Below are 57,671 nucleotides of genomic sequence, written 5' to 3'. Positions count from 1 at the left end.
TGATCCTAAATTTCCACTCCCATATTGGCGAATATCTTTTTTAAAGAAATACTGCCCAACCCATAATCCAGATGGAATCGAACCAAGTAAGTATGCCACTATGGCACCAATTATAAATGTAAATGACATTTGTTTGACTTCTCCTTTTAAAAACAGTCTAGAAACAGTTTAACACAAAAACATTTTAACTTACAATTCTAATAAGAAATGTTATTATAACGCTATTTATGAAGGGAAATCTTGCGAAAATATTTAAAAACAAGTATTATAGATAAGATGATGAAAAAAGGAGAGTATTAAATGAGCAAAGTGAAGAATCAGTATAATGATGATGCGATTCAAGTTTTAGAAGGTCTTGAAGCTGTACGTAAACGTCCAGGGATGTATATTGGATCAACTGATCATCGTGGACTTCATCACTTAGCGTATGAAATTGTTGATAATGCGGTCGATGAGGCATTATCAGGTTACGCTACAAAAATTGAAGTAACAATTCATAAAGATCAATCACTTTCAGTAAAAGATAATGGTCGTGGAATGCCAACGGGAAAGCATGCTTCTGGAATCCCAACTATTCAAGTTATCTTTACTGTATTACATGCCGGTGGTAAATTCGGCCAAGGTGGATATAAAACATCAGGTGGTCTTCACGGTGTTGGGGCGTCTGTTGTTAACGCGTTGTCAGATTGGTTAACCGTAGAAGTTTTGCGAGATGGAACATTATACAAACAATCGTTTAAAAATGGTGGTGAACCAGTCGGAACTGTTAAAAAAGAAAAAACAAGCCGTCGTGGCTCTGGAACTACAGTTACATTCCTTCCAAGTGATAAGACATTTTCAACAACGAATTGGTCTTATGAAACATTAGCTGAACGTTTAAGAGAATCAGCGTTCTTATTAAAAGGACTTACAATTGTTTTAACAGATGAGCGTACTGGAGAATCAGAAACGTTCCATTATGAAGAAGGAATTCGCGATTTTATCCAATACTTAAATGAAGAAAAAGATACATTATCTCCTGTTGTTGATTTTGATAGCACAGTGGATGGTGTTGAAACCGAATTTGCATTCCAATATAACGATGGTTATTCAGAAACGATTTTATCTTTTGTAAATAACGTTCGTACAAAAGACGGTGGTACTCACGAAGTGGGAATGAAGAGTGCCTTAACAAAAGCGTTCAACGAATACGCACGTAAAGTTGGTCTTTTAAAAGAGAAAGACAAAAACTTAGAAGGCAGCGATGTTCGCGAAGGATTAACAGCGATTATTTCGCTTCGTATTCCTGAAGAGATTCTACAATTTGAAGGACAAACGAAAGATAAATTAGGTACACCTGCTGCTCGCGGAATTGTTGATAATACAATTTCTGAGCAACTAGGTTTCTTCTTAACGGAAAACGGTGAAATTGCACAGGAATTAATTCGTAAAGCCATTAAAGCACGTGAAGCGCGTGAGGCGAGTCGTAAGGCCCGTGAAGAGAGCCGTAATGGTAAGAAGGGCAAGAAGAAGGAAACACTTCTTTCTGGTAAATTAACGCCTGCTCAAAGTAAGAACCCTAAGAAGAATGAACTTTACTTAGTAGAGGGGGATTCTGCCGGTGGTTCTGCAAAACAAGGTCGTGACCGTAAGTTCCAAGCGATTCTTCCATTACGTGGTAAAGTAATCAATACTGAAAAAGCATCGATTTCAGACATTCTTAAGAACGAAGAAATCAATACGATTATTTATACCATTGGTGCTGGTGTTGGTAGTGACTTCAAGATTGAGGATTGTAACTATGACAAAATTGTTATTATGACCGATGCGGATACCGATGGGGCTCACATTCAAGTCTTGCTGTTAACATTCTTCTATCGTTATATGAAACCATTGATTGAAGCCGGAAAAGTTTATCTTGCATTACCACCTTTATATAAAATTTCTAAAGGAACTGGTAAAAAACAAGTGATTGAGTATGCGTGGACAGAAAAAGAACTTGAAGAGAAGACTAAAATAGTCGGAAAAGGCTACTTATTACAACGTTATAAAGGTCTTGGGGAAATGAACGCTGACCAATTATGGGATACTACTATGAATCCAGATACAAGAACGTTAATTCGTGTTGTTATCGATGATAAAGCTCAAGCAGAACGTCGTGTAAGCACATTAATGGGGAATAAAGTGGAACCTCGTCGTAAATGGATTGAACGCCACGTTGAGTTTGGTCTGGAAGAAGATAAGAGCATTTTAGAATCAGATGTAAATGCCATTAGCACAACAGCTAGTCCGAAAAAAGAAGAAAAGAAACCATCAGTTAAGAAAAAAGAAGCAACAATTGATCATGTAGAACAATTGTCGTTACTAGGAGAGGAGGAATAGTATGAGTCAAATTCAAGATATTCAAGAATTGAATCTGGAAGATGTAATGGGTGACCGATTTGGACGTTATTCAAAATACATTATCCAAGACCGTGCTCTTCCTGATATCCGTGATGGCTTGAAACCAGTACAACGTCGTATTTTATATGCGATGTCTATCGATGGAAACACAAGCGATAAACAATTCCGTAAATCAGCAAAGACTGTCGGTAACGTAATCGGTAATTTCCACCCACACGGAGACTCTTCAGTTTATGAAGCAATGGTTCGTATGAGTCAAGATTGGAAACTTCGTGATGTGTTAATTGAAATGCACGGGAATAACGGTAGTATGGATGGAGACCCTGCTGCTGCGATGCGTTATACGGAAGCTCGTCTTTCTAAAATCTCAGAAGAATTACTAAAAGATTTAGACAAGAAAACCGTTGAATTTGTTTTAAACTTCGATGATACAGAAGAAGAACCGACTGTACTTCCTGCGCGCTATCCAAACCTTCTTGTAAATGGAGCTACTGGGATTTCAGCCGGTTACGCAACAGAGATTCCTACTCATAATTTAGGTGAGGTTATTGATGCAACCATTCATGCGATTGACCATCCTAAAGCGACTGTGAAAGAATTGATGCAATTTGTTAAAGGTCCTGATTTCCCAACAGGAGGAATTATTCAGGGTCTTGAGGAATTAGAACAAGCGTATGAAACTGGACGCGGTAAAGTAGTGATTCGTTCGAAAACAAAAATCGAACCGATTAAAGGTGGAAAATCGCAAATCATTATTTCAGAGATTCCTTATGAAGTAAACAAAGCTTTATTAGTGAAGAAGATTGATGAAATTCGCTTGAATAAGAAGATTGACGGGATTGCTGAAGTAAGGGACGAATCAGACCGTACTGGGCTTCAAATCGTTGTTGAATTGAAGAAAGAAGCTAATGCTGAGGGAATCTTAAACTACTTATTGAAGAATACTGATTTACAAGTGAACTATAACTTCAATATGGTCGCTATCGATGAGCGCCGTCCAGTACAAGTTGGCTTAAAAACGATTCTAACATCGTATATCAACTTCCAAAAAGAAGTGATTACAAGACGTACACAATTCGATTTAAAGAAAGCGCAAGATCGTCTTCATATCGTTGATGGGTTGATGAAGGCTTTATCGATTCTAGATGAAGTCATCGCATTAATTCGTAACAGTAAAGATAAGAAACATGCTAAAGAACGTTTAGCGGAAACATACGACTTCGCAATGATTCAAGCAGAAGCGATTGTAAGCTTACAATTGTATCGTTTAACAAATACGGATATTACAATTCTTCAAAATGAAAAACTTGATTTAAATGAGCAAATCGCAACATTCTTAAGTATCTTAAAATCCGAAAAAACTCTTCTTCAAGTAATGAAGAGTGAACTTCGTGATTTGAAGAAGAAGTACGCAACTCCTCGTTTAACGCAAATTCAAGCTGAAATTGAAGAGATTAAGATTGAAACTGAAGTGTTAGTCGCCGAAGAAGAAGTATATGTGGTTGCTACAAAACAAGGATACTACAAACGTGTTAGCCCACGGTCATTTTCTTCAAGCGCTCCAGAAGAAAATGGAATGCGTGAAGGGGATGAAGTGGTTCTTTGCCAAAAAGCTTCTACATTAGATAACTTAATTCTATTTACTTCAAAAGGAAATTACTTACACTTACCAGTGCATGAAATTCCGGAAGCGAAATGGAAAGACGTGGGGAACCATTTAAGTCAATCCATTTCTTTGGGTAGCAACGAAGTCATTCTGACTGGATTTGTCAAAGCTAAAGATAGTGATGACTCTTATAAAGATTGGACGGTTGTCTTCTTTACAAGAGAGGGCTTAGTGAAACAAACATTATTCAATGAGTTTACAACGTACCGAGGATACAAGACTCGTACAAGTAATGCGATGAAACTCAAGACAACGACAGATGAAGTTGTTAAGGTGGTCTTAACAAATCCAGAAGGTCTAGAAGTGTTTATCGTGACACACTGTGGATTTGGTTTACGTTATGAATTAAGCGAAATTCCAGTAGTTGGTACTGTAGCCAGCGGTGTGAAAGCAATCAACCTTCGTAAAGAAGATTTTGTTGCTGGGGCGATGGTTTATTCATTAGAACATAAAGTTGTTTCTGCATTCCTTACAACACAGCGTGGGGCTGTAAAACGATTCAATGTAATAGAAATTTCGATGCTTACACGTGCAAAACGTGGACTTATGGTTTTACGTGAATTGAAAACAAAACCTCATCGTGTCGTATTCTTAGATGGAGAAATCACTTCAAGCAGTGAATACACAATCATTGCTGGAAATGGCGAAACAAAAGTGGTTAGACCAATGGACTTAACACTTGTAGATCGTACAAGTAATGGTTCAATGCTTCTAGGGGATAACGACCAGGAAGTAAAAGCTGTATTGGCAAACTTTGACTACAGTTCATTGAAAGAACAATAGAGATTATAAAGAAAAGGACTTCCATTAATGTGGAAGTCCTTTTGGTTTAGAAGTTTATTTCTGATGAATACTGAGAAGCTGCGTTCCAAAGTAGGTATTCCGTTACGCCAGCTTCTTTTAGAGCTTGAATTTCTTTGCTGATAATATCCGCGGTGTAGAGTTGATAATTTCCTTCACCAAGAAAATCTGCAGTGAACGCTTGAATCCAAGGCCTTGAAATTGGAGAAGGGTTTAATGTTTTTATATATCCTTTTTCAATCACCATATAGCGTTTAACGATTTCATATGGATTTTTATCAGGATCCTTTACATCTAAAGCATAATTCACCCAATGGCTTGGAAAAATCATAGGAGAGATGACATCTACTTTATCAGCAATATTGACAAATTTTTGTCCAATACCACCAATTTTTGATTCAGTAATCGCGTGTGCTAAGATGTCAGCTGAAAGATGTACACCATATGGTTGAAGTTTTTCTCGAATAAATGCAACAAAGTCTGTAATCGCAGCAATACGGGCTTCATCATCATCTTTAATATGAGCATAATCGCCTTTATCATAGACTAAGTCTTCCGAAACAGTTTCGAACCCAAGTGGGAAGCGAACGTAATCTAATTGAATATCTTTAAATCCTGCTTTAGCAGCACCAATTGCAATTTCTGCAATGTATTCCCAGTTTTCTTTAAGAAAAGGATTCAGGAACGTTTCTCCGTCATCTGTATACCATAGCTGGCCTAAAGCATTTCTAAAGGAACGTTCAGGATTCTCTTTTGGAACAAATCGGTCTCCAAAACAGACAATACGAGCAATTGGATAAATTTGTTCCTTTTCGAGTCTCTTAAGAAGAGCAGTAGTATCTGGTACTTCATTGACAGTATGCTTCTTCACTTGTTGATTATCAGTCTCCAGAGGCATTGTAATTTGTCCATATCCATCACGGGCATCAATTACAAGAGAGTTAATGGGAGTAGACTTAACGAACTGAATCATATTTTCCAAGTCTTGTCCTTTGGCACGAAACGCCTGTAAATAAACCCCCTTAACGCCATTTTCAGGATATGGAATAGAAATGCCTGAATCATAAATATGTTCCTGTGGTATATTTGCTGGAACTCGGAGTAAACTATTCGTTCTTACATTCAACTTGCTATCAGCAGTATCTTGCGCATTTGCCACAGAATAGAAAGCGAGTAGGGAACTAACAGACGCAACAGTGAACATACTCGTTACTAAAGATTTTTTCTTCAACATCATTACTCACCCTTTCCGCTATTTGCCAAACGAGCTTTTAGAATGCGAATTGGTCTATCTAGCTCACTGATTGGAGAATTTATTGCTTCAATAATTTGTTGACGCTCGTTAGCAGAATTATTTACTTCAATAATGAGCGCTTTTAATTCATCGCTTTTTTGTTTTCCACCTGATATGCTAACGAAAAACTCAGCTTCTTTTTCCAATTGTTTTTGAGACATTTCGGAGTAGTTCTTTAACTGAGAAACAATTGATTGCAGATTAGAAACTACAATTTGAATTTCTGCAGATGGAAGATTTTTATCCTTCAAGTTACTTAGTCTAGTCGCATCATCTGATAATACTTTGAGCGATTTTTGCATAGACTTCAACAATTGCTGACGTTCTTGAATGTTGGTGAATACTTTACCCGTTTTCTTAGCGTAAGACGTCATCGTGTAATCTTCATGGATATCCGCTTCCCAATCAGATTGTAATGAATTTTCTAACGCTTGAATGTCATTTAATTGTTGAACGACAACAGGTAAGGTATCTTGTACTTCTTGAACAGTAGATTCGGCACTTTTCTTTGTATTACCGCATGCTCCTAAAAATAAGAAACCAGCGCTAATCAAGAATACCTTGGCTGCGATTTTTTTCATATTACACTCCTTTAACAGTAATGCGTTTTCTTGTTGATATTATACGTGTATTTTGTTGTTTTTTCAATCTTTTGACTGATTTTTAGGACTTTATCCCCATTTTTAGTTAAATTTCACCCGTTTTTACCCCTTGAGTGGAAAAAAGTATTTCAATTTAACATCATTTTCAGTTCGTTGACTAACCTTTGACTTCTTTGTACAATACTATTATTGAAAAGAAATGGAGAGTCGATATGTTTTTATATTTAATATTAAGCGCTGTACTAATTATTGCAGATCAACTAGTGAAATTATGGATTGTAAATAACTTTAACTTGCATGATGGAATGCAGTTTATTAATGGAATTGTGAGCTTATTATACGTTCGAAATACTGGAGCAGCTTGGGGTATGTTCGAAGGGAAGATGGTTTTCTTTTATGCAATCACTGCAGTAGCAGTTGGAACACTTTTATATTTGATGTTTAAAGAAAAAGGAAAATCCAAATGGTTATTAACAGCTTACTCTTTCATTTTAGCTGGGGCTGTAGGAAACTTTATCGATCGTATCCGATTAGGGTATGTTGTCGATATGTTTAAGTTTGAATTTATCGATTTTCCAATCTTTAATGTTGCAGACATTTGTTTAACCTTCGGAGTAATCTTCTTATTCTATTATGTTATTTTTAAGGAACAATCAAAATAGGAGAGCACTATGACATCAGTATTAAAAAAATTAAAACTTGAATTAGAAAAGACTGAACGATTAGACAAAGTGTTAACTGGCGAGCTTGGTCTAAGTAGAACTACCATTCAAAGTTGGCTAAAAGCTGGACTTATTTCAGTTAATGGAGAAGTCGTGAAATCAAATTATAAAGCACAGTCTGGGGATGAAGTTACAATTCTTCAGAAAGAGGAAGAAACTATAACCATTCAACCAGAGAATATTCCACTAGATATCGTTTTTGAAGATGACTCATTAATTGTAGTCAATAAACCAAGTGGTATGGTCGTTCATCCGTCTAAAGGACATTACAGTGGAACGTTAGTAAACGCATTGTTATATCATTCAAATTGCTTATCAGATAGCACGAGTGAAGAAATCTATCGTCCAGGATTAGTCCATCGCATTGATAAAGATACAAGTGGCTTATTAGTCATTGCTAAAAATAATGATGTGCACCAAAAATTGGCTGAGCAGATTGCTGAAAATAAGATGAACCGTGAGTATATTGCCATTGTGGATGGGCACTTTGCACATGAAACGGGTGTTGTTGATGCGCCTTTATCTCGTCATCAAACGAATCGCTTAAAAAGAGTCGTGGAAAAAGGAGGAAAGAATGCTATTACGCATTTTGAAGTTTTAGATTCTTTTTCAGACTATTCACTCGTGTCTTGTCGCCTAGAAACTGGACGAACTCATCAAATCAGAGCACATATGGAATTTATTAAACATCCGATTGTAAATGATCCGTTGTATCATCCAAAAGGGAAAAACGCAACAGAATTTGGTCAATTTCTACACGCAAGAACACTTAGCTTCACTCACCCATTAACAGGAGAAACGCTAAACTTCCAAGTGGAACCACCAAAAGAATTCGCGGAGTTTATTCAATTGAATAAAGGACACTTTGAAGACTAGAGGTGAAATTAATGAAACAAGTCAGTATTATGGATGAAGGTGCTATTAGTAGAGCATTAACCAGAATTTCATATGAAATTATTGAGCACCAAAAGGACGTTTCGAATTTAGTGATGCTTGGTATTAAAACAAGAGGAATCACTTTAGCAAAACGCATCGCTGAGAAAATCTCTTCTTTAGAAAAGATTAAAGTACCTGTTGGCGAAATAGATATTACATTATACCGAGATGATCGGCATGATATCGAGAATGAAGAGGTGCCTGTATTAAATGGAACGTCTATACCTTTTAATATCAAAGGAAAGCAAGTGGTCTTAGTGGATGATGTTTTGTTTACAGGAAGAACGGTAAGAGCTGCCTTAGATGCAATTATGGATATCGACAGACCTAAGCGAATTAGTTTAGCAATTCTTATCGATCGAGGTCATAGAGAACTTCCAATTCGTCCAGATTTTATCGGGAAAAATGTACCCACTTCTTTAAAGGAAGTTATCCATGTTCATTTACTGGAGGATGACGCTTCTGAAGAGGTCATTATTGAAAATGAGTAATATTATTACCTTCTCATTATTGAGAGGGTATTTTTATTTTATAATCGTAAACGATCAAAACAGATATTTTAGTAGTATTAATAATATAATTTTATGAATTCTTCCTATATACATAACCATATTGCTTATTTCCAAACGTTCGTAAAGTAAACGCAAACAATCATAAAACTGATTATTCGATTACTTGTTTGTAAACGGTTGTAACAAAAAAATGTTTATACTATACTAATACCATGAATTGGTACCGTAACTTTTTAAATGATCATTTTCGTAAGACGTTATGATTTTATGATTGTTTAAAGCAAGACAGAAAAGGAGAATGACAATATGGCAATTCCTAATTTACAAGTTGCTTTAGACCACAACCGTATTGAAGATGCATTAAAAGATGCTCTTGCGGTTGGAAACGAAGTAGACATTATTGAAGCAGGAACGATTTTACTTTTAAACGAAGGGGACAAAGCGATTAAATGCTTACGTAGTGCTTTCCCAGATAAAGTAATCATTGCTGATACAAAATGTGCTGACGCTGGTACAAGTGTTGCTAAAAATGTTGCCCTCGCTGGAGCAGACTGGATGACAGTAATTTGCTGTGCAACTATTCCAACTATGGAAGCCGCAAACAAAGAAGTGAAGTCTTTACAAGTTGAATTATACGGAGATTGGACTTTCGAACAAGCACAACAATGGAGAGACGCTGGTATTGACCAAGCAATCTTCCACCAAAGCCGTGATGCTCTATTTGCAGGAGCAACTTGGACTGAATCTGATTTAAACAAAATCCGTCGTTTAATCGACATGGGATTCAAAGTTTCAGCTACAGGTGGATTAACAAAAGACACATTAAAAGTGTTTGAAGGAATTCCAATTTATACATTCATCGCAGGCCGCGGAATTTACGCTACTGAAAATCCAGCGCAATCTGCTCGTGAATTTAAAGAAGAAATCAAACGTATTTGGGGATAATCCCAAGGAGGAATAATAATGGCAAATATCAAAGATGTAACAAAAGAATCTTGGATTTTATCTACTTTCCCAGAATGGGGAACTTGGTTAAATGAAGAAATCGAACGAGAAGAAGTGAAACCAGGAACATTCGCTATGTGGTGGTTAGGATGTACAGGTATCTGGTTAAAATCAGAAAAAAATACAAACATCTTATGTGACTTATGGTGTGGAACTGGTAAACGTAGCCACGGTAATGGGAAAATGAAAACTGGTCACCAAATGCAACGTATGAGTGGTTGCCAAAACTTACAACCAAACTTACGTACACAACCATTCGTAATCGATCCATTCGAAGTGAAAAATGTTGATGCTTTAGTAGTAACACATATTCACTCAGACCACTTAGATATTAATACAGCTGCTGCAGTTGCTAACAACTGTCCAGAAGCTAAATTCGTAGGACCTCAAGAAGTAGTAAACACTTGGTTAGGTTGGGGAGTTCCTGCTGAACGTACAATCGTTGTACACCCAGGAGACTCAGTTAAAATCAAAGACATCGAAATCGTTGCTTTAGAAGCATTTGATCGTACAGCTTTAGTTACAGCTAAAGACGGTGAAGTTCTTAAAGGTAAAATGCCTCAAGACATGGACGAAATCGCTGTTAACTACTTATTCAAAACTAGTGGTGGTAACTTATATCACGCAGGAGATTCTCACTACTCAAACATGTTTGCTAAACATGGTAACGAACATGAAATCGATGTGTGCTTAGGTGCTTACGGTGAAAACCCTCGTGGTATCACTGATAAAGTAACTTCAGTTGATATGTTACGTATGGCTGAATCATTAAACGCTAAAGTGGTTATCCCAGTTCACTATGACATTTGGGCTAACTTCCAAGCAGATCCAAAAGAAATTACAGAAATCTGGAAATTCAAGAAAGATCGCCTAGAATACAAATTCAAACCATTCATTTGGCAAGTAGGCGGTAAGTATACTTACCCAACTGACAAAGATAAATTAGAATTTAACTTCTACCGTGGATTTGACGATGTATTCTCAATCGACAATGATGTACCATTCCCATCATTCTTATAATATTGTCATTAAATTTGGAAAGCCTAGAGCTAACCCACTCTAGGCTTTATCCAAGCGTAATAATGAATACGATTTCTTAATAACACAAGGAGGAAAATATGTTAAGAGAAATTATCGAAAATGGACACTTTTCGTTCCAAAAAGGTTCTCTATCATGGGAAGAAGCCATCAAAAAAGCTTGCCAACCTTTATTAGAACAAAAGATCATTGAACCTGAATACCCAGGTTACATTATTAGTAATGTTCATGAATTTGGACCTTACATCGTAATTGCGCCAGAGATTTGTATCCCTCACGCACAAGAAGGAAAAGGGGTAAATGATACTGCTGTAGCATTTATGAACATTGAAGAAGCTGTGGATTTTGGACCAGGTGCTGACTACCAACCACATTTATTCTTCGTTTTAGCATCAACTGATAATGAAAAACACTTAAATAACTTATCAGAGTTAGTGACATTATTAGATGATGAATCATTAATTAATGCGTTTGTTGAAGCGCGCTCAAAAGAGGATTTAGAAAATATCTTAAAAGGAATAGGTGAATAATAATGGAATTTTTATTCAGTTTTTGGCAATTCTTCTATGCTAACATTTTTACTAAACCACAATACTTTGTTGGTTTAATCGTTTTAGTTGGTTATTTACTATTGGGTCGTAAATGGTACGATGCATTAGCAGGTTTTATTAAAGCAGTTGTAGGTTACATGATCTTAAACGTAGCTGCTGGTGGATTAGTTTCAAACTTCCGTCCAGTATTAGCAGCATTAGGGGATCGTTTTGGATTACAAGCTGCCGTTATTGACCCATACTTTGGTCAAGCTGCTGCAGAAGCTGCATTAAAATCAGCTGGTCATGCAACAGGTTTAACAGTACAAGTATTATTAGTAGCTTTCTTAACGAACTTAGTATTAGTTATCTTCCGTAAATTAACTAAAGTTCGTACAGTATTCATCACTGGTCACATCATGGTGCAACAATCTGCTACAGCAACTTGGTTAATGGCTTTAGCTTTAGGTGATAACGTTAACCAATTACAATTTGTAATCTTATTAGGTATTGTATTAGGTGTATATTGGGCAGTAGCTGCAAACTTAACTGTAGAAGCTACTCAAGAATTAACAGAAGGCGGCGGATTTGCAATTGGTCACCAACAAATGTTTGGGGTTTGGTTAGTTGATAAATTAGCTCCAAAATTCTCAGGTAAAAACGACAAGAAGATTGAAGATCTTGAATTACCAGGTTTCTTATCAATCTTCAAAGAATCTATCGTTGCAACATCAATCTTAATGATCGTGTTCTTCGGTGCAATCTTATTAGTATTAGGTAAAGACTACTTAGTAGGCGTAAATGGACAAGAATTAACAGTTGCTGCTTCTAAATTCAAAATGACTACATTAAAAGCATCAGACGACTTCTTCTTCTACATTTTACAAACAGCATTAACATTCACTGTTTATGTTCAAATCTTACAATTAGGGGTTCGTTTATTCGTTGCTGAGTTATCAGAAGCGTTCCAAGGTATCTCTAACAAATTATTACCAGGTTCTATGCCAGCGGTTGACTGTGCTGCAGTTTACGGATTTGGTTCTCCAAACGCTGTAACAGTTGGTTTCTTATTCGGGGTATTAGGACAAATCGTGGCAATCTTAGGATTAATCGTGTTCAAATCACCAGTATTAATCATCACTGGATTCGTACCAGTATTCTTCGATAACGCTACATTCGCAGTATACGCTAACCATAAAGGTGGTTTACGTGCTGCTTCAATCCTTTCATTCTTATCAGGTTTAATCCAAGTATTAGGTGGAGCTGTCGCAGCAGGTGCGTTTGGTTTAGCTGCATACGGTGGATGGCATGGTAACTTTGACTGGGATACAATTTGGGTTGGTTTCGGATTCTTAATGCAAAACTTCCAATACATTGGTTTAGGAATTGTGTTAATTATTCTTTTAGCAATCCCTCAATTACAATACAGCAAAAACAAAGAACATTACTTCACTATCGCTGAAGACTATGAAACATACTTAGAGTCTAAGCAAAACTAATTTAAATAAGTAAAATAATATAGTAAAATTAGGGTATCGGGTAGTGCTTTCTATCCGATACTCTAGCAATATAAGGAGATGTAAATTATGAAAGTATTAGCAGCATGTGGAAGCGGAATGGGTTCAAGCCAAATTATCAAAATGAAATTAACAAATGTATTTAGAAAATTAAATATTCCTTTAGAGGTTCATCACTGTGCAGTTTCTGAAGCAAAATCTTCAGCAAAAAACTATGATTTAGTTGTTATTTCATCAGCTTTATTAGAAGTATTTGATGGCTTAGACTTACCAAACACAAAAATTGTAGGCTTACAAAACTTATTATCTGAAAAAGAAATGACTGAAAAAATTTCTGAAGCTTTAGGCCTATAAGAAGGGATTCTACAATGGCATACGAACAATTAAAAGAACGTGTATTAAAAGCAAACTTAGAGTTACCAAAACATGGATTAGTTATTTTTACATGGGGTAACGTTTCAGAGTACGACCGTGAAGCAGGGGTTATCGCAATCAAACCTTCAGGCGTTGACTATGATAAACTAACTGCTGATGATATCGTAATTGTGGATATCGACGGTAATAAAGTAGAAGGAGCTCTAAAACCTTCTTCTGACTTAGATACTCACTTAGAAATTTATCGTAATTTTAAAGATGTAAATGGGGTAGTGCATACTCACTCTCTATGGGCAACTACAATGGCTCAACAAGGACAAGAAATTCCTGCATTCGGAACAACACAAGGAGACTACTTCTACGGAACAATCCCTTGTACTAGAGAAATGACAGAAGCAGAAATTAAAGGTGCTTATGAGTTAGAAACAGGAAAAGTAATCGTTGAAACTTTCAAAGATAAAGATCCAAATGCGATTCCAGCTGTTTTAGTATTTAACCATGGACCATTTGCATGGGGTAAAGACGCAATGGATGCGGTACACAACATTACTGTATTAGAATACGTTGCAAACATGGCTTGGCATAACTTTGCTTTAAACCCAAATATGAAGCCAATGTCACAAACAATTTTAGATAAACACTATTTAAGAAAACATGGAGCGAATGCTTACTATGGACAATAAAAAGTTTTATGAACTTGGTTTATATGAAAAATCAATGCCTAACACACTTAGTTTTAGAGAAAAGTTAGAAACAGTGAAAGCAACTGGATTTGACTTCTTAGAAATCAGTATCGATGAAACTGATGAAAAATTAAGTCGTCTAGAATGGACAAAAGAAGAACGCCAACAGTTAGTGAACGACATGTTCGAAACTGGAGTTCCAATCCGTTCAATGTGCTTAAGTGGCCATCGTAAATATCCATTTGGTTCCCACGACGAAGATACTCGTGCACGTAGTCTAGAAATCATGGAAAAAGCGATTCAACTAGCAGACGATTTAGGTGTTCGTGTAATTCAATTAGCTGGATACGATGTTTACTATGAAGAAGGAGATGCGGTAACACTTGATTACTTCATTCAAAACCTTAAGAAAGCTACTGAAATGGCTTCTCAAAAGGGAATTCTTCTAGGGTTTGAAACAATGGAAACTCCATTTATGAACACTGTAGAAAAATCGATGCGTTTTGTTGAATTAGTGAACTCTCCATATTTACAAGTGTATCCAGACTCAGGTAACTTAATGAACGCATCATTAGAACCTGGTGCAAAAAATGTCTATGAAGATATCGAATTAGGAAGAGGGCATATTGTTGCAGCTCACTTAAAAGAAACGATTCCTGGACATTATCGTGAAATTCCATTTGGTACTGGCCAAATCGATTTTAAACGTATGGTTGATACATTCTTGTCAATCGGAGTAAATCGATTCACTGGTGAATTCTGGTACGTAGGTCAAGAAAACTGGTTAGAAGATATTAAGTTTGCAAACCAATTCTTAAGATCTCATTTTCCAAACAAATAAATAGATTGAAACCTTCCAACATTTGGGAGGTTTCTTTTTTACTTTAATTAACGAACGTTCGTGTTTTAATGTTCGTAACTTATGCGTTTTCATTTAAAATATTTAAATATTATTATGAATATAGTGTGAAAAACTGTATTTTTAATTGTTTTTCTGTTGTAATTTACGGGTATGTCTTGTAATATAGTAAGAGGGGTTAAGTAATTCTTAATTTCTAATAACAAAACGTATCTTAGGGGGATATATTTTTATGAAAAAGTCTTTTTGGTCTAAATTAGCAATTGGTTTATCATCATTAGCTTTATTAGCAGGATGTTCTAGTAATTCAGGTTCAGACACAAATCAAAGTCAAAGCCAAAACGCTTCTAAAACAATCGAAACTTTAAAAATAGCGTTTGTACCATCTCGTGATCCTGAAACAATTGTGACAACAACAGAACCATTAAAAGAACTATTAAAGAAAGAATTAGCGAAAGAAGGCTACGATGTTAAAAATGTAGATATCTCTGTAGGTACAAGTTTTGACGCTGTAGGTGAAGCATTAGCATCAGGTAGTGCAGATATTGGATTCTTACCTGGTGGGACTTATGTATTGTATGACAAAGAAGTTGATGTATTATTAACGGCTACTCGTGATAATTTATTAAAAGACTCTACTAATCCAAAAGATTGGAATGATGGAAAAGAAACAGGGCGTGGAACTGAACAAGCTACATCCTATAAAGGATTAGTTATTGCTGGCCCTACTGAAAAAGGGAAGGAATTAGCTGCGAAAATCAATAGTGGTCAAGAATTGACTTGGGAAGAGTTAAATTCTGCTAAATGGGGAGTATTAGGAACTTCATCATCATCAGGTTATATCTACCCAACATTATGGTTACAAGAAAAGTATGGGAAAGGAATTTCTGATTTACAAAATGTTGTACAATCAGATTCTTATGCAAGTTCTGCAGCACGTTTAGCCTCTGGTCAAATTGATATCATGGTTGGTTATGCTGATGTTCGAAATGATTATGCTAAAAAATGGACAAGTGATTATGGCCGTTCAGAAGATATTTTCAAAGAAACGAATGTTATCGGTGTTACTCCAGACATTTACAATGACACAATTTCAGTAAGTAAATCTTCTCCAATTGTAGATGACGCATTTAAAGAAGCGTTCGCTAATGCAATGATGAATATTGCTAAAACAGATGAAGGTAAAGAAATTATCAAAATTTACTCTCATAAAGGCTATAAGAAAGCAAATGCTAGCGACTACGATAAAGAACGTGAAGCACAAAAATTACTTAAAAAATTAAAATCAGGTAACTAATAAATTTGAGTTGAAGATCAAATGAGGGTTAGGAAATTTCTCCTGACCCTTTTTTGAGAGAGAGGCAAGAAAAATGATTAAATTCGAAAACGTATCTAAAACTTATCCAAATGGGGTTAAGGGGCTTAAAAATATTAACTTAGAAATCGAACAAGGGGAGTTTGTTTCTATTATTGGTCTTTCAGGTGCTGGGAAGTCTACGCTTATCCGTACGATTAATAGAATGTTGGACATTAGTGAAGGAAAATTAACAGTTGATGGTACTGATGTAAGTAAATTAAAAGGGAAATCTTTGCGTAAATTCCGTAGAAATAAAGTAGGGATGATTTTCCAATCGTTTAACTTATTCACTAGAACAACGGTTATTAAAAACGTATTGACGTCTATCGTACCAGATATTCCATTCTTCCGTTCATTATTTGGAATTTATACCAAAAAAGAAAAATTACATGCATTAGAAGCCTTAGATAAAGTTGGAATTGTTGATAAAGCCTTTATTCGTGCGGACCAATTATCCGGTGGGCAACAACAACGTGTGGCTTTAGCTCGTACATTAGCACAAAATCCAGAAATTATTCTTGCGGATGAACCAGTTGCCGCACTGGACCCAGTAACAGCAAAACGAGTGATGGAAGACTTCAAACGTATTAACAAAGACATGAATATTTCTATTCTTTTAAACATTCACCATGTAGAATTAGCGCTTGAGTATGCTGATCGTATCTTAGGAATTAGAGATGGTGAAATTGTGTATGATGGTCCAAGTTCTGAAGTGACTCCTGAAGTTTTAGATTTAATCTACAAAGGAAAGGTGGAGGGGTTGAATGAAGCTAAGTAAACTCTTCGCGCCAAAAGAATATACACTAGAAAACGGAACTACCGTTAGAGAACCACGATCGAAAGCAATTATTATTACGATTTTGCTTCTTGTGGCAATGTATTACGCAGGGAAGGTCACTGGTTTTAACTTCAAAACACTTATGCAACGTGGTGGACAATTCTTTGTAATGATTGGTAGAATGTTCCCACCAAACTGGGAACACTCTAGTTCAATTTGGTCGCCATTAATTGATACAATTAAAATGTCCTTATTAGGGTCTTTATTAGGGTCAATTTTAGTGATTCCTTTTGCGATTATTGCATCTAGCAACATTGTAAAAAATAGGTTTGTGATTAGTTTAAGCCGTTTATTTTTAAGTGTTGTTCGTACATTACCAACACTAGTAACCGCATTAATTGCTACATATATATTCGGTTTAGGAACACTCGCAGGTACGTTTGCGATTGCAACCTATACATTTGCTTATTGTGGAAAACAGCTATACGAGCAAATCGAAACGGTTGATATGGGAGCTTTCGAAGCTGCTGAAGCTTTGGGTGCTACTAAAGGAAAAGCCTTCTCGAGTGCTATCATTCCGCAAATCTTACCAGGTTATTTAGCTTCTTCTTTATATTGTTTTGAAGGGAATGTGAGATACGCTTCTATTCTTGGTTATGTAGGTGCTGGTGGTATCGGTATTATTTTAAATGAAAACTTAGGTTGGCGTGAATATAGCAACGTCGGGATGATTTTAGTGATTCTATTCTTAACTGTAGTCATAATCGAAAGCGTTAGTTATTATTTACGTACTAAATTAGCGTAGGAGGGGACTTAAATGAATGAAGCAGTTTTAAATCAATATCAAAAAGCTCCTCGTACTTGGATTGTAAAATTAATGGTTGTTTTAATTCTTGTAACGCTTGTTGCATGGTCTGGTACGACTATTGAATTAAGTAAAATTCCTGAGAATGGCGCTGAAATCTCAAAGAACATTATTAAAGGGATTTTTTCTCCGGATACAACACTCTTATTTGACACTTCCAACAAAGGTGTAGCGTATCTTCTGCTAGAAACCATCTGTATTGCGTTTCTAGGAACTTTAGTAGGATCAATTCTAGCAATTCCATTTGCTTTCTTGTCTTCAACAAATATCGTTCCAAAGCCGGTAGCGTTAGTTTTCCGTACTTTAATTATGGCAATCCGAACAGTTCCAACATTAATTTACGGATTAATGTTCATCCGGGTAACAGGTCCTGGAGCATTTACAGGGCTTTTAACAATGTCTGTAGCATCCATCGGGATGATTTCAAAATTGTATATCGAAGCAATTGAAGACTTAGATTACAAGATTTTAGAGTCATTAGATGCTAGCGGATGTAATTTGTACCAAAAAATCCGATTTGGCATCTTGCCTCAATTAATTCCGTCTTTCATTTCAACGGTTATTTATCGTTTTGATATGAACTTAAGAGATGCGACGGTTTTAGGGATGGTAGGTGCCGGTGGTATCGGTTCTCCTTTAATGTTTGCGATGAGCGCTTATAAATGGAATGAAGTAGGGGCAATTCTTTGCGGATTAATCATTTTAGTATTATTCATTGAATTTGTATCTACTAAAATTCGTACACGTTTAGCACGCGGTTAAATTTCATCAAATAAACAACAAAAAACGACTTACAGAGCATTTCTGTAAGTCGTTTTCTTTTATAATGATATCTATTTTACTTTTGTGAAAAATTCACGAACTAAAGGTGCAAAGCTATAAGCTAAAGCAGCAAAACCAATTACAAGGAAAAATGATAAGACAGGCACCGTTTGATAGATAAAGAATAAGGTTGAAGCTACTAAAACTGCAGCCATAATAAAAGCCTGAATCGGCAATACAATAATTAATAAGTAACTATTCTTTACTAATCGTTTAATCGGACTGAAATATCTTGTCGTCATTGCAAGACCAATAATTGAGGCTACAATAGTTGCAACTAAAATCAACGCTGATAACACAAATAACATAAACCCGATAATTCTCAATAAATCAACGTTATTATTCGCAAAATTCCAGTAAAATTGTGCCATATAAACCATAGCAGCAATTAGAATTAAATACACGATCCATAAGAGTATCTTTTTAGTGATATCACGCTTAAATTCATTCCAAAACGGCTTTATCAGTGTACGATTCTCATCCTCAGAAAGCTTAAGTGTTGTATGAATTAAGGCAGAAATTGCTGGACCAATCGTAACAACAGGTATACATAGAACGATAAATAATAGATTTAATAAAATAAAATCAGCAACTAATGTAGCAAAATGCCAAAACTTGCTGTCTTGATTATATTGCATGAGAGACCATCCTTAATAATTAATTACTTTAATAGTATACGTTGAGGTGCGTTAAAATGCAATGATGTTTCTTTGATTGGTCTTTAGGTTTACATAATATATATTATACTAAGTTATTCGTCGGAAAATTAATATATCCTCCATCATCAACAAAATACGCCCAGCATTTATAAGTAACACTGAGCGCATAACGTTATATAGCTTTTAATGTATCGATATCTATATTCTTATTAATTGATAATAAACATAGAACTTTTTTTGTAACTTTTTTGTTACAACTAATGCTTAATGCATCGGCGTATATATTCAATTGGACATTATATTTACGGACAATGCTTTGAATTCCTTCTATAGAATCTACGACATAATCTGTCTTATAGTCAAATACAATAATCTCATCGTCTAACTCGACATATCCATCGATAATACCGTGAATCATCATCAAATCATCTGTCTGAATCGATTTGAAGAATTTGCTAGCTTCAAGTACATATGAAAATGCTTGCTCACGGACTAATGCATTTGAATTTTGAACAATCCATTGACCAAATGTTGATTGGAAGAATTCGAACGCTTGTGTCACTGGAACTTTTGCAGCAACTTCTGGTGTAATTTCATTGGATTCCACTAAACTTCTAAGTAATTGTTCTAACGAATCTATTGTAATGGTACTTGTAAAGTCAACTTTCTGCATTAATAGGTGAAGAGCGCTACCTCTTTGAGCACCTGTAACAGTTGTTGAAGTAGTTTCCATAAAGCGTGGTTGTTCCAATGTAGGAGAGAGATAAATGGCTCTTCTCCCCTCTTCTATCAAGCTATTTTGCGATAATTCTTCAATAACTGGATCTTCAAGAACACGTTTTAATTCAGACACACTTTGATAGCTTGTTGTCTTGCTTTCAACGTCAAACTGGTAATCTTGTTGAATGGTTTTTAGCATACTTTGAACTCGAGCCTTCAATTCACCCGGAGAATTGGCTTCATTATAATATTCATGCCAATCTTTTTGGAAGACTTCCTTATCACTGATTTCATGGATATAGTGTTTGCTATTAGATACAATATCCGCCTTAGCAACAATTTCAGGAGTAATCTTGTATTGTTCGCGAATCGCACTCAGTAGCATCCAATTAAGGAATGTACTGCTTTTGAATCGTGCTTGATACGGTAAAATTTCACTAGATTCATTCGTTAAAAAGGCATATTTCTTCTTAAATGACTCGTAGTTTTTAATAGTACCTACAATAATTAGTTTTTCACGTGCACGCGTCATTGCTACATACAATTTACGCATTTCTTCGGATAATAATTTCTTCTTCTCGAAGTTTCTTGTAGCTACTGCTTGAACGGCTGGATACGTAATACGAGTGCTTAAATCAAAGTAATTTGTACCAACACCAATCTCATCAGAGCACATGATAGATGCTTTTAAGTCCTGCATATTGAATTTACGGTTTGTATCAATTAAGAATACGACTGGGAATTCTAACCCTTTACTTGCGTGAATCGTCATCACTTGAACAGCATTTGATTCTGTTGCAATCGGTGCTTCATCTAAGTCTTTTTCTTTCTTTTGAAGAGCTTCGATGAAGCGGATAAAGTTACGAACACCTTTAAAACTACTTGATTCATATTGATGCGCATGTTCATATAAAGCATGCAAGTTTACAGCTCTTTGCTCACCATTAGATTGTCCATGGACATATTCTAAGTAATGCGTATCCATATAAATTTCCCAGATTAACTGAGCAATCGATTCGTTATTCGCGCTGTCTCTCCATTTATTTAATAGTGTTAAAAAGCCTTCTAGACGCTCTTTAAGCGCTAATTGTTGCTTAGAATCGTAATAATCGACTTCTTGAAGCTCAAAATTTGAAACAAACTGGCAAACAGCCTCATAGTAACTTGTATTTTTCGATGACTTACGAATGTGCGCCAATGCAATCTCGTCTAAACCTACAAGTCCTGAACGCAATACAGCTACTAGCGGAATATCTTGTAATGGATTATCAATCACTTTTAGTAAAGAAATCATCGTCGTAATCTCTGTACGTTTAAAGTACGATTGCGCCTTTTGAACGTTTATAGGAATTCCGTAAGCAGCAAAAATTGATTCAATCTTATCATTGTTACTCTTTGTAGATGACAGAATCGCAAAGTCTCCATAATTTACGGAACGTTTTGCATCTGCCTTATCATTCATTACTTCAAAAGGTGTCTTTATCATTTCTTGAATGCGTTGCGCAACATAATGAATCTCATTTTCTACCTTTTCGAACCCTTCAGCATCCTCTAGATCATCCGAGTTTTCATCTAAATTAACATCTTCAATTAAAATAATTTCACTGGATTTATCATCATCTTGAGAATATGAAAGATTCCCTGTTTTCAATGCAGCAACGTCGTCATATTCCACTTGTCCCAACTCTTTATTCATAATTTGTTGGAATACTTTATTCGTAAAGGAAAGAACCTCATCTCTAGAACGGAAATTCTCTGCTAGAACAATTCTCTCCCCACTCTTTCCTTCGGCATACGCTTCGTATTTTTCACGGAATAGAGACGGATCTGCAAGACGGAACCCGTAGATAGATTGTTTCACGTCGCCTACCATAAAACGGTTATCGGGCTTGCTTACGAGCTCTAAAATCGCTTCTTGGACACGGTTAACATCCTGATACTCATCTACCATGACTTCTTTAAAGTGATTTTGATAGTATTCTGAAGCAATCTTTAACCCATTTTGATCCAATTTCGTTAAAATTCTCAAAGTATCATGCTCTAAATCTGAGAAATCAAGCTTATTTAATTGATGTTTTTCATCTTGGAAACGGTCATAGAACATCACTGCAATATCTGAAAGTTTCGATAGAATTCGATTTACTTTCGTCATTTGCTGCAACTGAACTTCTGGAGAAATCGCAAAGTAATCTTCTTTAATTTTTTGGAAGTCTTTTTTCAACCCTTCACGAATTGCTTTAATCTCATCGAGACTTTCTTTAACAGTCTCATCCACTTTAGCTGTAGACCAGTTCTTGAATTTTCTGTCTTCGAATGTTTGATACGCAAAAACATAGGATTCTTCTTGGATATGCACCAGAACAGCTTTAACAAAATCTAAATCATCTTCTAGAACTGCTTGATGCTTCGGTGCTCCAAGCAGTTCAATTTCTTTAAGAAGTTGATCATATTGAGTAACAAGGTAGCTTAACTCTTCGATTAACGCTGGTTTCACATACGTTTTTACGAAAGGTGTTGAAGCATAATCAGTTCCTACAGCATAGTTCTGCGTTAAATTCGATAACCATGTTTTAGGTTCTCTTTTTGAACGAGAATATTGATATAGACGGTAAACAGTATTCGTAATACCATCGTCTGAACGGTCGCTTGAGAACGTTGCAAATACTTCTTCATATTCTGGTTGCTCAAGAAGCTCTTCTTCCAACGCTCTCCAGACTTTTTCTTGCAGAAGTTGCCCTTCAATTTCATCCATCATTGTAAATACGGGGTCAATCCCTGCTAAATAGAAATAACGACGAATCACTTTCATACAGAAACTATGAATCGTTGAAATCATAGCAGACGGAATCAGTTGTAATTGTTTAGCGAAACGTTGCTGAAGGACTTCATCCGTTGATTTTTCAATCGCTTCTTCTAGTTTAGAACGAAGACGCTCCTTCATTTCTTTTGCTGCAAGTTCTGTAAAGGTTACAACTAGCAACTCATTAATGTCGATACCCTCTTGAATATGCATGAGAATCCGTTCTACAAGAACTTTTGTTTTCCCTGAACCAGCTGAGGCAGAAACAAGAAGATTGTTCCCACGAGTAGCTATCGCTTTCCATTGATCGGGTGTTGCTTGTAATCCTTTTGGTTTCTCTGGAATCATGCTTCTGTCTCTCCTTTCTTCTCTTGTAATTCATCTTGAATAAATGTAATCCCCTCTTCTTTTTCAAATTTAGGAAGAGTACGATATCTGTTTTCTGGGTTTGTAGCATCGAACTGTGCTATACTACTAAATTTACCGGATACAGAATCTGCATATTGTTTAAAGTCCTCGTAAGGAGCTAGTGTGATATCCCCAGATAGGATTCCTTTTCCTGCTTCTTGAATCTTTTCCCATACGAAATCTTTGAATAACTTCAATTCTTCTGTCGTATAAACACCATTTTTATAAGTTGCACTAATGCCTCCGTCTTTCTTAAGAGCAACATTCAAGACATTCGACTTACTCGTCTCAACTAATTCCGGATTGAGTCTAGCAATCTCATCAGAATTGATTAATCCACGGTGTTTAAACGCTTTTGTCCATTCTTGCATAAACTTATCTTCCGTTGGCACTTCTTTAATGCTGAATTTAGGATTATGCACATGGATATAGCTTGCTTCTAGAGGCGTTGGAATTACGCCTTTTTCACTGCGAATGATTTCTTCTGAAACTTTCAAATACGTTAACAGTTGGATTTGAACTCCTGCAATGAGTTTAGCGATTTCGAATTTTTGTTCAGAAGATTTATAGTCAATAATTCCGTTAAAAATTCCATTATCTGCTTGTAGTAAGTCGATACGGTCAATCTTCCCACGTAAATGAATAGATTGATTATGTCCAATTGGAATATGAATTGGATAGTTTCCAGAAGTCCCGAATACCACTTCGGTCATCCAAGGTTTTGTTTCTAGCGCTAAGGCTTGTTTTTGAAGCGCATTTGTCGTTTGCATTAGAGTTTGGTGTAACAATCCTTGGACAAAGTTTAAACGTCTAGAAGAGGATAAAATCGCAAATTTCGGATTGTCTTTCATTCGATTGAAGATATCTTTTTCAATAGCCAACTTTTGCTCTAACGTTAAGTCTCTTAGAGATATCCCACGTGCATTTAACTCTTTAATAAACTGATCAAAAAACTCGTGGAAGTATTCACCAGTATTGGCTGGTGAAAGCTCAAATTCTTGACGTTCTTTCAGTCTTAATCCGTATTGTAAGAAATGACTAAATGGATCTTTATAGTAAGTTTCAATTTGAGATGTTGATAAATTTAATTGATTTCCATAAAGCTCTTGCGCAAGAGAAAGTGGCAATTTACTCGCTACATTCAATCTAAAGACAGACGCTAGTAATGCGTGATAGTTAGCACTGAATGTGGCGTCAACTTTTAGTAAATGAGGAATTAATTTCCACAAGAAAACAATCTCTTCTTTTTCTTTGAACTTGTTCTCTCTCATCTTCAATAGAAGCGTTGTAAAGAGTTCATATGGAACAACGAAATCACCTTGTTCTAAGCGGTTTTGTCGGTTAAATGACCCATCCATTTCTTCTAGTTCATAGTGTTTTAATAAACGTTGTATGAAATTTGAAACCAGTTGCTCCTTACCATCTTTAGAAATAGCACAAGAGAGATATAGGTGATCTGTTGCGCTCATGAGTAACTGATAGAATACAAACGGCTCAACGGATTGCAGTTGACCTGTTGTTGGCGCAAGGAAGCGTCCACTATCTAGCTGGCTCGAAAAAAGTTCACGTTCGTCGTCGGTTAATAATCCTGTTTCATCGATATTTCGTGGCATTACACCTTGCGAGAGCCCTACTGCGAAAGTGATTTTCTTCGGTGTATAACGAACGGAATCCATCCCAGTGATGGTTAATTCATCTAATGTAGATGGTGCTAAATTATAGTGCGTTTGTTCAAAACCAGTATGAAGTAACATCATAAAGGTTTCCCAATCAAAGGATTTTTCACCAAAAAAATAAATATATTCATCTAGCAATCGGATAAATTCGGACCAAACTTGTTCTTGACGTCTAGCTGTTTCTACATCTCCTTCTTCAGCAGCAACATCTCTCCAATAAATAAAGGATTGATCAACGCCTAAAGTTAATAGTAATTGATATAATACAGAAACAGCTTCTTTCGTTGTAGCTGCTTGTTCTATTTTTTTGAATGCAGGTATTAATACACTTGTTAATTCATTCCGAAGTTGCTCTGCTTTTAGTAGAACTCGTGTATTTTTATCAGTCTGTTCCGCTTTCGAATCTTCGTCAATGGAATCTTCCACATACGCCCAAGGTTTCCCATTTGTCCATTGATACCCTTCGTAACCATTGGCAAGAATAACCGTTTCTGTTTCGTCTAATTGTTGTCTAAACGCTTGTAATTGGTCCTTAAGTGAAGTTTCATCGTCTTTATGCCATAAGACATATTCACTACGAAGAAGACTCATAATATCGGTATAACGCCAGTCATATTTCCAAATAGCAAAAAGCGCGTCTAGTACTTGAATGATTGGATGATGTTCCATAGAATCTGATAAATCGATAAATCCAGGAATATCGTATTGCTTTAAAAGCGATTCTAAAAATAAATGATTCTCTTCTAAATTACGTCCTAAAATTTGGATATCTTTGTAGCGAACTTTTCCAGTTTGCACCATTCTTTTAATTTTGGCAAAAGTTTCTTGGTACTCTTCTCTTTCGTCCGTATATTTAGTAAAAGTAATCTTTTGTAATGGCATTTTTTGTTCTGGTGTTCTTTTCACCTTTGGAAGTCCACCATTTGTTTCCAGCCAGAACTGTTCCACCTCTTTAAATTCTTCATCAAAGATAGATTCAGTATTTTCCCATTCGATGATGCGTGCTAAGTCATCTCCTCTATTGATCCATCTTGAGAGTCTCTCCAAGAGAATTCTATTTGAAGTAAACAGTGAATCTCCTATTTCATTCTTGGCAGTATGTACACCATAAGTTGTTAATGTAGCATGAAATTCAACGGTTGCCCCACTTCCCACTAAAGCTTCAATTACTTCCATTTCAGCCTTCGATAACGTCACCATTTCATCAATCGCAATAAAGGTATTGGATAAATCTTTAGAAGCAATGACACTACATAACTGGGCATAACTTTCTTCTTGGTGAACAAAATCTTGTTTTAGTGCATTCGTATAGTAACGATAAATAATTCCAAATTCTTTTAATCGTTGCTCATTTTCAGTAGGGTTGGTTGCTTCAAAAAAGCTTGAGAAATCCTCAATTTCAATTCCTCCTGATTGAAATTCATTCATTACTTTGCTTAGTTGTTCAAGAAAACCTTTATGACGAGCTTCGTTTTTAAAGAGTAATAGTTCGTTAGAATGTTCCTCCAAAATAGATTTCAAAAGCATTGTAATTCCTACTTTTGAAATGGAAATCTTTTCTGTAATAGCTTCATTACGAAGGAGGTACCATAATAAACGTTTAAAACTATAAACTTGTAGTCTCGTAGAAGCATAACTTCGGTTGGTTGAATTCGATAACAACTCTCCGACATTTCGAATCATTTCCATTTCAGCAGTAAATTTAATATGATCTGGAACGATATAGAACACTTGGTGTGTTTCTTTTTCTTTCAACCAATTTGAAAAACGTTCAGCAATCATCTTTGATTTATTGGTTGATTTTTTTGAAATTACAGCTTTAAATCCCATCATTATCCCTCCACTTAAAGTCTTCTTTAGTATATCATGAAATCAAACAAATACGGCTATTTATTGCAATAAAAAAACACCTTTAGTAGTTTTCTACTAAAAGTGTTTTTCCATATAAAAATAAAATTATCCCACTAATTTTTCTAAAAGATCGGGACGGAATCCAAAGAATGGTTCAACGCCATCAGCAACAATTACAGGTAATGATTGGAACCCTAATTCCTTCACTTCTGCTAAAGCCTCTTCTGACTCGAAAACATCTTTTACAGTGAATTCCACATTGTTATTTTCAAAAAATTGTTTTGTAAAATTACATTGCATACAATTTGGTTTAGAATAAAGAATAATATTACGATTTGACATATTACTTCTCCCCCTTTTATTTTTTCTGACAGAAGTTATCATACATCATTTTGTTCCAAAATACAATATATAGTTCTTATGAAAATACAATATCCATTTTCAACACAATATATAGTTTTTCACAAATTACTTATAAACGCTGATATCATAACCTTTATTCGTTACATATCCCTCTTTTTCCCATATATTTTTCTTTTGTTTTTTTGCTTTCTTTTCAATTTCTTGGAATTGCTTTAATAAACTTGTATTGGGTTCATATGCATAACCAACTCTCGCAAGACCTTCTTCAATTAGAATATCTTGAAGTAACTTACCATCCACATATACGTACATTAATGCACGGTCATACTTATCTGCATGGTCCCCAACATCGAAACTTCCTTCAATTTTCTTTGCATTCTTCAACAATTCTTCAGTACGTTTCTTCGCCTCATCCGCAAATGGTTGAGCCTCTTTTCCCTCTTTAGCAGTTTCAGGCGCATCTACAATCAATAAGCGAACTTTGAACTCTTTTCCTTCATAACTCAGATGAAACGTATCTCCATCAGCTCCGTACACATATTTAAAAGGATACTTTTTCATGCTTTCAAAGAAATCAAAGTTTTTTCCCGTAAAAGAAGAATTAGACGTATTTTGAGAAGTTCTGGAAGAAGAATGAGCATTTGATTTATTGGTAGCTTTTTGCTCTCCAAAAGCTTTATAAAGAGCAAATACGATTAAGATAATAATTGAAATAATAGTACTAATCATTTTCCATTGTTTTTGTGTCATTACCCTTCTCCTTTATAAATAAAAAAGAGGCAAATGCCCCTTAATTATTCAAATTATACTTCTAAAAGTTCTTTCTCTTTAGTTGCAGCTAATTTGTCAATGTTTTTAACACTGTCATCCGTAACTTTTTGAATGTCCTTTTCTAATGTATGTAATTCATCTTCTGTAATTTCTTTTGCTTTTTCAGCTTTTTTTGCTTGATCAATTGCATCACGACGAATATTACGTACGCTTACTTTTGCATTCTCAGCTTCTTTACCTACTTGTTTAGCTAATTCTTTACGACGTTCTTCTGTTAATTGCGGAATAATTAAACGAATTACGGAACCATCACTTGTTGGCGTAATTCCAATATCGCTCATTAAAATCGCACGTTCAATGTCATTTAATGAAGATTTGTCATAAGATGTAATTAAAAGCATACGCGCTTCAGGAACCGTAATTGAAGCTAATTGGTTTACAGGAGTTAAAGCACCGTAATATTCCACTTCAAGACGATCTAAAAGACTTGCGTTCGCACGTCCCGCACGAATGGAGCCCAATTCACGTTGAAGTGCGTCTTCAGATTTTTTCATACGCTCTTTTGTATGAGCTAAAATTTCGCTAGTTGACATATCCTATTTCCCCCTAACAGTTGTACCAATGTTTTCCCCTAATACAACGCGTCTGATATTTCCTGGTTCATTTAAGTTAAATACCACCAATGGAATATCATTATCCATCGAAAGTGAACTTGCAGTGGTATCCATCACTTTCAATCCCTTTTGAATAACATCCAAGTGTGTTAACTCATTATATTTTTTCGCATTAACGTCAACACGTGGATCAGCACTATAAACACCATCCACATTGTTTTTCGCCATTAAGATTGCATCTGCTTCAATTTCTGCAGCTCGTAAAGCAGCAGCTGTATCAGTTGAAAAATATGGATTCCCTGTACCACCGGCAAAGATCACAACACGTTCTTTTTCTAAGTGACGTACCGCTCTACGACGAATATAAGGCTCAGCAATTTGGCGCATGTCAATTGAAGTTTGAACACGAGTTGGAACACCTACGTTTTCTAACGCATCTTGAAGCGCAAGAGCGTTCATTACAGTAGCTAACATTCCCATATAGTCTGCTTGAGCACGCTCCATACCAACTTCTTCGCCAGTAATTCCACGCCAGATGTTACCACCACCGACAACAATTGCGATTTCAACACCAAGATCATGAACCTCTTTTAATTCTTTAACAACTTCTTTAATCGTTGGTGGATTAATCCCGAAGCCTGCTTGGCCAGCTAAAGCCTCACCACTTAATTTTAAAACCACACGTTTATATTTTGGTTCAACCATTGCTTTGTCTCCTTAATCTTTATAAAAAAAGGGAATAGCGGGTAGTGGACTACCATATTCCCTATCTTCAACAATAATTATTTTCTAACTTGTCCCATTACTTCTTCAGCGAAGTTATCAACACGTTTTTCTAAACCTTCACCAACTTCATAACGGTGGAATAATTTAACTTTTCCGCCTTTAGAAGCAACGAATTTAGAAACTGTTTGATCAGGATCTTTAACGAATGGTTGATCGTTTAAGCTGATTTCAGCTAAGAATTTGTTTAAACGTCCAGCGATCATTTTTTCTACGATGTTAGCTGGTTTACCTTCGTTTAATGCTTGTTCAGTAAGAACTTTCTTTTCATGTTCTAATTCTTCTTCTGAAACTTGTGAACGGTCAATATATTTAGGGTTGATTGCAGCGATGTGCATTGAAACATCTTTAGCTGCTGATTCATCAGTTGTACCTTCCACAACTGTTAACACACCAATACGTCCGCCCATGTGTAAGTATGCACCGAAAGCATCTGCATCAGATTTTTCAACGATTTCAAAACGACGTAAAGTAATTTTTTCACCGATAACTGTAGTAGCTTCAGCAATCACATCAGAAATTTTTCCGTTTGGAGTTTCAACTTCAAGAGCTTCCTCTAATGTAACAGGGTTTGCTTTTAAGATTGCTTCAGAAACTTCTTTAACTAATGCTTGGAATTTGTCGTTTTTAGCAACGAAGTCAGTTTCAGCATTCACTTCCAAGATAACTGCGCGGTTTCCTTCTACTAATACATTAGTAATCCCTTCAGCAGCGATACGGTCTGCTTTTTTAGCAGCTTTTGCCAATCCTGCTTCACGTAAGAAATCAACTGCTTTGTCGATATCTCCTTCAACTTGAACTAATGCTTTTTTAGCATCCATCATACCTACGCCAGTCATATCGCGTAATTGTTTTACTAATTGAGCTGTAACTTGAGCCATTCTCAATTCCTCCTATAAATTGCTTTAAAATTTTTATGAACTTTTTAAAAAAGCTGTTTGAATTGAAAAGTCTATTTCGCCTCTTTCTGATTCAAACAGCTTAACAGTTAGTGATTATTCAGCGTTGTCGCCTTCAACTAATTTTTCGATATCTTCTAATGAAGTATCTTTATCTAAGTCTTCAACGTCTACTGCTACGTCTTCACCTTGGTTACCTTCGATGAATGCATCAGCCATTTTAGCAACGATTAATTTAACCGCGCGGATAGCATCATCATTTGATGGAATAACAACATCAATTTCATCTGGATCACAGTTTGTGTCAACCATAGCAACGATTGGAATGTTTAATTTGTGAGCTTCTTGAACAGCAATGCGTTCTTTACGAGGGTCAACGATAAACATTACATCAGGAATGCGTGGCATATCTTTAATACCACCTAAGTATTTTTCAAGTTTGTCTAATTCTTTTAATAGAATACCAACTTCTTTTTTAGGTAATACTTCGAAAGTACCGTCTTCTTGCATTTCTTTGATTTTTTTCAAACGTTTGATACGTGTTTGGATTGTATCCCAGTTAGTTAAAGTACCACCTAACCAACGATGGTTAACGTAGTATTGACCTGAACGGATTGCTTCGTCTTTAACAGCATCTTGTGCTTGTTTTTTAGTACCAACGAATAATGCAATACCACCGTTTTCAGCAACTTCATGCATGTAGTTATATGCATCGTCCACTAATTTAACAGTTTTTTGTAGGTCGATGATATAGATACCATTTCTTTCTGTGAAGATGTATCTCTTCATCTTAGGGTTCCAGCGACGTGTTTGGTGACCGAAATGTACACCAGCTTCTAACAATTGTTTCATTGAAATAACTGCCATTTTTGTTTTCCTCCAATTTGGTTTATATTTTCCTCCCCAATTTTCAGCGATAAGACCTCTTCTAAAAGAAGCACCAATCTTAACATCCAATTAGGTGTGAATTTTTTTGGTTTTTACACCATCAATGATTGTACATGAAAGTTATTTAAAATGCAAGAAAATTCTATTGTTTTCATGACGAAACAATTCTATTTCAATTCATCTTCTTCAAAATAACCTAACCCATTTTCCACAACAAAAGTACTAATCACATCTCTCGTTTTTCCATTCACCTCAGCACTACCCTTGAATTGATAGACTCCATCCCAAAAGGAGCCTCTTGGTAATGCTTCAAGTACTTCTTTAAAGTATTCTAGGTTAGATAACCCTGCTTTTTGCGCTTTAGAAGTTAATTCAGAATAGAAAATGAGATCAATATTTGCGTAAATTTGATCGTTCTTCATCGCTTGCTTTACATCAATATTGTAAAACCCAGCAGCGTCTTGATCCCCTTTTTCGACATTTCGAAGCGATTCAGCAATTAAAAACGCCGTAAATTCATACCCGTCTGTTGGATAAAAATCAACTCTAGATTCTTTTACCAGCTCAACTTTAAAAGCTGTATTAATGGTATCAGCAATTGTATAAGACACTTTTAATTTATTTAATTTCGCTTTATAAAGGGTGAGTAAAAAGTTGAATTCCTCATATTTCACTTTATCAAGTCGTTCGCGCTCTTTATCAGTTTTTAATAGTTCTTTGATTTTTTGAACATTCTCATTTGAAATTGCTAATTCATATTGATCTCCAGCCTCTTCAGAAATTGTATAATTTTTTGAATAAGAATATCCGTCCGAAAACTGCTCAGTATATTCCAAACTCACTTCATATCCTCGTAATTCAAATGCGTGCTTTTTATTTTTTACTTTTACAGTCCCATTTAGTCCGAAGTCTTTAAACTCTTGAGGATAGTTTTTCCCAGAATTGAAAAGTGATGGTGCTGAAATCGATGAAAATGCAGTTGATACTAACAAAATATTCGTAATAATAATTAAAAACAATCCAAATACAAAATGGTATTTGGCATCATTATTGTCCTCTCTATGGAGCCATAGCTTTTGATAAACCGCAATGATAAAAATCAATGTAAGAATTAAACTTAAAGCGAATGTTTCAGAAAAATGATTCATAAAATCAATGAACTTTAGTTTTCCTTTTATTAAATCAGCGCTCTGAATAAAGTAGCTTACAATTACAAGAACCAACTGAATAAAACTTGAATTCCTGATATTTTCATCCTCTTTAAATCCGACCATTAATCGTATTGGATCGATGAGTAAAAAGAGATTTCCAAAAGCAATCAGTGCCCACGATACAATAACAAAAAGCCATGCAAAAGAAGGAAACTCTCCAGATGGATACAAATAGAAAAGAACATTATAGATTAAATATCCAATGATCACTAAACTCAGCCGAAAAAAACTGACTGTATTTCGTTTCATAAAAGTTCCTCCTTACTTATCATAGATTACGGATTTCTCATTTCGTCTGGTTCAAAATGACTACTTCCGTTTTCAATTACCATCGTAACCGTCACTAATTGATCTTTACCATCAACTTTTGTCGTGCCAGTGAATTTATAAGTCCCATCCTCAAGCGTTCCAGATGGAATCTCAGATAGTATCTTTTTAAGATAATCTACACGACTTGCGTTTTTATCCTTAAGGAATTGATCGAACTCAAGGTAATTCACATAACCAAAGTGAGCAATCATCGCTTTATTTAAGACATCAATATTATAAAAACCAGCGACTTCAGTATCCCCGTTTGCTCTATTTTTCAGAGCGTTTTTAATAATCAAGCTATAAAACTCTGGAGGATTTTTTGGATAAAGACTCAAACCGTATTTTTCTACTAGTTTAAACCCAACCGCATTATTAACTTTATCGATTAGTTCTGTATCAATGTTACGTTTTCTGATTAAGTCCTTATAAAGGAATAGCACAAATTGAAATTCTTGTTTCTTTACTTTATCGAATAATTCATTTTCTTCATCGGTCTCAAGATACTTACTAATTTCTTCAACAAGCTGATCGTCCAGTTTGGTTACATGAGTCCCGCTTCGAACTTCTACAACATCAATTAACTCCCAGAAATAACTACCATCCGATAATTTCTCATCATAATGTAAACTAGTACGAGAACCAACATACGGTTCAATTAATTGCGTTTTTTCTCGAACCTCAACTTTTCCAGTGAAGCCGAAATCTTTAAACTCCTCTACATATAGTTTATTTGAATCAAAAACAGACGCCTTGCTATTCGTGAATAATAAGAAGTTACAAAGTAAGACCACGGAAAACCCGAAAACTAAACTGAAAACGGATGACAACTTTTCTTGTTGCTCTATTGCTCTTTTTTGAATAACGCCTATTATGAAAATAACCGAATAAATGATGCTTGTACCAACTAAAAGCGGATAATGTTCGACATAATTAATTGGCCACAATATCCCTGCACTTAAGTTCGTTAGTTGGAAACATAAACCAATACTAGCAGAGATGACTTGAATCATACTGGTTACTTGAATCATTTTATTCTTTTCATAAGTAGCTCTTAATTTAACGATGTCTCTAAAAAGTAAGATGTTTCCTAAAACAATCATGGCTAAAGATAAAAAGAAAATCGGCCAAACAATAAAGAACGCATAGCCTCCGGAATAATCAAGCATATAATAGACAAGATTATAAATTAAATACCCTAATAAGACTAAACTTAGTCGAAAATAACTGATTTTATATTCTTTCATAGGAAATTCTCCGTAAAATTCTTACCATTATTATACCATATATAACGAAAAAAGAGAGGGTTTCCATGAGTGTTTTGAACTTGCAAAAAACGTTGAATTCACGCATACTACAATTACAGAGAAACTAAAGGAGAATTCTATGATATACAAAATCACTTTATGGATTGTTCGAGGCCTTCTTGTTTTACTCAATGGCTTTGGCGATTACCAAGGAAAAGATAAGTTACCCAAAGATACAGGATATGTATTAGTTGCACCACACCGTTCTTGGCTAGACCCAGTGATGATGGCGATTGCTGTTTATCCTCAACCTCTTGTCTTAATGGCAAAACAAGAATTATTCAAACCAAAACCATTCGCTTGGTTTATTAAGAAACTTGGTGCTTTTCCAGTGAACCGTGAAAAACCAGGACCGAGCGCGATTAAATATCCTGTCCAACAAATTAAGGAAAATCAAAAAGCCCTTGTTATCTTCCCTACTGGAACACGTTACTCTAACGAGATGAAAGGTGGCGCTGTGATGATTGCTCGTCTAGCAAAAGCCCCTATCGTTCCAATGGTGTATCAAGGACCGTTAACATTCAAGGATATTATTAAGCGTAAAAAAATGCATGTAAGAATTGGCGACCCAATCTATATTGCAGACCAAAAACTAACAAAAGAAGAAATTGCAAATTACGATCAAGTACTAATTCAAAAATTCGATGAACTCGATAAGGAAATCGATCCAAATTATGTATATGAATTACCTGTAAAAAAATAACGTGATACCGTATACGGTATCACGTAAAAAACCATCGGAATACTCCGATGGTTTTTTTGCTTTATTTTTTAGCTCTTTTTTTAGCTTGTGCTTTCATTGAAGCAGCAATTTGACGAACTTTTTGTTCAGATGGTTTTTGACCCATTTGAGTCATCATGCTACGAATCATATCTTCATCAAATGGTGGGTTTTCTGCGAAGTAATTCATCATTGTACGACGTGCGATAAAGAAACCACCGATCGCACCTGCGATTGCAGCAAGAATCACGATTAAAATCCATGCTCCTGTTGACATTTGGCTTTCTCTCCCTTCAATATGTGTATCCTTAACTATTGTACTAAATTATGAAGAAAATGAAAAGCCTCGCGGTAAAGTTTTCATTTGTTAATTTCGCAAATCAGGAACACATTGAAAAATTATTTTACTAAGCTTTTTGCCAAAACATAGTTTCCTAAAGTAGCTGAACCGTTATTATCAACGGCTGGAGTAACAATAAAGTCTTTTACTGGCGGAGTTGGTACATATCCATTTAGTAATTCCTCAAACATACGATGAACGCGTTCTAACATATGATTTTGAGCCATAACTCCTCCTCCAAAAACAATCTTTTCGGGACGGAAAGTTAGAGTTGCTTGGACAGCAGCTTGCGCAATATAGCTAGCCTGAACATCCCAAACATCACTTGCGATATCGATATGTTCCCCACGCACTCCAGTACGTGCTTCTAAACTTGGTCCAGCAGCTAAACCTTCAAGACAGCCTTTATGGAAAGGACAAACGCCATCAAAATTATTTGCCACATCAATTGGGTGCTTACTTACATAAACATGTCCCATTTCAGGATGGCTAGTTCCTCCGATAAATTCACCACGTTGAATTACACCCGCACCAATTCCGGTACCGATTGTATAATAAACAAGCGTTTCGATATTTTCTCCACGATTGTTACGCGCATAAACTTCTCCGTAAGCAGAACTATTTACATCTGTTGTGAAGTAAATAGGCACATCTACTCTCTTTTTCAACGCACCAACAACATCCACATTTGCCCAATTTGGTTTTGGTGTTGTCGTGATGAATCCATATGTTTTAGATTTAGGATCCATATCAATTGGTCCAAATGACCCGATTCCAATTGCAGCTAGATTTTTAAATTTTGCAAAAAAGTCCGCTGTCTTTTTTAACGTTTCTTTTGGAGTCGTTGTAGGAAATTGAAGTTCTTCAACAGTATTAAAATCTTCATCAGCAACTGCACAAATAAACTTTGTGCCTCCAGCTTCTAAACTTCCATATAAGTTTGTCATAGGCCTTAAGCTCCCTTAGTTATTTTTAATTATTGTATCATATTTTTACCTAAAAAAAGAAGACGAATCCTGTAATAGAATTCGTCTTCTAGAAAAATTATACATGTAACTCTAATACTCGAGTTTTATTCGTAACAGAACCAGTTGCGATTGGAGTCACTTCTGCATAATCCATTGTGTTAGTGATAATGACCATTGTTGTGTCATCTAACCCATTTGCAGCAATCACTTCAGAATCAAATGTTCCGATGATATCCCCTGCTTTTACACGGTCTCCTTGAGATACTTTTGCTTCAAATCCTTTACCATTCAACGAAACAGTATCGATTCCGACGTGAATGAGAATTTCAGCACCATTATCTGTTTTTAAACCATATGCATGACCTGTTGGGAACGCAATCGCGATTTCGGCATCTGCTGGAGCATATACAACTCCTTTGGATGGCTTCACTGCAATCCCTTGTCCCATAACTCCGCTAGAGAAAACAGGATCATTTACCTCGCTTAAAGCCACAACTTCGCCAACAATTGGTGAATGTAATTTTTCATCAGTACGTTCAGTCGCAGGCGCACCTACTTCTTTCTCTTGAGTTTCTTGTGAAGAAGGTCCTTCTGCTTCAACAGGAGTATCTAACATTGAATCGTCGTAACCGAATAAATAAGTAAACGTAAATCCTAATGCAAATGATACTGCAACCATGAATAAGTATTGTGGTAATTGTTGATTTCCGACATAAAGCATTGAACCAGGAATGATTGTAATTCCGTTACTTGTACCCGCTAATCCTAGTAAAGCTGAAAGAGCTCCACCTAACGCACCTGCTAACAATGAAAGAACGAATGGTTTACGGAATCGTAAGTTTACCCCGAAGATAACAGGCTCTGTAATTCCAAGGAAAGCAGATAAAGCCGCTGGGAATGTTAATGCTTTTAATTTTGGACTCTTCGTTTTAACACCAATCGCAACCGCCGCAGCCCCTTGAGCCGTCATCGCAGCTGTAATAATAGCATTAAATGGGTTTTGTCCAGTCGCTGATAATAAGTTAATTTCTAATAAATTGAAGATATGGTGAACTCCAGAAACAACGATTAATTGATGTGTACCACCAATGATTAGTCCACCAAGACCAAATGGTAAATACAATACAGTTGTTGTAAGTGAAAGAATCACTTTCTCTACTTGATGGAAGATTGGTCCTAATACAAAAAGTCCTAAAATTGACATTACAAATAATGTAATAAAAGGTGTTACTAATAAGTCCAATACTTCCGGTACATATTTTCTGACCCATTTTTCAAAATTAGCACCTACAACCCCGATGATAAACGCTGGTAAAACAGAACCTTGTAATCCAACGACATCCACAAGACCGAAGAATTTAATTGGAACAATTTCCCCACCTTGAGCAACCTCCCAAGCGTTAGGAAGAGAACCAGAAATTAACATCAGACCAAGTACAATTCCGATTGTTTGATTCCCACCAAACACTTTAAACGTAGACCAAACTACTAAGGCCGGTAATGCGATAAAGGCCGTATCTGTTAAGATTTTAGAATAGATTAAAAAGTCAGATGGTAATACAACACCAAAAGCCTCTAACAATCCACGAAGCCCCATGAAAAGACCTGTTGCAACAATGGCTGGAATGATTGGAACAAATACATCCCCGAATGTACGAACAGCGCGTTGGAACCAGTTCCCTTGCTTAGCTGCTTCGGCTTTCATTTCGCTAGTTGTTGAAGTTGGTAATCCAAGAGATACCACTTCATCATAAATACGGTTTACAGTTCCTGTACCGAAAATAATTTGGAATTGTCCTGCGTTGAAGAACGCCCCTTGAACTTTCTCAATATTCTCGACTCTATTCGTATCGATTTTTTCCTTATCTTTTACCATGATACGAAGACGCGTTGCACAGTGCGCTACACTACTAACGTTGTCTTTGCCACCAATGGCTTCGATAACACTTTTAGCAATTTCAATATTATTCATCCATTACACTCTCCTTTATAAAAATTGTTACTAATAATAGCACATTTATTTCATTTCGAATTGTATCATTATACCGTTATAAGTCAAGTTACATCTGATATTGAATCACTAAAAGAACACTTCCTCCAAAAAAGCTTGCATTTACGCGCAAAAACACGTACTGTAAAGATACAATTTTAGAGGAGGAATCCATCATGAAATGGACAACTGAAAAGAGATATAAAAGGTATGAAGATTGGTCAGAGGCTGAAAAAGAACAATTAAAGTCTACAATGGAAAAATCTCCTTGGAGAGCGAAATATCACGTAGAACCATCTAGCGGATTATTAAATGACCCAAACGGATTTTCTTATTTTGATGGCAAATGGATTTTATTCTACCAAAACTTTCCTTTCGGAGCGGCTCATGGTTTAAAATCATGGGTACAACTGGAAAGTGATAATCTTGTGACCTTTAAAGAAACTGGAGTCAAGGTACTACCAGATACTCCACTCGATAGTCATGGTGCGTATTCAGGTAGTGCAATGCAATTTGGTGATCAATTGTTTCTATTTTATACAGGAAATGTTAGAGATGAAAATTGGGTTCGTCACCCTTACCAATTAGGGGCACTTATGGATAAAGACGGTCATATTGAAAAACTTGGAAAAGATTTGATTCCAAAACCAAGTGATGCTACAGATCACTTTAGAGACCCTCAAATTTTTCAATATAAAGATCATTATTACGCGATTGTAGGAGGTCAAAACCTAGATAAAAAAGGGTTTGTTCGCCTCTACCGCTCTGTTAATAACGATTATACAAATTGGGAAGAAATTGGAGATTTAGATTTTAAGAATGACAATACCGCTTATATGATGGAATGTCCGAACTTAGTATTCGTAGATGACAAACCAGTACTCATTTACTGCCCTCAAGGATTAGATAAAGACGTATTCCACTACGATAATATTTATCCAAACTTATATAAAATCGGTGAAACATTCGACCCAGAAAATGCGACGATCACACCAGTTTCTAAGCCCCATCAATTAGATTACGGTTTTGACGTCTATGCTACTCAAGCGTTTAACGCACCAGACGGGCGTGCGCTTTGCATCAGCTGGCTTGGATTACCAGATGTTTCTTATCCTAGCGATATTTACGAACACCAAGGAATCTTATCTTTAGTGAAAGAACTTTCCATTAAAAATGGTAAATTATATCAAACTCCTGTAAAAGGAATTGAAAAACTTCGCCAATCTTCACTTCCGTTTAATAAATATATTAAAAACACATCGAATTGCTACGAGTTAAACCTTAAATTAAAAGGCGATATGATTCATGAACTTATTCTGTTCTCAGACAAGGATGGCAATGGACTATCCCTAATATTTAATCTTGTAGATGGTGAGGTTGTAGTTGACCGTAGCAATGTTGGAGAAGCCTTAGCTACAGAATATAGTAGTGTTCGTTCAGCACCAGTTGCTCCAGCAGACACTACTGCGCGTATTTTTATTGATAATTCTGTCTTTGAAATCTTTGTTAATGATGGAGAAATGGTCTTTTCTGGCCGTGTCTTCCCTCGCGCGGATCAAACACAAATTTCAATTTTACAAGGAGATCCAACTGGGGTCTATTATCCACTGCTTTCATTTACAAATCCAAACTAAAAAAAGAAGATCCGATAGGATCTTCTTTTTTATGCTTCAACCAATCGGTGAATCCATCTTCCTGAGAACACTCGTTTCAATCCAATTACTGCTTTACATAGTTCTTCAGCTCCAGCACAGATTACGACCAGTTGTACTGGAAAATGCCAAATTGCAGCTGCAAGTAATGCTAACGGAACGCCCACTAGCCACACACAAGCCATTTCAAGTTTCATGCCGTATTGTGTATCGCCTCCACCACGTAAAATACCAACAAGAATAATTGAATTTAAGGTTTTAAATACAAAAATAATTCCCATAATTTGAAGCAATTGCATTCCAAGTTCAAATACTTCTGGACTTAAATGAGCAAACATTAATAAAGTCCATTGTGGCGTTAAACTTTGAATAGCTCCAATGACTGCTCCAATAACAAGAGAAATCATTAAAAAGCGTTTCGCTTCTTGTTGAGCTTTTTCCAGTTCATTTCGTCCTACACGGTTTCCTAACATAATGCTACAACTACTACCCACTCCACGTACTAGGATAAATGATAAATTTTGTACAGCAACAGCAACTTGAACAGCAGCAGTTGCTTGAGTTCCAACCATTGCGTAGGCGGCACTATAAAATACTTGTCCTAATGCCCAGAAAGTTTCATTAACAATTACTGGGAATGTTGTTACCCAAAAACTCATCCAAAAACCTTTTGAAATTTTAGACCAATAGCGACCAATTGGTAGATGAATTGGGCCGCTATAAAAACTAACAACACCAAAGAGGACGCCCACTTCAACGATACGAGCAATTAAAGTAGCAACAGCAGCTCCAACGACTCCAAGTGCAGGTGCTCCGAATTTACCAAAGATAAAGACATAGTTAAAGAAAGCATTCGTAATAAAACTACAAATGGTGGCAACTAGAGGAATTTTTGGGCTTCCTGTTGTACGAAGTGCATTTGTCATCGCAAAACTCCAAGCTGTAAATACATAACTTAAAGCGGCTACTCGTAAGTAATCACCTCCAGCTTGAACAACAAACGGATCCTGAGTAAATAAACGCAAAATTTCTTGAGGAAATAGTATACCAAGAAGCATAAATACAACACTGACAGCGGTAGATAGCAGTAAACTCATTTGATTAACTGCTTGAACTTTCTTTGTATCTCTAACACCCCAATATTGAGAGAAGAGAACTGCAGATCCTGTATGAATCCCAAAACAGATTAACGTAAATAGGAAAAATACCTGATTTGCAAGCCCGACACCCGCAATACTTGCATCTCCCAGAGAAGAAATCATTATTGTATCTAATGTATTTAAGAAAGACGTTAATAAGCTTTGAAGAGATACAGGAATTGCAATGGCAAGCATTTGCCGATAAAAATGTTGACGTTCTTTATCCATTCATAATCTCCTTTCAAATTCAAAGTAAAAAGGCGCACTGAACGCCTTTTTACAACTCATTATTTTTCTTCTTCGTTTAAGTTTAGAACCGACATGAAAGCTTCTTGTGGAACTTCAACAGACCCCACTTGTTTCATACGTTTCTTCCCTTCTTTTTGTTTCTCTAATAATTTACGTTTACGAGAAACGTCTCCTCCATAACATTTTGCAAGCACGTTTTTACGAAGAGCTTTAATATTTGTACGAGATAGAATCTTATTTCCAATAGCAGCTTGAATAGGAACTTCAAATTGCTGACGTGGAATTAAAGTTCTTAATTTTTCTGTGATAGCTTTACCACGTCCATAAGCAAAGTCTTTATGAACAATAATACTTAAAGCATCCACTACTTCACCATTTAACATGATGTCCATCTTCACTAAATTACTTGGTCTATAACCAATTAAATCATAATCCAATGATGCGTATCCTTTAGTACTTGATTTTAACGAATCAAAGAAATCAAAGATAATCTCAGAAAGTGGCATTTCGTATATCACATTCACACGATATTCATCTAAATAATCCATGGTTACAAAAACACCACGCTTACGTTGACAAATATCCATTACGCTTCCCACATATTCGTTTGGCACCATAATAGATGCTTTTACGTAAGGTTCTTCAATGGATTGCACACTTGATTGGTCTGGCATTTCAGCTGGGTTTGAAACTACCACTTCTGTACCATCAGTCTTTTGTACATGATAAATAACAGATGGTGCTGTTGTAATTAAGTCTAAATCAAATTCGCGCTCTAAGCGTTCTTGAATAACATCCATATGAAGTAATCCTAAGAATCCACAACGGAAACCAAATCCAAGAGCCTGAGAAGTTTCTGCCTCAAACTGGAGCGCAGCATCATTTAATTGTAATTTTTCTAAAGCATCACGTAAATCATTATATTTTGATGAATCAATTGGATATAAACCACAGTACACCATCGGATTCATTTTACGGTATCCGTCTAAAGGTTCACTAGCAGGGTTATTCGCTAAAGTAACCGTATCCCCTACACGAGTATCTTGAATCGTTTTGATAGATGCAGTAATATAGCCCACATCTCCAACCATTAAGTAATCACGACTGATTGGTTTTGGTGAGAAGATTCCAACATCCACTACATCAAATGTCTTCCCATTACTCATCAATTGAATTTTATCGCCAGGTTTTACAATCCCGTTTTGAATACGGACATTTAGTACAACCCCGCGATACGCATCATAGACAGAGTCGAAAATCAACGCTTGTAACGGTGCTTCAATATCTCCAGTAGGCGCAGGTATTTTTTCTACAATCTGTTCCAAAATTTCTGGAATACCAATTCCAACTTTAGCACTAGCCAGAACTGCCTCACTAGCATCAATGCCAATAACATCTTCAATTTCTGTTCGCACTCTTTCTGGGTCCGCCGCAGGAAGATCGATTTTATTAATAACAGGAATGATTTCTAAATCATTATCAATTGCTAAATACACATTCGCCAAAGTTTGCGCTTCAATCCCTTGAGCAGCATCCACTACAAGAATGGCCCCTTCACAGGCTGCTAAACTACGTGAAACTTCGTATGTGAAGTCCACATGCCCAGGTGTATCGATTAAGTGGAAAATATACTCTATGCCATCTTTAGCATCATATGTTAATTCCACAGCATTTAATTTAATGGTAATGCCACGTTCTCTTTCAAGATCCATCGAGTCTAATAATTGGTCTTGCATCTCACGGTCAGCAACAGTATCAGTTGCTTGTAAGATACGATCGGCCAATGTAGACTTTCCGTGGTCAATATGAGCGATAATCGAAAAGTTTCGAATACGCTTTTGTCTTTCTTTCATTTGTTCTAAATTCATGAATAACTCCTTAATCACTACTACAATAAAATTCAAATAATTCTATCAAACTACATTAATAATGGCAAGAACAATTCAGCTAAGTATAAGAAGATAAAGAATCCTAATACGTCTGTAGCTGTTGTTACAAAAATCGTTGATGAAATGGCTGGGTCTAAATTCAGTTTCTTTAAGAATAAAGGTACAAAGAAGCCGAAGAATGCTCCTACCATTAAGTTCATTGCCATTGCTAAAATGACGATAATCGATAAGAAAAAGTTTTGATATGGGATGTAGAGTGCAATCGCTGCAAAAATCCCTGTAATAATCCCATTCACTAATCCAAGCCAGATTTCATTTAATACATACTTTTTATCTTTTTCCCAAGTTAGTTGACCAATTGCAACCTCTTGAATAACCAGTGCTAATGTTTGAGAAGCTGAATTCCCACCCATTCCTGTAATAATTGGCATGGCAACCGCTAGAACAACAACTTGCTCAATCGTGTCTTGGAATAATCCAACAACCGCACTTGCCATAAAGGCTGTAATTAAGTTGATTAACAGCCAAGGGGTCCGTTTTTGAATCGATTCTTTAAAAGGTCCACCGATTCGTTCTGTTCCTTCAACCCCACTAATTAATAACATATCTTCGTGGTGCTCTTCTTGTAAGACGTGAACGATATCATCGATTGTGATGATCCCAAGTAACACATTTTGCTTATTGACTACTGGCACGACAGATAAGTCATACTTAGTAGAAATACGGGCCACTTCTTCTTGGTCTTCTTCTGGTAAGACGGAAATAATATTCGTATGCATCACATCGTGTAAACTCTCATCTAAATCATGCGTGAATAAATCACGAATATCAATCCAACCAATTAATTTCCGTTGTAAACTCGTTACAAAAATAATATTGATAATTTCTGAGTTTGGAGAAATCTCTCTTAGTTTAGAAAGAGTTTCTTCTACGGTTAAGTGTTCTTTTACCGTAATGTACTCCGTTGTCATAATCCCCCCGGCAGTATCCGGAGCGTAATTTAACATCGTTTGAATATCATCTTGAGAACTTTGCTTCATCATTTTGATATAACGCTTACGTATTCCCACTGGTAAATTCCCTAAAATATCCACGACATCATCATTTGACATTTGCTGGAACAGTAAAATTACACGTCTAAATGGTAATTTCTCAAGCATTCGTAATTGGAATTCAGGTTCAGCAACTTCTAAAATCGAAGCAAGTCTTGTATTCGAGATAGAGAACATGAAATTCTTTAGAACGTCATCGTCAACTTCTTCTAACGCTAAAGCGATATCAATCGGATAATTCTCATTAAAAAGCTCTCTTATTTTCTTGACATCTTTATTCGAAACAATAAGTGCAATATTATCTTTCATGACTCTTCTCCTTCCTTTTCCAATAGTACCAGTATAGCATAATTACCATTCTATCAACAATTCACAAGCAGAAAAAGTTACGCTATAATATAAGAAAATAACTTAGGAGGTCTCTTATGAAAACGAAAGAAGAATGGATTGAAGAATTAGCCTTAGAACCACATGTAGAAGGTGGCTATTTTAGACAAACGTATAAAGCTATTGAAACTGTAGAACTGCCTGAGGGACGCATCCGGTCTCTTTCTACCTCTATCTTATTTTTATTAACGAACCAAAACCCATCCCACTTCCATCTCCTCTCATCTGATGAAATTTGGTACTATCATTTTGGACACGCCCTTACCGTACATATGATTCATCCTAATGGTACTTACGAAGCTGTAGAAATCGGACCAGGAGAAGGTCAAAAACTTCAATTCACCGTTCCTGCAGGAGTCGTCTTTGGATCTACCATTGAATCGGAGAACGAAGAAGATTTTGCGATTGTGAGTTGCAGCGTTACACCTGGTTTTGAATACGAAGATTTTATACTCTATACCCAAGATGAATTATTAGAAAAGTATCCGGAGCACGAAGAGATCATTCGTCGTCTTTCTGTCGTTTCAAAATAAGCAAAAAAAAGAACTTAGCATACTCGTTGCTAAGTTCTTTTTCATTTATTCAAATGTATCCTTAAATGCGTTCTTCATTTTGTCGAAGAAGTTTTCTTCGCCATTATGAAGTTGCGTTCCTTCCTCATTAGCAAATACTTGTAAAGCTTGTCTTTGCTTATCTGTCAGTTTCTTAGGAGTGTCTACGATGACTTCCACATGTTGGTCACCGTTTCCTGTCCCACGAAGTTTAGGAGCTCCTTTACCACGTAGTCGTAAAATCGTTCCTGATTGTGTCCCAGCAGGAACTTTTAATTTCACTTTACCGTGAACAGTTGGTACGTCTACTTCATCTCCAAGAGCCGCTTGAGCAAAATTTACATGAAGTTGATAATAAATATCCGCTCCTTGACGTTTGAATGTCTTACTTTGAGCAACTCGGAAGATGACATAAAGGTCACCATAAGGGCCACCATTGAAACCTACTTCCCCTTGTCCTTGAAGGCGCATTTGATTTCCATCTTCAACACCTGCAGGAACTTTCACTTTGACTTTATGTGTTTCATCTACTTGACCATGACCGTGACAGGTTGGACATTTTTCTTTGATTTCTTGTCCTGTACCATGACACACATCACAGGTTGTTTGACTCATCATACGACCGAATGGTGTATTTCTTTCAACATTAATCACACCTGAACCATGACATTTAGAACAAGTCGTTGGATGCGTTCCAGGTTTTGCACCAGTGCCATGACACGTTTGACATTCGTCACTACGGTGGTAATGAATCGTTTCTTCCTTACCAAAGATAGCTTCTTCAAATGTTAAATCCATGACATACTGAAGGTCAGCCCCTTGACGTGGCATGTTAGCACGATCCGCACGACTGCCTCCGCCACCGAAGAAACTACTAAAGATATCTTCGAATCCGCCAGTAAAGTTTCCATTACCGCCAAATCCTCCGAACCCATCAAATCCACCACCGAATCCGCCACCACTAAATCCAGAATTTGGATCGTAAGAAGCGTGTCCGTATTGATCATAAGCTGCACGTTTTTGTGCGTCACCTAAAATCTCGTAAGCTTCAGCGATTTCTTTGAATTTCTCATCCGCTCCAGGTTCTTTATTAATATCTGGATGGTATTTTTTAGATAATTTCCGATAAGCTTTCTTAATATCTGCTTCAGAGGCATCTTTGGATACGCCTAAAATTTCATATAAATCTCTTTTGGCCACTAATTGCCCCTCCTTTTCTTTCTTAGTTTACAAAGGATATGGGCGTAAGACCACTAAGTAGTCTTACACCCTATCATTTTAGCAAATATTAGTCTACTTCTTCGAAGTCAGCATCCACAACCCCATCGTTATTTGAAGATGATTGTTCAGTTGTTCCTTCTTGAGAAGCACCAGAAGCTTGTTGAGCTGCAGCTGCTTGTTCATAAAGTTTAACAGTTAAGTTTTGTACTACTTCATTTAAAGCATCACGTTTCACTTTCATAGCTTCTAAGTCGTTTGCTTCTACAGCTGCTTTTAATTCGTCACGAGCTGCTTCAGCTTTTTGAACGTCGCTAGCATCTACTTTACCTTCTAATTCTTTCAATGTTTTATCAACAGTGAAGATTAATTGGTCAACTTCGTTACGTAAATCTACTTCTTCTTTACGTTTTTTATCTGCTTCAGCATTTGCTTCTGCATCTTTTACCATACGTTCGATTTCTTCATCTGATAAACCTGAAGAAGATTTAATTGTAATTGCTTGTTCTTTACCAGTACCTAAATCTTTCGCACGTACATTTACAATACCGTTTTTATCGATATCGAATGTTACTTCGATTTGAGGCACACCACGAGGAGCAGCAGGAATATCTGTTAATTGGAAGCGGCCTAAAGTCTTGTTATCCGCTGCCATTGGACGTTCACCTTGTAATACGTGTACGTCTACTGCTGGTTGGTTATCCGCAGCTGTTGAGAATACTTGTGATTTGCTTGTTGGGATTGTAGTGTTACGATCGATTAATTTAGTGAACACGCCACCCATTGTTTCAATACCAAGTGATAAAGGTGTTACGTCTAATAATACGATGTCTTTCACATCACCAGAGATAACCCCACCTTGGATTGCTGCACCCATCGCTACTACTTCGTCTGGGTTTACTGATTTGTTAGGTTCTTTACCAGTTTCTTTACGTACTGCTTCAACAACTGCTGGAATACGAGTTGATCCCCCAACTAATAATACTTGGTCGATATCAGAAGCTGATAAACCTGCGTCAGATAAAGCACGACGTACTGGTTCTTTTGTACGTTCTACTAAATCTTGAGTTAATTGATCAAATTTAGCACGAGTTAATGTTACTTCTAAGTGTAATGGGCCAGCTGCACCAGCAGAGATAAATGGTAAGCTGATTTGTGTTTGAGAGACACCTGATAAGTCTTTTTTAGCTTTTTCAGCAGCATCTTTCAAACGTTGCATTGCCATTTTATCGCTTGATAGATCAATACCGTTATCACGTTGGAATTCTTCCACTAAGAAATCAATGATTTTTTGGTCGAAGTCATCCCCACCTAGATGGTTGTCACCAGCTGTTGATAATACGTCGAATACGCCGTCCCCTAATTCAAGGATAGATACGTCAAATGTACCACCACCAAGGTCAAATACTAAGATTTTTTCTTCGTGGTCCACTTTATCAAGACCATATGCAAGAGCTGCTGCAGTTGGTTCATTAACGATACGTTCCACTTCTAAACCAGCGATACGACCTGCGTCTTTTGTTGCTTGACGTTGAGCGTCGTTGAAGTATGCAGGTACTGTAATAACCGCTTTTTCAACTTTTTCTCCAAGATATTCTTCAGCATATCCTTTTAAGTATTGTAGAATCATCGCTGAGATTTCTTGAGGCGTATAAGATTTACCTTCAATTTCTACCTTATAACCAGCTTCACCCATGTGACGTTTAATTGATGAAATTGTATTTGGGTTTGTTACAGCTTGACGTTTTGCAACTTCACCTACTTGAATTTCTCCATTTTTGAACGCTACAACAGATGGTGTTGTACGGTTTCCTTCTGGGTTAGCAATAATTTTTGCTTCGTTACCTTCTAAAACAGCTACTGCTGAGTTTGTTGTTCCTAAGTCAATACCAATAATTTTACTCATATTTAATTCACTCCTATTAATGAAATTTATTATTTATTTTAAGATTCGTCTTCTTATTGTGAGACGATGACCATCGCTGGTCGTAATACTCGATCTTTTAATTTATAACCTTTTTGAAACACTTGCACTACTTTATCTGCTTCTTGACCTTCTTCAACAGGAACAGTCTGAACAGCGTGATGCAATGTTGGATCAAAAGGTTGATCTAATGCATCAATTTCTTCAATACCTTCTTCTTTTAGTGCATAAAGAAAACTTTCATACACCATCTCAATTCCTTTTTTAAGGTTTTGAGCATCTTCTGATTCACTTGGAGAAGCAATGGCTCTCTCAAGATTATCAATCACATTTAATAAGTTTTGCGCTAGACTTTGACTGCGATATTTTGCAGCATCTTGTCTTTCTTTAGCATTTCTTTTTTGAATGTTTGAGATTTCAGCAGAAAGTCGATACACTTGATCGTTTAATCTTTCAACTTCTTGTTGTAATTTCTCTTCATTCGAAAGTTCTGTTGTGGTTTCTTCAGTAACTTCTTCTTGAGGAGTTTCATCTGCAACAATTTTTTCTTCTTTTAATTCTTCTTTAGTGTTTTGTTCATTTGTTTCCAAGATTTCATCTCCTTACTCTATAAGTTACGATAATAATCTTCTATCGTGGTTGCTAACTCTTCCCTGAGTCCTTTTACAATTGATAATACATTCGAATACGGCATATTCTTTGGCCCAAGAAGAGCAATCAGTCCTTTATCTTGGTTTGGAGTTTCGTAACTAGCAGTTACCAAACTAAAGTCACCAAGTAACGGATGATCCATTTCTGAGCCGAGCCTAATTTGAATATCTTGATAATCATTGGTTACTAGTTGATGTAACTTAGACTGATCATCCATCAATTGATAAATACCTTTGAGTTGATCCACATTAGCGTGATGATCAAAGTAATTTAACAAATATCTTCTTCCTGCAACATGCATTCGATCATTCTCGAAACGATTCATCATTTCTTGAATTACTTTGACGATTTGAATTTGTGAATTCATGTAGCGATTCATAAGGATTGGAAGATCCGTCTTTAATCGTTTAGCAACGATATCTAGCGGCACTCCAATTAATTCATCATTTATGATGCGAACCACTTTTTCTAAATCACTATCGTCAATAGCTCCCGGAATTGTATAGACTTTATTTTCTACCAAACCATTACTGATAACAACGATTGCCATCACTTGATTTGGGTTTAGGCGAACAAGTCTAAATCCCGATAACGTGGCAGTTTTCACTTCCGGTCCAAAAGAAATTGCGGTGTAGTTCGTTAATGTTGCTAGTATGTCAGCAGATAAACGAAATACATCTTGAATCTCTAATGTTGACTGTTGGAAAACTTCACGAATTTGATTTCGAACGCTCAAAGAAACAGGTTGCTTTTGTCTTGGTAGAATATTGTCGATGTAGTAACGATATCCTTTATTAGAAGGAACTCGCCCAGAAGAAGTATGGTTCTTTTCAAGATATCCCAACTCTTCAAGCTTCATCATCTCGTTACGAATCGTCGCTGAACTAAATGGTAATTCTGCAACTTCCATCAACTTCTTCGACCCGACCGGCTCCAAAGTTTCCGTATATAATTGTATGATTAATTGTAAGATTAGCAATTGTCTATTGGTTAACATCATAGTCACCTCTCTTTAGCACTTGACTAAGACGAGTGCTAACCACATTTATAATTTAACACATTGGTCAAATTAAGTCAACATGAAAACACTAGGACTTTAGACTGATTTTCAGTTTATTATTTTCTAGTTCCGCAGATGTATAACGCTTATAACATCAACGATTTTAGCACCTTATGTGACTTGTAATTAAGATTCTTTCGAAAAAATTTTTGTCAATATGAACGTCAAACGTCAAACAAAAATATGATGTCATAATTTCCTTTAAAAGGAAAAACAATAATTTCATATTTCTTTGCAAATTTTCAGCATTTCCATTATATTTTCATAAATAAAAGGAAAGGATCAATTATGAAATTATTCAAAAAATTAGTAGCCCTAATTTCTTTAGCTTTTTTAACAGCAATTTTCGCTTCTAATTTTACTTCTGCATATGCAGATAGTACGACTAAAGTGAACAACACGAATGTTGATATTGCCTCACTTTCTAATTCTGAAAAAGAATTAATTATTTCTGGGAAACCAACAGGAGTCGTTAACTCTACTACTTCTGTAAAATTAATTTACAAAAAAGTAGGATGCTTTGTTAATAAACCTTCTCTTCCAAACACTAGGACATCAACAGGTTTAGTGACACTTGGTGCAGGAATCCTCGTCTTAGGCGCAGCCTATGCTTTATTAAAATCAAATAAAGGAAAAAAGTTAGTTACTATTTTATTTGTAATTGGAGCTGGTAGCATCCTTGTTGGATCTGTAGACGCTTCTCAAGTAATCTTAAACGGTGAAACTAAAGTAGTCTTTATTTCACAATTAGAAGAAATTTCTGTAGATGAAATTGATTGTTATGATTATGTTTGATATATCATTGTTAAAGGTGATGAAACAACAACAACAGTCACTACAGAAAGTGGAACAACTAAAGTAACAACAACTGAAACACCTACAACAGGGACACCTACTACTGAAGTTCCAACCACTGAGGAAACTACAGAAGAAACAACTGAGGGAGAACAAACGGAATCAGAAGAAGAAGTAACGATAAAACCAGGAACTCCTTCTGCAACATAAAAATTTAATTCAAAAAGAGGTAGATTTTAAATCTACCTCTTTTAATTTACTTCATTCATATAAATGGTTTCATAAAACGGAATTAATTCGTTCAATGCGTCCGCAAGTTCTTCTTCAATTCCGTCTTTGTTCTTTTCAAGAAACACCGGTCTTCTTAAAATAACTTTACGGACCTCTCCTTCTTTAATAGCTCTTATTAATTCATCTCTATTAGATACGTTTCCTTCATAAGCTGTCGCATTCTTTTGAAAATCAGATGCTACGTATAAAATGTTACGATTAGGTTCACATTCCAACACTTTGTTTTGTAACATCAGAGAGCGTTCGTTCATTTTACGTTCAATAAAACTCAATTCTACATATACGCCCAATTTATCGTCAATATAAAACAACCGTAATGCAAAGGATGGATTTCCTTCATCTTGCCCCTCTTCGATAAAGTATCTCCAAAAAGCGGGTCTTGCCACTTGGGCTTGATTCATCCATTGACTAACTCGGTCCATGCGAAATGACTTAAAGTTCTTCTGAAACGCTTCTGTTAACTTCGTGAATTCCTGTCTTGCATCTTGCCCAGCCTTCTTCAACAGTTCCATTTCTTCTGCAATTTCTGGAAATTTTACTGGATTTTTATATTTAACTTTGTCATACCGAAAGAAATAACTCATCTTTTCAATTGAAATCATGATTTTCCTCCTGAATATGGCTCTTCAAGCGGTCGATCATATAGACACCCACATCTATAATTGGAATATTCGAGAGTTGCTCTAATTCTGTCTTTACATATGGAAAATGCGTACATCCTAGTACGACTGCTTCAATCTCTGTACTTTCAAAATAGTGGAATAAACTTTGAAAATCGAATTGTTTAATAATCTCCTCTTCTGGTTTTCCAGTTTCGATCGCTTTAACCAGTTCTAGCATCGTCACACCAAACACCTTAAGATTAGGATTAGCAATATATAGATTGTTTTCGACCCCAGTTAATCCATGAGAATTAGCTGCCATTACAGCTAAATAATCATGTTCTACCCCAAGTGTTCGATACATTTGCATCGGAGTAATCATAGGAAGTCTATATTCTTCTTGCAATGAATCGAAATTCACAACTGAACTTAGTGAGTTACAGTATACAAAAACGGCGTCAATATCGTTTTTCAGCCCGTTAATCACATTTCTAATATATTGTTCTCTTTCTTCGTCTTCTAACGCTTGAAAAGTCGTTTGTTCGACTGGATTTTTAGAAATCGGAACAGAAATCGTTTGAGTAAAGCCATTTTCCATCAATAAATCAACGCCTAACTTCGTGTCCATAGGTGTTCCTGCCATCACAGCAATCCGCATACACATTTCTCCTTTATAAAAAAACAAGGATGAACGCTAGGCTCATCCTTGATTCAATAAATCATTATTTAGTTGCACGACGTACGTATGTACCTTCTGCAGTGTTAACTTCTAAGTATTCTCCTGCTTCAATGAAGTCTGGAACGTTAACTACTAAACCTGTTTCCATTGTTGCTGGTTTACCAGAACCTGTAACTGTAGCACCTTTAATTGATGGTTGAGTTTCAGTAACTTGCAGTACAACTGTTGATGGTAATGAAACCCCAATTACTTCTGAACCGTAGAATTGGATTTTAACTTCCATGTTTTCTAGGATGTATTTTAATTCTTGTTCGATTGTTTCTTCAGGAATTTCGTATTGTTCGTATGTTTCTAAGTCCATGAATACTCCAACGCCATCTTGGCTGTATAAGTATTGAACATCTTTTGTATCGATGTGTGCACGTTCTACTTTTTCATCAGGACGCATTGTTGTATCTACTGTTGAACCGTTACGAACGTCACGGATTTTCATACGCATTACAGTGTTCCCTTTACCTGGTTTGTGGTGGCTGATTTCCAACACTTTAATTAATTTTCCATCAAGAATGAATGTCATTCCAGCTTTTAAATCACTTACGTTAATCATTTTCTGACTCCTTTTGTTAAATTTTACTTTCTATTTATACCACATTTTCATTGAAAATGCACTATATTCAGTATAATTTGAATTTTATAAAATACCAACTCTTTTGAAAATTAAATCTACATTTTTAATATGGTAATGATAATCAAATGCATCATCGATCTCTTCTTTTGAAAGTGTCGACATAATTTCTGGTTGGTTTTCTAAAACAGAACGGAAAGCTAACTTTTCATCCCATGCTTTTGCCGTGCACGGCTGTACTAAATCATACGCTTTTTCACGGCTCATTCCTTTGTCGATAAGTTTCAATAACACCCGTTGACTGTAAATAAGTCCGAAAGTCGCATCCATATTGCGTAACATGTTTTCTGGGAACACCGTCAAGTTCTTAACGATATTACCGAAACGACGAAGCATATAATTGAGTAGAATTGTGCTATCTGGAATAATAATACGTTCAGCTGAAGAATGTGAAATATCACGTTCATGCCATAAGTTCACGTTCTCATAGGCTGTGACCATATGTCCTCTGATCACACGAGCAAGTCCCGCCATATTCTCAGATCCGATTGGATTGCGTTTATGTGGCATTGCTGAAGATCCTTTTTGCCCTTTTGCAAAGAACTCTTCTACTTCACGTGTTTCAGATTTTTGTAGTCCACGGATTTCTGTCGCAAATTTTTCGATACTTGTCGCAATTAATGCAATAGTAGAAATGTAATCCGCATGCAAGTCACGAGGTAAGATCTGTGTCGAGATTTCTTGAGGACGAATTCCAAGTTTTGCGCAAACATATGCTTCCACTTCTGGCGGAATATTCGCAAATGTCCCCACGGCGCCACTAATCTTACCCGCTTCAACCCCTTTTGCAGCACGTTCGAAACGTTCGATATTGCGTTTCATTTCTGAATACCATAAGGCTAGTTTCAAGCCGAAAGTTGTTGGTTCAGCGTGAACTCCATGCGTTCTTCCCATGCAAACTGTATCTTTATAAGTTAGTGCTTTTTCTTTAATGATGTCTAGGAAGTCCGCTAAGTCCTTTCGTAAAATATCGTTGGCTTGTTTTAATTGGTACCCATAAGCTGTATCGACTACGTCTGTACTGGTTAATCCATAGTGAACCCATTTCTTTTCTTCTCCAAGACTTTCAGAGACACATCTTGTAAAAGCAACGACATCATGTCTTGTCTCTTCTTCGATTTCTAAAATACGTTCAACTGTGAATTTCGCGTTTTTACGAATTTTTTCAACATCTTCTTTTGGAATTTCTCCAAGTTGTGCCCAGGCTTCAGCAGCTAAGATTTCAACTTCTAGCCAACAATTATAACGATTTTCATCAGACCAAATTTTTGCCATTTCTGGACGTGTATAACGTGTAATCATGATTTCCTCCTAATACAATTCCATAGTAACATGTTTGATTCCAACAATATCATACGGTTCTGAAACAACTTCAAACCCAAGTGATTCATATAGGTTTTGAAGGTGTGCTTGTGCATGAACTTCAATCACGGTATCTACAAACCACTCTTTACAAACTTCTTTAGCGCGCTCTAACAACGCACGACCTTTTCCTTGTCCTTGGTATCGATTGTCTATCAACACTCTACCAAGTCGCACCTTATCCCTTTCTGGAATTATTCTTAAATAGGAAATCACTTCTCTATCATCATTCATCTCAAATAGATGCCATGATTTTTTATCTGTATCGTCAATTTCTTGATAATTCAAATCTTGTCCGACAATAAAGATTTCGATCCTTGCTTTGTAAATCGCAACAATCTCTTCCTTCGTTAGTTCATCATAGTTTTTTAAATACCACATCGAGAATCAACCTCTCTTTGTCTTGAAATAATTTCTTGTATCTTGTTCATCTTTCTTTAATTGAGCTATTAACGCATCGATTCCTTCAAATTTCAATTCTGGTCTTAAGTATTTTAACCATTTCACGCGAACTGGAAGGTGATAAATATCTTTATCAAAATCGAGCAAATTCACTTCAATCGTTACTTTATGAACATCATCAAAGGTTGGATTGATTCCGATAGACGCCATACCAGGAATCCACTTACCTTCCACAAACATTTCAACGACATATACCCCGTTTTTAAGGAGGAAAGTATCGTTAGAAACTTCGATATTGGCCGTTGGGAATCCCAGCATTTTACTACCACGGCCAAAGCCATGAACGACAACACCGTCCATAATGTAATCATAGCCTAATAGTTCATTTGCTTCTTCAATGTCGCCTTGTAGCAATAAGTCTCGTACAGCTGTAGAACTAATCTTTCCACTCGCATTTTTTTGCTCATCAATCGTGATAATCTCAAAGCGATTAGAAGCATACTTTGGTAACAATTCCATATTTGCAACATCTCGTTTACCATAAGTATAGTCAAATCCCGCAAGAACAACTTTTGCGTTTAAACCGACAATATATTGATCTACAAATTCTTGTGGTGAAAGGGCTCCAAATTCCTTTGTAAAATCAACCAAATAGAAAATATCGACACCAAGTTCTTTTAATAGTTCTTTCTTGCGTTCTAGAGGAGATACATATTGAATGCTATCAGGATCTACATTTTGGAAAATAACAGATGGATGCTGGTTAAAAGACATCACTGCTACTTTAAAACCGCGTTCCTCTGCGACTTTTTTTGCTGTTGTAATCACTTCTTTATGTCCTAGATGAATTCCATCAAAAAATCCTAAAGCGAGGACAATCGGCTCTTGAACAATATACTCTTTTTTGTAAGGGTGTGTTAACTCAATAGTTTGCATTCTTCTCTCCTTTCTAAAACATTTTTATTGGTTTTAATAAGCCTTTTTTGACTGGATGAGGACCATAAATTGCTATGAGTTGGTCTCCATAATAACAAGCAGTCGGTGAAACAATTTGTGGAAACTCATCTTGCGTTAAAAGGGCACCATTTTTAAAACGAACGAATTCGTCCTCTGTTAAAATCATTCGAGGATATTCATCGAATACAATATCTACTGGCTTTAGTACTTCTTGAACTTTATCGTTTACTACAAGTTCATTTAGCTGCTCTAATGTAATGCAATCATCTGCATGGAAAGGTCCGCTTTTTACACGGGTTAATTGCGACATATGCGCCTCAACACCCAATGATTTTCCTAAATCAACAGAAAGTGTTCGAACGTAAGTCCCTTTACTACAGCTCACCTCAAACTTCCATGATTGTGTCTTCCTATCTTCATTATACACTGGCTCTGAAATCCGTTTGAAGTCGTATAGTGTAGCTTTTCGAGAAGGTCGTTCCACTGCTTCTCCGGCTCTTGCGTATTCATACAGACGTTTCCCATTCACTTTAACTGCAGAATACATAGGAGGAATTTGAGTAATTTCTCCAATAAAGCCTTGCATTTTTTCATCAATCTCTTGAACTGAAAACGGCGTTTCGATAGGTGTTGTTGACACAACTTTTCCATGAGCATCCTCTGTTTCGGTAGAAAACCCTAATGTAATCTCACCTTGATAGACTTTGTTGGCTTCATGAAGGTTCTCCACAACTTTAGTCGCTTTACCGATACAAATTGGTAAGACGCCATCCACCTCAGGATCAAGAGTACCAGAATGACCAACTTTTTTCGTTTTCAATATTTTTCTAACTTTATAGACACAGTCAAACGACGTCATGCCTTTCTCTTTCCATAACGGAAGGATTCCGTCCATCCCATTCATCCTTTCACGCTTTACATTTGCTAACCTATTGTATCATAATTCGCACTTTTCCACATAGATTATGAATATAGCTTTTTAGGCGAAAATTATGGTATTATAGATGGGTAAACTTATTTGATAGGAGTGACTTTAATGTCAAGAGTATATATTGTAACGGACTCAACAGCAGACTTAACTGAAGAAGAAGTTAAACAATTTGAAATCTCTATCGTTCCAATGAATATCTCAATCGATGACGAAAACTATATCGATGGAGTTACTATTACAAAAGAAGAATTTAAACAAAAAATGATTGCAAGTAGCGAGCTTCCAAAAACAGCTCAACCATCTATCGGTCGTTTCGTAGAAGTATATGACGAACTTGGAAAAAATGGCGATTCTGTTATTTCAATTCAAATGATGCGTTCAATTAGTGGTACTGTAGATGCCGCTCGCCAGGCAGCTGATATCACCGAAACGAATGTCACTGTAGTGGATTCAGACTTCACTTCCAGATCTATGGGGATGATTGTTAAAGAGGCCGCCAAAGCCGCTCAAGAAGGAAAATCAATAGAAGAAATCCTTGAAATTGTTGAAGAAGCCAAGAAACGCACTACTCTTTATTTAACCGTAGTAAACTTAGACAACTTAATTAAAGGTGGCCGAATTAGCCAATTAATGGGGATGTTCTCAAATTTACTTAATATTAAATTATTCCTGCAGGTCATCCACGGAAAAATTGAGATTATTCAAAAAGGTCGAGGTTTAAAATCCCTTCAAAAAAAATACGAAGAAATCTTCGAAGAAATGAAGGCTGTACCAAGTGGTATTCAAGAAATCGGAATTATGCATGCTGGTTTAAGTGAATTTAACGAAGGAAATATCGCACGCATACGTGAACTATTCCCTGATGTGCCACTCACAATTGTAACAACTTCACCAATCATCATGAGCCACACAGGCGTTGATGCAATGGCGATTACTTACTTAGAAAATAAATAAAAAATGGTTCTATAATTTTTAGGGTTGATGGAATTTTTCCACCAACCCTATTTTAGTGTATACAAAAAGGCCAACATCCATTATATTAAAAGCGCCTAAACCTAAAACAAAAGGATGATGACCATATGAACAATATACTAGAAGCTACGCTACAAATCAAAGATAATAACATTATTTGGGATGATAGAGTTCAAGAGAAGATATTTAAAAAGAGAAAAT

Annotated in this window: 53 protein-coding genes (1 of these 53 running past the window's edge); 21 read left to right on the top strand and 32 right to left on the bottom strand. The window is 36.1% G+C overall.

What is annotated here, in order from left to right; genetic code table 11:
* Positions 1 to 129: the start of a glycerol-3-phosphate 1-O-acyltransferase PlsY gene (gene plsY, locus HMPREF3103_RS07920; RefSeq protein WP_070439024.1), read on the bottom strand. The gene continues 492 nt to the left of window position 1, outside the view; 129 of the gene's 621 nt are visible here — the first part of the coding sequence; the start codon lies at positions 127 to 129; the stop codon falls past the left edge of the window.
* Positions 130 to 300: 171 nt separating this feature from the next.
* On the opposite strand from plsY, the gene parE reads away from it, so the two are divergent.
* A complete protein-coding gene (gene parE, locus HMPREF3103_RS07915) occupies positions 301 to 2,361 on the top strand; it encodes a DNA topoisomerase IV subunit B (protein WP_070439020.1) in 2,061 nt (686 codons plus the stop codon).
* 1 nt (position 2,362) lies between these two features.
* Positions 2,363 to 4,831, top strand: coding sequence for a DNA topoisomerase IV subunit A (gene parC, locus HMPREF3103_RS07910; protein ID WP_070439017.1), 2,469 nt, complete (start codon positions 2,363 to 2,365; stop codon positions 4,829 to 4,831).
* A 46-nt stretch (positions 4,832 to 4,877) separates the two neighbouring features.
* Here the strand turns inward: parC and HMPREF3103_RS07905 are convergent, their stop codons facing one another.
* On the bottom strand, positions 4,878 to 6,086 hold the full coding sequence (locus HMPREF3103_RS07905) for a putative glycoside hydrolase (RefSeq protein ID WP_070439011.1): 1,209 nt from the start codon (positions 6,084 to 6,086) through the stop codon (positions 4,878 to 4,880).
* Positions 6,086 to 6,724 (bottom strand): YkyA family protein, encoded by a 639-nt coding sequence (locus tag HMPREF3103_RS07900; RefSeq protein ID WP_070439008.1) that lies wholly within the window; start codon positions 6,722 to 6,724, stop codon positions 6,086 to 6,088. Before HMPREF3103_RS07900 ends, HMPREF3103_RS07905 begins: the two co-directional genes overlap by 1 nt.
* A gap of 233 nt (positions 6,725 to 6,957) precedes the next feature.
* Between HMPREF3103_RS07900 and lspA the strand changes: the two genes are divergently transcribed.
* The 14 genes from lspA to phnE (HMPREF3103_RS07830) all read left to right on the top strand — a co-directional run bounded on the left by lspA (position 6,958) and on the right by phnE (HMPREF3103_RS07830) (position 18,684).
* Entirely contained in the window at positions 6,958 to 7,407 is a 450-nt protein-coding gene (gene lspA, locus HMPREF3103_RS07895; protein ID WP_039848773.1) for a signal peptidase II, read from the top strand.
* A gap of 9 nt (positions 7,408 to 7,416) precedes the next feature.
* Positions 7,417 to 8,343, top strand: a complete 927-nt coding sequence (locus tag HMPREF3103_RS07890) for an RluA family pseudouridine synthase (RefSeq protein WP_070439005.1) — start codon at positions 7,417 to 7,419, stop codon at positions 8,341 to 8,343.
* Positions 8,344 to 8,354: 11 nt separating this feature from the next.
* Complete coding sequence (gene pyrR, locus HMPREF3103_RS07885) at positions 8,355 to 8,894, top strand: bifunctional pyr operon transcriptional regulator/uracil phosphoribosyltransferase PyrR (RefSeq protein WP_070438999.1); 540 nt, start codon at positions 8,355 to 8,357, stop codon at positions 8,892 to 8,894.
* A gap of 327 nt (positions 8,895 to 9,221) precedes the next feature.
* Positions 9,222 to 9,860: a 3-keto-L-gulonate-6-phosphate decarboxylase UlaD gene (locus HMPREF3103_RS07880; RefSeq protein WP_070438996.1), complete on the top strand. Its 639-nt coding sequence runs from the start codon at positions 9,222 to 9,224 to the stop codon at positions 9,858 to 9,860.
* 18 nt (positions 9,861 to 9,878) lie between these two features.
* A complete protein-coding gene (ulaG, locus tag HMPREF3103_RS07875; RefSeq protein ID WP_005605469.1) occupies positions 9,879 to 10,940 on the top strand; it encodes an L-ascorbate 6-phosphate lactonase in 1,062 nt (353 codons plus the stop codon).
* Between the two features lie 98 nt (positions 10,941 to 11,038).
* On the top strand, positions 11,039 to 11,488 hold the full coding sequence (locus HMPREF3103_RS07870; RefSeq protein WP_070438992.1) for a PTS sugar transporter subunit IIA: 450 nt from the start codon (positions 11,039 to 11,041) through the stop codon (positions 11,486 to 11,488).
* Between the two features lie 2 nt (positions 11,489 to 11,490).
* The gene (locus HMPREF3103_RS07865; protein ID WP_070438989.1) at positions 11,491 to 12,987 is read left to right on the top strand and encodes a PTS ascorbate transporter subunit IIC; all 1,497 of its coding nucleotides are present in this window, start codon (positions 11,491 to 11,493) and stop codon (positions 12,985 to 12,987) included.
* A gap of 84 nt (positions 12,988 to 13,071) precedes the next feature.
* Entirely contained in the window at positions 13,072 to 13,359 is a 288-nt protein-coding gene (locus HMPREF3103_RS07860; RefSeq protein WP_049555432.1) for a PTS sugar transporter subunit IIB, read from the top strand.
* Between the two features lie 14 nt (positions 13,360 to 13,373).
* Positions 13,374 to 14,063, top strand: coding sequence for an L-ribulose-5-phosphate 4-epimerase (locus HMPREF3103_RS07855; protein WP_005605477.1), 690 nt, complete (start codon positions 13,374 to 13,376; stop codon positions 14,061 to 14,063).
* Positions 14,053 to 14,904, top strand: a complete 852-nt coding sequence (locus HMPREF3103_RS07850; RefSeq protein ID WP_070438986.1) for an L-ribulose-5-phosphate 3-epimerase — start codon at positions 14,053 to 14,055, stop codon at positions 14,902 to 14,904. Before HMPREF3103_RS07855 ends, HMPREF3103_RS07850 begins: the two co-directional genes overlap by 11 nt.
* 250 nt (positions 14,905 to 15,154) lie before the next feature.
* Positions 15,155 to 16,219, top strand: a complete 1,065-nt coding sequence (locus HMPREF3103_RS07845) for a PhnD/SsuA/transferrin family substrate-binding protein (protein WP_005605481.1) — start codon at positions 15,155 to 15,157, stop codon at positions 16,217 to 16,219.
* A gap of 73 nt (positions 16,220 to 16,292) precedes the next feature.
* A complete protein-coding gene (phnC, locus tag HMPREF3103_RS07840; RefSeq protein ID WP_070438983.1) occupies positions 16,293 to 17,057 on the top strand; it encodes a phosphonate ABC transporter ATP-binding protein in 765 nt (254 codons plus the stop codon).
* Positions 17,044 to 17,862 (top strand): phosphonate ABC transporter, permease protein PhnE, encoded by an 819-nt coding sequence (gene phnE / locus HMPREF3103_RS07835; protein ID WP_070438980.1) that lies wholly within the window; start codon positions 17,044 to 17,046, stop codon positions 17,860 to 17,862. Before phnC ends, phnE (HMPREF3103_RS07835) begins: the two co-directional genes overlap by 14 nt.
* 12 nt (positions 17,863 to 17,874) lie before the next feature.
* Positions 17,875 to 18,684, top strand: a complete 810-nt coding sequence (gene phnE / locus HMPREF3103_RS07830; protein ID WP_049555429.1) for a phosphonate ABC transporter, permease protein PhnE — start codon at positions 17,875 to 17,877, stop codon at positions 18,682 to 18,684.
* Between the two features lie 71 nt (positions 18,685 to 18,755).
* On the opposite strand, the gene HMPREF3103_RS07825 is transcribed toward phnE (HMPREF3103_RS07830), so the two are convergent.
* From HMPREF3103_RS07825 to HMPREF3103_RS07775, 11 genes are all read right to left on the bottom strand, one after another.
* Complete coding sequence (locus tag HMPREF3103_RS07825; protein ID WP_070438975.1) at positions 18,756 to 19,382, bottom strand: DUF624 domain-containing protein; 627 nt, start codon at positions 19,380 to 19,382, stop codon at positions 18,756 to 18,758.
* A gap of 193 nt (positions 19,383 to 19,575) precedes the next feature.
* Positions 19,576 to 23,271 (bottom strand): helicase-exonuclease AddAB subunit AddA, encoded by a 3,696-nt coding sequence (gene addA / locus HMPREF3103_RS07820; protein WP_070438971.1) that lies wholly within the window; start codon positions 23,269 to 23,271, stop codon positions 19,576 to 19,578.
* On the bottom strand, positions 23,268 to 26,840 hold the full coding sequence (locus HMPREF3103_RS07815) for a PD-(D/E)XK nuclease family protein (RefSeq protein WP_083278773.1): 3,573 nt from the start codon (positions 26,838 to 26,840) through the stop codon (positions 23,268 to 23,270). The genes addA and HMPREF3103_RS07815 overlap by 4 nt, the downstream gene beginning before the upstream one ends.
* A 123-nt stretch (positions 26,841 to 26,963) precedes the next feature.
* Entirely contained in the window at positions 26,964 to 27,200 is a 237-nt protein-coding gene (gene nrdH / locus HMPREF3103_RS07810) for a glutaredoxin-like protein NrdH (RefSeq protein ID WP_039848779.1), read from the bottom strand.
* A 126-nt stretch (positions 27,201 to 27,326) separates the two neighbouring features.
* A complete protein-coding gene (locus tag HMPREF3103_RS07805; protein ID WP_083278772.1) occupies positions 27,327 to 27,971 on the bottom strand; it encodes a thermonuclease family protein in 645 nt (214 codons plus the stop codon).
* 53 nt (positions 27,972 to 28,024) lie between these two features.
* Positions 28,025 to 28,585, bottom strand: coding sequence for a ribosome recycling factor (frr, locus tag HMPREF3103_RS07800; RefSeq protein ID WP_070438965.1), 561 nt, complete (start codon positions 28,583 to 28,585; stop codon positions 28,025 to 28,027).
* Positions 28,586 to 28,588: 3 nt separating this feature from the next.
* Positions 28,589 to 29,311: a UMP kinase gene (gene pyrH, locus HMPREF3103_RS07795; RefSeq protein ID WP_048781980.1), complete on the bottom strand. Its 723-nt coding sequence runs from the start codon at positions 29,309 to 29,311 to the stop codon at positions 28,589 to 28,591.
* Positions 29,312 to 29,388: 77 nt separating this feature from the next.
* A complete protein-coding gene (gene tsf / locus HMPREF3103_RS07790; protein WP_070438962.1) occupies positions 29,389 to 30,270 on the bottom strand; it encodes a translation elongation factor Ts in 882 nt (293 codons plus the stop codon).
* A 114-nt stretch (positions 30,271 to 30,384) separates the two neighbouring features.
* Entirely contained in the window at positions 30,385 to 31,155 is a 771-nt protein-coding gene (gene rpsB, locus HMPREF3103_RS07785; protein WP_039848780.1) for a 30S ribosomal protein S2, read from the bottom strand.
* Positions 31,156 to 31,343: 188 nt separating this feature from the next.
* Positions 31,344 to 32,636, bottom strand: coding sequence for a hypothetical protein (locus HMPREF3103_RS07780; protein ID WP_070438959.1), 1,293 nt, complete (start codon positions 32,634 to 32,636; stop codon positions 31,344 to 31,346).
* 26 nt (positions 32,637 to 32,662) lie between these two features.
* Positions 32,663 to 33,943, bottom strand: a complete 1,281-nt coding sequence (locus HMPREF3103_RS07775; protein ID WP_070438956.1) for a hypothetical protein — start codon at positions 33,941 to 33,943, stop codon at positions 32,663 to 32,665.
* 139 nt (positions 33,944 to 34,082) lie between these two features.
* Between HMPREF3103_RS07775 and HMPREF3103_RS07770 the strand changes: the two genes are divergently transcribed.
* Positions 34,083 to 34,706: a lysophospholipid acyltransferase family protein gene (locus tag HMPREF3103_RS07770; protein ID WP_070438953.1), complete on the top strand. Its 624-nt coding sequence runs from the start codon at positions 34,083 to 34,085 to the stop codon at positions 34,704 to 34,706.
* Between the two features lie 61 nt (positions 34,707 to 34,767).
* Here the strand turns inward: HMPREF3103_RS07770 and HMPREF3103_RS07765 are convergent, their stop codons facing one another.
* The 3 genes from HMPREF3103_RS07765 to HMPREF3103_RS07755 all read right to left on the bottom strand — a co-directional run bounded on the left by HMPREF3103_RS07765 (position 34,768) and on the right by HMPREF3103_RS07755 (position 38,004).
* Positions 34,768 to 35,001, bottom strand: coding sequence for a YneF family protein (locus HMPREF3103_RS07765; RefSeq protein WP_005605509.1), 234 nt, complete (start codon positions 34,999 to 35,001; stop codon positions 34,768 to 34,770).
* Positions 35,002 to 35,123: 122 nt separating this feature from the next.
* Entirely contained in the window at positions 35,124 to 36,011 is an 888-nt protein-coding gene (gene scrK, locus HMPREF3103_RS07760; RefSeq protein ID WP_070438950.1) for a fructokinase ScrK, read from the bottom strand.
* 97 nt (positions 36,012 to 36,108) lie between these two features.
* Positions 36,109 to 38,004, bottom strand: a complete 1,896-nt coding sequence (locus tag HMPREF3103_RS07755; RefSeq protein ID WP_070438947.1) for a PTS sucrose transporter subunit IIABC — start codon at positions 38,002 to 38,004, stop codon at positions 36,109 to 36,111.
* Between the two features lie 194 nt (positions 38,005 to 38,198).
* Here HMPREF3103_RS07755 and HMPREF3103_RS07750 point away from each other — a divergent pair, with 194 nt between their 5' ends.
* Positions 38,199 to 39,656 (top strand): sucrose-6-phosphate hydrolase, encoded by a 1,458-nt coding sequence (locus HMPREF3103_RS07750; RefSeq protein WP_070438945.1) that lies wholly within the window; start codon positions 38,199 to 38,201, stop codon positions 39,654 to 39,656.
* 29 nt (positions 39,657 to 39,685) lie between these two features.
* On the opposite strand, the gene HMPREF3103_RS07745 is transcribed toward HMPREF3103_RS07750, so the two are convergent.
* From HMPREF3103_RS07745 to mgtE, 3 genes are read right to left on the bottom strand one after another with little or no spacing between them, the layout of a single operon-like run.
* Positions 39,686 to 41,041: an MATE family efflux transporter gene (locus HMPREF3103_RS07745; protein ID WP_070438942.1), complete on the bottom strand. Its 1,356-nt coding sequence runs from the start codon at positions 41,039 to 41,041 to the stop codon at positions 39,686 to 39,688.
* A 59-nt stretch (positions 41,042 to 41,100) separates the two neighbouring features.
* Positions 41,101 to 42,930, bottom strand: coding sequence for a translation elongation factor 4 (lepA, locus tag HMPREF3103_RS07740; RefSeq protein WP_070438939.1), 1,830 nt, complete (start codon positions 42,928 to 42,930; stop codon positions 41,101 to 41,103).
* A 50-nt stretch (positions 42,931 to 42,980) separates the two neighbouring features.
* On the bottom strand, positions 42,981 to 44,312 hold the full coding sequence (gene mgtE / locus HMPREF3103_RS07735; protein WP_049555412.1) for a magnesium transporter: 1,332 nt from the start codon (positions 44,310 to 44,312) through the stop codon (positions 42,981 to 42,983).
* A 116-nt stretch (positions 44,313 to 44,428) separates the two neighbouring features.
* On the opposite strand from mgtE, the gene HMPREF3103_RS07730 reads away from it, so the two are divergent.
* Positions 44,429 to 44,923, top strand: a complete 495-nt coding sequence (locus tag HMPREF3103_RS07730) for a cupin domain-containing protein (RefSeq protein ID WP_070438936.1) — start codon at positions 44,429 to 44,431, stop codon at positions 44,921 to 44,923.
* Between the two features lie 45 nt (positions 44,924 to 44,968).
* Here the strand turns inward: HMPREF3103_RS07730 and dnaJ are convergent, their stop codons facing one another.
* The 4 genes from dnaJ to hrcA form a co-directional block, all read right to left on the bottom strand.
* Positions 44,969 to 46,141, bottom strand: coding sequence for a molecular chaperone DnaJ (gene dnaJ / locus HMPREF3103_RS07725; protein WP_005605523.1), 1,173 nt, complete (start codon positions 46,139 to 46,141; stop codon positions 44,969 to 44,971).
* An 88-nt stretch (positions 46,142 to 46,229) separates the two neighbouring features.
* Entirely contained in the window at positions 46,230 to 48,065 is a 1,836-nt protein-coding gene (gene dnaK / locus HMPREF3103_RS07720; protein WP_070438933.1) for a molecular chaperone DnaK, read from the bottom strand.
* A gap of 53 nt (positions 48,066 to 48,118) precedes the next feature.
* Entirely contained in the window at positions 48,119 to 48,673 is a 555-nt protein-coding gene (grpE, locus tag HMPREF3103_RS07715; protein ID WP_148128825.1) for a nucleotide exchange factor GrpE, read from the bottom strand.
* A gap of 17 nt (positions 48,674 to 48,690) precedes the next feature.
* Positions 48,691 to 49,734, bottom strand: a complete 1,044-nt coding sequence (gene hrcA, locus HMPREF3103_RS07710) for a heat-inducible transcriptional repressor HrcA (protein WP_083278771.1) — start codon at positions 49,732 to 49,734, stop codon at positions 48,691 to 48,693.
* 348 nt (positions 49,735 to 50,082) lie between these two features.
* Between hrcA and HMPREF3103_RS07705 the strand changes: the two genes are divergently transcribed.
* Entirely contained in the window at positions 50,083 to 50,589 is a 507-nt protein-coding gene (locus HMPREF3103_RS07705; RefSeq protein ID WP_070438927.1) for a hypothetical protein, read from the top strand.
* Here HMPREF3103_RS07705 and HMPREF3103_RS09700 read toward each other — a convergent pair.
* From HMPREF3103_RS09700 to truB, 8 genes are all read right to left on the bottom strand, one after another.
* Positions 50,580 to 50,708, bottom strand: coding sequence for a hypothetical protein (locus tag HMPREF3103_RS09700; RefSeq protein WP_256365585.1), 129 nt, complete (start codon positions 50,706 to 50,708; stop codon positions 50,580 to 50,582). The genes HMPREF3103_RS07705 and HMPREF3103_RS09700 overlap by 10 nt on opposite strands.
* Before the next feature lie 132 nt (positions 50,709 to 50,840).
* The gene (locus tag HMPREF3103_RS07700; RefSeq protein ID WP_083278770.1) at positions 50,841 to 51,482 is read right to left on the bottom strand and encodes a hypothetical protein; all 642 of its coding nucleotides are present in this window, start codon (positions 51,480 to 51,482) and stop codon (positions 50,841 to 50,843) included.
* Positions 51,469 to 52,140: a glutamate racemase gene (locus tag HMPREF3103_RS07695; protein WP_049555499.1), complete on the bottom strand. Its 672-nt coding sequence runs from the start codon at positions 52,138 to 52,140 to the stop codon at positions 51,469 to 51,471. Before HMPREF3103_RS07695 ends, HMPREF3103_RS07700 begins: the two co-directional genes overlap by 14 nt.
* A 64-nt stretch (positions 52,141 to 52,204) precedes the next feature.
* Complete coding sequence (efp, locus tag HMPREF3103_RS07690) at positions 52,205 to 52,768, bottom strand: elongation factor P (RefSeq protein WP_005605540.1); 564 nt, start codon at positions 52,766 to 52,768, stop codon at positions 52,205 to 52,207.
* An 84-nt stretch (positions 52,769 to 52,852) separates the two neighbouring features.
* Entirely contained in the window at positions 52,853 to 54,148 is a 1,296-nt protein-coding gene (gene purB, locus HMPREF3103_RS07685; RefSeq protein WP_049555498.1) for an adenylosuccinate lyase, read from the bottom strand.
* Positions 54,149 to 54,157: 9 nt separating this feature from the next.
* The gene (locus HMPREF3103_RS07680) at positions 54,158 to 54,589 is read right to left on the bottom strand and encodes a GNAT family N-acetyltransferase (RefSeq protein ID WP_070438924.1); all 432 of its coding nucleotides are present in this window, start codon (positions 54,587 to 54,589) and stop codon (positions 54,158 to 54,160) included.
* 6 nt (positions 54,590 to 54,595) lie between these two features.
* Positions 54,596 to 55,546, bottom strand: a complete 951-nt coding sequence (ribF, locus tag HMPREF3103_RS07675) for a riboflavin biosynthesis protein RibF (RefSeq protein ID WP_070438921.1) — start codon at positions 55,544 to 55,546, stop codon at positions 54,596 to 54,598.
* A gap of 13 nt (positions 55,547 to 55,559) precedes the next feature.
* Complete coding sequence (gene truB / locus HMPREF3103_RS07670) at positions 55,560 to 56,462, bottom strand: tRNA pseudouridine(55) synthase TruB (protein ID WP_070438918.1); 903 nt, start codon at positions 56,460 to 56,462, stop codon at positions 55,560 to 55,562.
* Between the two features lie 141 nt (positions 56,463 to 56,603).
* Between truB and HMPREF3103_RS07665 the strand changes: the two genes are divergently transcribed.
* On the top strand, positions 56,604 to 57,452 hold the full coding sequence (locus HMPREF3103_RS07665; protein ID WP_070438915.1) for a DegV family protein: 849 nt from the start codon (positions 56,604 to 56,606) through the stop codon (positions 57,450 to 57,452).
* The last annotated feature ends 219 nt before the right edge of the window (positions 57,453 to 57,671 follow it).

Source organism: Granulicatella sp. HMSC30F09, assembly GCF_001806915.1.
Lineage (GTDB): Bacteria > Bacillota > Bacilli > Lactobacillales > Aerococcaceae > Granulicatella > Granulicatella adiacens.
This window is presented reverse-complemented; position numbering and strand designations above follow the sequence as displayed.

What these genes read in the sequence shown, in the direction of transcription:
- HMPREF3103_RS07890 (WP_070439005.1), top strand. Translation starts at nt 7,417, where the DNA reads ATGACATCAGTATTAAAAAAATTAAAACTTGAATTAGAAAAGACTGAA.
- nrdH (WP_039848779.1), bottom strand. Translation starts at nt 27,200, where the DNA reads ATGTCAAATCGTAATATTATTCTTTATTCTAAACCAAATTGTATGCAA.
- HMPREF3103_RS07770 (WP_070438953.1), top strand. Translation starts at nt 34,083, where the DNA reads ATGATATACAAAATCACTTTATGGATTGTTCGAGGCCTTCTTGTTTTA.
- HMPREF3103_RS07780 (WP_070438959.1), bottom strand. Translation starts at nt 32,636, where the DNA reads ATGAAACGAAATACAGTCAGTTTTTTTCGGCTGAGTTTAGTGATCATT.
- HMPREF3103_RS07855 (WP_005605477.1), top strand. Translation starts at nt 13,374, where the DNA reads ATGGCATACGAACAATTAAAAGAACGTGTATTAAAAGCAAACTTAGAG.
- HMPREF3103_RS07825 (WP_070438975.1), bottom strand. Translation starts at nt 19,382, where the DNA reads ATGCAATATAATCAAGACAGCAAGTTTTGGCATTTTGCTACATTAGTT.
- HMPREF3103_RS07905 (WP_070439011.1), bottom strand. Translation starts at nt 6,086, where the DNA reads ATGATGTTGAAGAAAAAATCTTTAGTAACGAGTATGTTCACTGTTGCG.
- phnE (WP_070438980.1), top strand. Translation starts at nt 17,044, where the DNA reads ATGAAGCTAAGTAAACTCTTCGCGCCAAAAGAATATACACTAGAAAAC.
- HMPREF3103_RS07775 (WP_070438956.1), bottom strand. Translation starts at nt 33,943, where the DNA reads ATGAAAGAATATAAAATCAGTTATTTTCGACTAAGTTTAGTCTTATTA.
- lspA (WP_039848773.1), top strand. Translation starts at nt 6,958, where the DNA reads ATGTTTTTATATTTAATATTAAGCGCTGTACTAATTATTGCAGATCAA.
- dnaK (WP_070438933.1), bottom strand. Translation starts at nt 48,065, where the DNA reads ATGAGTAAAATTATTGGTATTGACTTAGGAACAACAAACTCAGCAGTA.
- addA (WP_070438971.1), bottom strand. Translation starts at nt 23,271, where the DNA reads ATGATTCCAGAGAAACCAAAAGGATTACAAGCAACACCCGATCAATGG.
- HMPREF3103_RS07680 (WP_070438924.1), bottom strand. Translation starts at nt 54,589, where the DNA reads ATGTGGTATTTAAAAAACTATGATGAACTAACGAAGGAAGAGATTGTT.
- HMPREF3103_RS07850 (WP_070438986.1), top strand. Translation starts at nt 14,053, where the DNA reads ATGGACAATAAAAAGTTTTATGAACTTGGTTTATATGAAAAATCAATG.
- efp (WP_005605540.1), bottom strand. Translation starts at nt 52,768, where the DNA reads ATGATTAACGTAAGTGATTTAAAAGCTGGAATGACATTCATTCTTGAT.
- truB (WP_070438918.1), bottom strand. Translation starts at nt 56,462, where the DNA reads ATGGACGGAATCCTTCCGTTATGGAAAGAGAAAGGCATGACGTCGTTT.
- HMPREF3103_RS07745 (WP_070438942.1), bottom strand. Translation starts at nt 41,041, where the DNA reads ATGGATAAAGAACGTCAACATTTTTATCGGCAAATGCTTGCCATTGCA.
- HMPREF3103_RS07865 (WP_070438989.1), top strand. Translation starts at nt 11,491, where the DNA reads ATGGAATTTTTATTCAGTTTTTGGCAATTCTTCTATGCTAACATTTTT.
- HMPREF3103_RS07750 (WP_070438945.1), top strand. Translation starts at nt 38,199, where the DNA reads ATGAAATGGACAACTGAAAAGAGATATAAAAGGTATGAAGATTGGTCA.
- HMPREF3103_RS07695 (WP_049555499.1), bottom strand. Translation starts at nt 52,140, where the DNA reads ATGCGGATTGCTGTGATGGCAGGAACACCTATGGACACGAAGTTAGGC.
- HMPREF3103_RS07900 (WP_070439008.1), bottom strand. Translation starts at nt 6,724, where the DNA reads ATGAAAAAAATCGCAGCCAAGGTATTCTTGATTAGCGCTGGTTTCTTA.
- HMPREF3103_RS07730 (WP_070438936.1), top strand. Translation starts at nt 44,429, where the DNA reads ATGAAAACGAAAGAAGAATGGATTGAAGAATTAGCCTTAGAACCACAT.
- HMPREF3103_RS07845 (WP_005605481.1), top strand. Translation starts at nt 15,155, where the DNA reads ATGAAAAAGTCTTTTTGGTCTAAATTAGCAATTGGTTTATCATCATTA.
- HMPREF3103_RS07665 (WP_070438915.1), top strand. Translation starts at nt 56,604, where the DNA reads ATGTCAAGAGTATATATTGTAACGGACTCAACAGCAGACTTAACTGAA.
- HMPREF3103_RS07870 (WP_070438992.1), top strand. Translation starts at nt 11,039, where the DNA reads ATGTTAAGAGAAATTATCGAAAATGGACACTTTTCGTTCCAAAAAGGT.
- pyrR (WP_070438999.1), top strand. Translation starts at nt 8,355, where the DNA reads ATGAAACAAGTCAGTATTATGGATGAAGGTGCTATTAGTAGAGCATTA.
- scrK (WP_070438950.1), bottom strand. Translation starts at nt 36,011, where the DNA reads ATGACAAACTTATATGGAAGTTTAGAAGCTGGAGGCACAAAGTTTATT.
- purB (WP_049555498.1), bottom strand. Translation starts at nt 54,148, where the DNA reads ATGATTACACGTTATACACGTCCAGAAATGGCAAAAATTTGGTCTGAT.
- HMPREF3103_RS07755 (WP_070438947.1), bottom strand. Translation starts at nt 38,004, where the DNA reads ATGAATAATATTGAAATTGCTAAAAGTGTTATCGAAGCCATTGGTGGC.
- rpsB (WP_039848780.1), bottom strand. Translation starts at nt 31,155, where the DNA reads ATGGCAGTTATTTCAATGAAACAATTGTTAGAAGCTGGTGTACATTTC.
- parC (WP_070439017.1), top strand. Translation starts at nt 2,363, where the DNA reads ATGAGTCAAATTCAAGATATTCAAGAATTGAATCTGGAAGATGTAATG.
- hrcA (WP_083278771.1), bottom strand. Translation starts at nt 49,734, where the DNA reads ATGATGTTAACCAATAGACAATTGCTAATCTTACAATTAATCATACAA.
- parE (WP_070439020.1), top strand. Translation starts at nt 301, where the DNA reads ATGAGCAAAGTGAAGAATCAGTATAATGATGATGCGATTCAAGTTTTA.
- HMPREF3103_RS07700 (WP_083278770.1), bottom strand. Translation starts at nt 51,482, where the DNA reads ATGATTTCAATTGAAAAGATGAGTTATTTCTTTCGGTATGACAAAGTT.
- ulaG (WP_005605469.1), top strand. Translation starts at nt 9,879, where the DNA reads ATGGCAAATATCAAAGATGTAACAAAAGAATCTTGGATTTTATCTACT.
- phnE (WP_049555429.1), top strand. Translation starts at nt 17,875, where the DNA reads ATGAATGAAGCAGTTTTAAATCAATATCAAAAAGCTCCTCGTACTTGG.
- HMPREF3103_RS07880 (WP_070438996.1), top strand. Translation starts at nt 9,222, where the DNA reads ATGGCAATTCCTAATTTACAAGTTGCTTTAGACCACAACCGTATTGAA.
- mgtE (WP_049555412.1), bottom strand. Translation starts at nt 44,312, where the DNA reads ATGAAAGATAATATTGCACTTATTGTTTCGAATAAAGATGTCAAGAAA.
- HMPREF3103_RS07815 (WP_083278773.1), bottom strand. Translation starts at nt 26,840, where the DNA reads ATGATGGGATTTAAAGCTGTAATTTCAAAAAAATCAACCAATAAATCA.
- frr (WP_070438965.1), bottom strand. Translation starts at nt 28,585, where the DNA reads ATGTCAACTAGCGAAATTTTAGCTCATACAAAAGAGCGTATGAAAAAA.
- lepA (WP_070438939.1), bottom strand. Translation starts at nt 42,930, where the DNA reads ATGAATTTAGAACAAATGAAAGAAAGACAAAAGCGTATTCGAAACTTT.
- HMPREF3103_RS07705 (WP_070438927.1), top strand. Translation starts at nt 50,083, where the DNA reads ATGAAATTATTCAAAAAATTAGTAGCCCTAATTTCTTTAGCTTTTTTA.
- HMPREF3103_RS07805 (WP_083278772.1), bottom strand. Translation starts at nt 27,971, where the DNA reads ATGACACAAAAACAATGGAAAATGATTAGTACTATTATTTCAATTATT.
- phnC (WP_070438983.1), top strand. Translation starts at nt 16,293, where the DNA reads ATGATTAAATTCGAAAACGTATCTAAAACTTATCCAAATGGGGTTAAG.
- HMPREF3103_RS07765 (WP_005605509.1), bottom strand. Translation starts at nt 35,001, where the DNA reads ATGTCAACAGGAGCATGGATTTTAATCGTGATTCTTGCTGCAATCGCA.
- tsf (WP_070438962.1), bottom strand. Translation starts at nt 30,270, where the DNA reads ATGGCTCAAGTTACAGCTCAATTAGTAAAACAATTACGCGATATGACT.
- ribF (WP_070438921.1), bottom strand. Translation starts at nt 55,546, where the DNA reads ATGCAAACTATTGAGTTAACACACCCTTACAAAAAAGAGTATATTGTT.
- pyrH (WP_048781980.1), bottom strand. Translation starts at nt 29,311, where the DNA reads ATGGTTGAACCAAAATATAAACGTGTGGTTTTAAAATTAAGTGGTGAG.